Here is a 56,777-nt window from a genome sequence, read left to right on the forward strand (position 1 = left end):
AGTTCGAGAAGGCGAACCCCAAGATCAAGATCAAGACGAACGAGTACCAGTACGACCAGCAGAGCTTCCAGACCAAGGTGGGCGGCGGCAGCCTGGAGACGATCGTCAGGGTGCCGCTCACCGAGATGTCCGGCCTGATCAAGCGCCGGCAGATCGCCGACCTCACCCAGGACTTCAAGGCGCTGAAGCACCACGAGGACTTCAACGACGTCGTGCTCGGGGCCGCGAAGGGCACGGACGGCAAGCTCTACGGCATCCCCACCGAGGAGTACGCCCTCGGTCTGGTCTACAACCGCGACCTGTTCGAGAAGGCCGGGCTCGACCCGGACAAGCCGCCGACCACCTGGTCCGAGGTCCGCACGGCGGCCAAGGCGATCTCCGAGAAGACGGACGCCACCGGATACGCCCAGATGACCAAGGAGAACGCGGGCGGCTGGATGCTCACGGCGATGGCGTACTCCTTCGGCGACAGCATGCAGGAGGAGTCCGGCGGCAAGTGGGCCAACAGCTTCGACCGGGCCGGCAGCGGCGCGGAGAAGTCGCTCAAGGCGCTGAAGGACATGCGCTGGACGGACGACTCGATGGGCAAGAACCAGCTGCGCAACATCACCGACATGGAGAAGGACTTCTCCGCCGGGAAGATCGGCATGACGATCGCCGGACCGAGCATGGTCGGCCACTACATCCAGCAGTACAAGGGCGACTCCGAGACCATCGGCCTCGGCGCGATGCCCGTCGACGGCGGGAACAAGCAGACCCTGGCCGGCGGCACCATCGCGGTGATCAGCCCCAGGGCCACCGCCCGGCAGCGCGAGGCCGCCGCGAAGTTCATCGACTTCTACTACCTCGCCGTCAAGTACGACGTCGCACTCGCCGAGAAGGACGCGGTGGCCAGGAAGAAGGACGGCTCCGTCGTCGGCGTGCCGTCCGTGCCGTTCTACAAGCCGGTCATCGCCGGCCCGGTCGACGCCGCCGTCGGCAAGCAGGCCAACGTGCCGGTCGAGCACTTCGCCCCGTACACCGGATCGCTCGGCGACTACGAGCTGCGCATCGAGCCGCCCGTCGAGGCGCAGAACGTCTACAAGGCCCTCGACAGCGCCGTGCAGGCCGTACTGACCCGCCGGGACGCCGACCCGGCCGAGCAGCTGAAGAAGGCCGCGGCACAGGTCAAGTCCCAGGTGGAGCGGGCGCAGAACTAGGGCGTGTCCGGCACATCAGGCAGTGAGCACAGCACGAGGAGAGGCGAGGAGACGTCAATGAGCGGGTCACGAGCGCCTGCGGCGCCCGCCGGGGAGCGCACCCGGAAGGACCGGACGAGGAAACAGCGTCGCGCCCGCCCGTCCGCGGCCCGGCCGCGGACCCCCGACGGGCCGCAGCGCGCCGCCTCCCCGCAGCGCGGCGGCCCGGCGGAACGCTTCGTCCGCTGGGTCAGGCAAGGAGGTGTCACCACCATCCTGTTCGGCCTGCCGATGGTGCTGTGCTTCGCCTACTTCTCGTGGTGGCCGATCGTCCAGAGCGTGCGGCTCAGCTTCCAGCAGACCAATCTGGTCGACCCCGCCACCTGGGTGGGCCTGGACAACTTCCGCCACGTGCTCGACGACCCGCTGCTGTGGAAGGCCGTCCAGAACACCGGCCTGTTCGCCGTGCTCGCCCTGGTGATCGGCTTCCCGGTGCCGCTCTTCCTCGCGGTGCTCATCTCCGAACTGCGGCGCGGCGGCACGCTGTTCCGCATCCTCGCCTACCTTCCGGTGGCCATCCCGCCGGTCGTCTCCGTCCTGCTGTGGAAGGTGTTCTACGACCCGGACGCCGGCCTGTTCAACCAGCTGCTGGCCCATGTGGGCCTCGGCCCGTACCCCTGGTTGCAGTCGACCGACACCGCGATGCTGTCGATCGTCCTGGAAGCCACCTGGGCCGGATTCGGCTCCACGGTGATCATCTATCTGGCGGCGCTCGGCTCCGTACCGACCGAGCTGTACGAGGCAGCCGAGATCGACGCCGCGGGCATCTGGCGCCGGGTCTGGCACATCACCCTGCCGTCCCTGCGCGGGGTCATCCTGATCATGCTGCTGCTCCAGATCATCGGCACCCTTCAGATCTTCACCGAACCCTTCGTGATGACGGACGGCGGCCCGGAGGACTCCACGCTCACCGTCCTGATGCTGATCTACAACTACGCCTTCCAGAACGGCGACTTCGGAGCCGCGACCGCGCTCAGCGTCATGCTGGCCCTCGTGCTCGGCGTGCTCTCGGCGATCTACCTGCGGGCGACGAGGAGCTGGAGCAACTGATGGCCGTACAGATTCCCCTCCGCACCCGCCGCGGGAAGCGTCCCGAGGAGAGCGGACGCGGGCTCATCTCCGACGCCGACCGGCGGCGGACCTCCGTGCGGTTCTCGCTCCGCTCCGTGCAGACCCTCTCGCTCCTGCTGCTGCTCGCCTTCGGGGCGGCGCCCCTCTACTGGACGTTCAAGGGCGCCGTCTCCCCGACCCAGGAGCTGCTGCGCGATCCGCTGGCGCTCTGGCCCGGCCACACCCAGTGGGACAACCTCTCCCGCGCCTGGAGCGAGCTCCAGGTCGGCCAGTACCTCTGGAACACCGTGGTCCTGGTCACCGGCTCGGTCGTCGCCCACCTCGTCGTCGCCACCACCGGCGGCTACGTCCTGTCCGTGCTGCGCCCCAAGTGGGCCACGCCCGTGCGGTGGATGGTGCTCGCCACCCTCTTCATCCCCGGCTCCATCTCGCTGGTGGCGCTCTACCTCACCGTGCTCGACCTGCCCGGCCTCGGCATCTCGCTCGCCAACAGCCCGTGGGGCGTCTGGCTGCCGCACGCAGCCAGCGCGTTCACCGTACTGATCGTGATGAAGTTCTTCGACGGCATCCCGCGCGAACTCTTCGAGGCTGCCAAGGTCGACGGCGCCGGGCCGTTCATCATCTTCCGCCGGATCGTGCTGCCCATGTCGCGGCCGATCCTCGCGGTGGTGACCCTGCTGACGGTCATGAACTCCTGGAAGGACTTCCTCTGGCCGCTGATCGTCATCCCGGACACCGAGAAGCAGCCCATCTCCGCCGCACTGCCGCGCCTCGCGGAAACGGCGGAACAGTCGCTGCTCATCGCCGGGATGCTGCTCGCCATCCTGCCCCCGGTCGCGCTGTTCCTGATCTTCCAGCGGCAGATCGTACGCGGCGGGGGAGGCTTCACCGGCCTCAAGGGGTGAGAACCACCCGGGCACCGGCGCGGACCCCTCCGCGCCGGCCGGCGGCGGCAGCGGTGCGCGCCGACGGCAGCGGGACCGGTGTGCTCCGCCGGGGTACAGCCGACGGAGCACACCTCCACCCGGGAACCACCGAAACGCACCGCGCCGATCCGATCGAGAGGAAGCCTCGATGGAACAGAACGGCACGATCCGGCCAGGTCCTCTGGTGCCGGCCAGAATAATGGGTCGCCCCCGACGGTCCGCCGCGTGGGGCGGCGCGGCCGCCCTGCTCGGCTGCCTGCTGGCGGTGGCACCGCTGCCCGGCACGGCCCCGGCCGCCCACGCGGCCGGAGCCCTCACCGTCACCTCGCCCGACCTGGTCTTCGTCAAGGGACAGGCGAAGATCACCCTGGCCTCCGACGAGGCCTCGGTGGCCTGGAAGGCCGTCGACGACCAGGGCCTGACCGTCGCGTCGGGCACCGCACCGGTCTCGGGCGGCACGGCCACCGTCGACGTCACCGCGCTCGGCAGCGGCTACTACACGCTCACGGCCACCGCCGGCGCCACCACCCGCACCGCCAACTTCGGTGTGCTGACCGCGCTGACCGGCAAGGAACAGCAGGACACCCGCTTCGGCACCGGCATCCACTACGGGTGGAACGACGGCGACGACCAGAAGCTGCTGCGCTCGGTCAAGCTGATGGGCATGCACGGGGTCCGCTCCGACATCAACTGGGGCGCCATCGAGAAGACCCCCGGCGCGTACTCCTGGAGCAGCTACTCCACCGACCAGCAGATCCCGTACGCCAAGACGCAGGGGCTGACCGCCCTGCCCATCTCCGGCTACCGGAACCCCAACTACGACAGCAACCGGACACCGGCCTCCGACGCGGCGCTGGACGCGTACGGAAAATTCACGGCCGCCACCGTGGAGAAGTACCAGCAGTCCACCAAGGAAATCGAGATCTACAACGAGTACAACTCGACCGGCTTCAACAACGGCACCTGCGGCATCACCGCCGACTGCTACCTCAAGCTGCTCCAGGCCAGCTACGGCAAGGTGCACGCCAAGGTCCCGGACGCCACCGTCGTCGGCGGCGGCCTGGCCGGTCTCCAGACGGACTGGCTGAAGCGGCTCTACGCGATCGGCGGCCTGAAGTACCTGGACGCGCTCAGCGTCCACCAGTACGGCTACCCGAGCCCGCCCGAGACCGCGCTGGCGACGCTGCCGCAGGTACGCGCCGACCTGGACGCGGCGGGCGGCAAGGCCGTCCCGCTCTGGATCACCGAGAACGGCTACCCGACCCACAGCGACGGCGTCACCCCCGCCGAGCAGGCCACGTACGTACCGCGTGCCCAGATCTTCTCGTTCGCCTCGGGAGTGAGCCGCTACTACTGGTACGACCTCACCAACGACGGCACCGACGCCACCAACAAGGAACACAACTTCGGCGCCTTCAAGCGCCCCACCGCGGAGGTCAAGGCCTGGCAGCCCAAGCCGTCCGTGGTGACCGAGGGCGTACTGATCCGGCAGCTCGCGGGCCGCGCCTACGCCGGCCGCGACGACGCCGGTTCCGCCGACGTCCGCTCGTACCGCTTCGGCACCGGGAGCAACACCGTGCGGGCGCTCTATACCACCGCCGCGGCTCCGGGTACGGCCGAGCTGTCGGCCACCGGTCCGGTCACCGTCACCGACCAGATGGGACACGAGAAGACGTATCTCCCGGTCGGTGGCAAGGTCCAGCTCGGCATCGACGGCAAGGTGCTGTACGTCAAGGGCGCGGTGAGCGCGGTCAAGGCCGTGAGCGGCCCCGCCTTCTCCCTCCGGCTGCCGCAGCACTCCAACACCGAGGAGACCGTCGACGCGGTGCTCCAGGTGGACGGCACCCAGGGCCGGACGCCGCTGCCGCTGCGCTACGACTTCAAGATCGCCGGGGAGAAGTACCGGGTGACCGCACGGCCCGGCAAGGTCGTCCGGCAGACCGTCCAACTGCCCACCTCCGCCCTCACCGGCTCGCGCACGGTCAGCGGCACCGTCGGGCTCGGGCCGCTGAACCTCGCCCGCCTCACCTCCGACACCGAGGTGCTGCCGCCGACCCAGGTCACCTTCGATCCGGTGGTGAAGAAGGCGGCCCCGTTCGCCGCCGCGCTGAAGGTCACCGTCACCAACAACCGCGTACGCGGCCCGCTCGAACTCACCAAGCTGGACTGGCAGGTGAACGAGGGCACCACCTATCTGGACCGGGGCACCATCGACGGCCCGATCGAGGTCGGCCCCGGAACCAGCGCCTCGTACACCGTGGACGCCCGCAACATCAAGCAGTGGAAGCGCTACTGGACGGCCGCCTACGTCAACACCCCCGACGGAGCCAGGACCGCCGTCGGCGTCTGGAACGGCTGGGGCGCCGTCCAGCCGGCCGGCACCGACACCACCACCCCCATCGACGTCATCGGTGACGGCTCGGTGAAGTACACGGGCGGCTACAACGGCGCGGCCGACCTCTCCGGCACCGTCCGGCCCCAGTACGACGACGCCGGACTCGTGCTCAAGGGCACGATCACCGACAACGTGCTGGCGCAGCCCGCCACCACCGCCGAGAACATGTGGCAGGGCGACAGCATCCAGTTCGCCGTCACCCCGCAGGCGCCGGGCCGCAGCAAGCAGTACGTCGAGTTCGGCGCCTCGCTCGTGGGCGGCAAGCCGCAGGTCTACACCTGGCGGGCACCGTCCGGCCAGTCCGCCGGTCCGACCCCCGGAGCCACCGCGCGGATCACCCGTGACGGCACCACCACCCACTACACCGTGACGGTGCCGTGGGCCTCGCTCGGCCTGACCGGCAAGCCCGCCCGGTCCATCGGACTCGGCTTCGTCGTCAACGACAGCGACAACGACGGCCGGGCGCGCGGCTGGTCGGAGTGGGGCGGCTCCATCGCCAACAACTCCAAGAGCGCCGCCGGCCTGCGGGCCGTCCAGCTGACCGACTGACCACCCCCATGACGGGCGGGGCCGGGTGCACCTGACAGCACCCGGCCCCGCCGCTCCATGCCGTACCCCCGCACGGCACACTGTTCGCCATCCCGACGTGAGGAGACCAGCCCGATGGCTCTGTTCGACATGCCGCTGCCCGAACTCCGCGCCTACCGGCCGCAGATCGACGAGCCGGACGACTTCGACGCGTTCTGGGCGAAGACCCTCGCGGAGACCCGCGCCCACGACCCCGCGGTCTCCTTCGAACCCGTCGAGACCGGACTGACCGGCATGCGCACCTGGGACGTCACGTTCGCGGGCTTCGGCGGCCACCCGGTCAAGGGCTGGTTCAGCGCCCCCGCGGACGCCGAGGGCCCGCTCCCGCTCGTCGTACAGTTCCACGGCTACAACGGCGGACGCAGCCTGCCGCACTGCTGGGGCATGTGGCCGCTGGCCGGTTTCGCCCACTTCATCATGGACGTACGCGGCCAGGGCAGCGGCGGCAACGTCGGCGACACCCCCGACCCGGTCGGCTCGGGCCCCTCCCTCGCGGGCTTCATGACCCGGGGCATCGAGGACCCGGAGAACTACTTCTACCGCCGGGTCCACGCCGACGCGGTACGCGCCGTGGAAGCCGCCCGCTCCCATCCGCTCGCCGACCCGGCCCGCACCGTCGCGCTCGGCGGCAGCCAGGGCGGCGGCATCACCCTCGCGGTCGGCGCGCTCGTGCCCGACCTGGCCGCCATCGCCGTCGACGTCCCGTTCCTCTGCCACTTCGGACGCGCCGTCACCCTCACCGACGCCAACCCGTACGCGGAGATAGCCGGCTACCTCAAGATGCACCGCGGCAAGGAGGAGACCGCGCTGCGCACCCTCTCCTACTTCGACGGGGTGTCCTTCGCCGCCCGGGGCAGCGCCCCCGCGCTCTTCTCCGTCGCCCTGATGGACCAGGTCTGCCCGCCGTCCACGGTCTTCGCCGCCCACAACGCGTACCCGGGGGAGAAGGAGATCGAGGTCTACCCCTTCAACGGGCACGAGGGCGGCGCCATGTTCCAGGAGGCCGCCCAGCTCCGATGGGTGCCGAAGGCCCTGAACAAGCAGGTCTGAGCCCTGCCGCGCACCGGCCGGCGTGGTGTGGATCACGGACAGAGTGTGCACGGCACGTATATCGTCCACCGGGGCACGTCAAGGCCCGTGACGCAGGCGAGGACAAGGGCGGACAGTGCGGCAGAAAGCCTATGCGCAGGCGATGCGTGTCATCGCCTGCGCGCTGATGGTGTGGCAGGTCTGGATGATGTGGTACATCTCCAGTCACGAGGCGGCCGGTGTGAAGTGGTCCTGCGACCTGGCCGGGGGCTGCGCCAGCGACCAGCTCGCCTCCATGTCACCGATGCTCGGCATCGCCTTCGCGGTCGGCCTCGGGCTGCTGTCCGCCCGGTACCTGCACCGGGCCGCGCCGGGCGCGATGATCGCACTCTCCGCCGTCGCGGCCGCGGCCGGCTGGTACGACGCGCTGGCGGAGGGGCAGGTCGAGCGGTCCACCGTCACCAGCTTCCACATCTTCCTTCCGCTGGCCGACTTCTCCGTCTCCCAATGGCTCACCTTCCTGTGGTCCGCCGCGGGCGTGGGCTGCCTCGCGGCCTGGTGGGGCGCGGCGGTGAGCCTGCGGCGCACCGCGGGACTGCGCAGGCTGTCCCGCCGCAGCAGCACGGCCTACGCGGTGCTGGAGGGCTGGCGACCGGTCGGCCGCAAGTACGGCGAGGTCACCGTGGTGTTCGACGACGAGGCCGGGGTGCGGCACGAGGTCCCGACCGTCGTGGAACGCGTCGCCCTCAAGCGGGACGTCCTCGCCGTGTACGACCCCGACCGCCCCGACGACCCCGCTCGTACCCGGGTCGCGGTTCCCCACCGAAAGCTGCTGCGCATCTCATGAACGCATCGATATCGTCCCTGCGCAGGCTCTTCAACGTGGTGAGGCTGATGGCCGCGCTCCTCATCGGACTCGCCTTGGCCGCGCTGGTCCAGGGGGCCGTCGAAGGCCCCCGCTGGCTGCTGATCACCGGCATTCCCGCGACGGCTCTGGTCCTGACGGTCCTCGGCGACGTGGCCGAGCCGATGCGGACGAGCACGGTGATGACGGGCCTGCGCTCCGGCGGGCCCCGGGCCTTCGCACCCGCCGTGGTCAACGGGGTGCGGACCGTCGACAGGAAGGCCGGCCGGCCGGTCCTCGACGGACGGTCGGTGAACTCCGTCTTCGCCTTCGACCTGACCGTGATGCCCGAAGACCGCCCCGCGTACCGGATCCAGGTCTGTCACCCGCTCGACGTGCAAGGGCTGACGCACCGCTCCAGGGCCGTCGTCGAGTACGACCCCGAGCAGCCCTGGCGGGTCGTCGTCCCCGACGATCCGCCGCGCGCGTGGCTGGCCCGTGCGGCCGGCGCCCCGGCACCGACCGTGGTCAAGGACCGGGCCGCCGGGCTCCCGGCCGGATTCTGGACCCTGGTGACGGGCGTGGTCTGCGCGGCCGTGCTGCTGACGCTGATGCGACTGCTCGGCTGACCCGCACCGGGGTCAGCCGTTGCGCGGATACTTCTTGAGCACCTTGCCGTGGATGTCGGCCCGCAGATACGCGCCGCCGTACTCGTCGGAGACGTAGACGCTGAGCGTCGGCCGGTACCCGTCGAACGGGGAGGCCGGGTCGATGTCCACGTAGTGGGTGGTGGGCTCGGCGACACCGAGTTCCTTGTCCGCCCGGCGGATCAGCCCCGGCAGGGCGTCCCAGTCGATCTTCTCCAGGTCCACGGACCTGGCGTCCGGCCGGAGGGTGCCGCCGGCGCGATCGCGGGCGGCCTTGCCTTCCCGGTAGGTGTAGACGTCGTACAGGCCCTTGTTCTTCGCGACCGGGGCCTCGACGCTCGCGTGCACGTCGTACAGCGTGAACGACGTGACCTCGGTGCCGCCCATCACCGGCTTGAGCGCCGCGACGACGGAGCGCGCGCCGGCGGGCGTCAGCAGGTTCTTCGTCGGCGCCCCGGCCTCCTGCGCGCCGTCCTTCTTCCCGGCATCGGGGGTGGCGGCACCGCCCCGGGCGGACGGGGCGCTGCCGGAGACCTTCGTGTCCGGGCCGGACGCCCCGGTGTCCCCGTCGGGCACCAGCGACCACACCAGGGCGCCGGTCAGCGCGGTACCGGCCAGCGTGGTGGTGACCGCGACGACACGGCCGCGCCGGACCCGGCGGCCGATCTCCCGGCTCCCCAGGGTCGCGGGCGCCGGACGCGGCGGAGCCGCGGCGGAGGGGCGGCCGGGCCCCCGCACGCTTCCGGCGGCACCCCCGACGGGGGCGGAGGGCAGGACGGTGGTCGGGTCCGCCGGGCCGAAGCCGGGCGGCACCGCGTCCTGCCGGGTGGGCGGGTCCTGGCGGGGCGGGACGGAGTCCCGGGGGCCCGCGGTGTCCCGGGGGCCCCCGGCACCCGCCTCGCCCACCGCCGCCAGCATCCGGTCCAGCTCCTCGGGACCGGGCCGCGCGGCCGTGTCCCGGGTCAGCAGCGCGTCCAGCACCGGAGCCAGCGGACCGGCCTGCCGGGCAGGCGGGATCTCCTCGTCCAGCACGGCCGCCAGCGTCGCCAGTGTGGTGGCCTTGCGCAGCGGATGGCGGCCCTCCACGGCGACGTACAGCATCATGCCGAGCGACCACAGGTCCGACGAGGGGTCGCCCTCCTCGCCCCGGATGCGCTCGGGCGCCATGTAGTCGGGGGAGCCGATGATGGAACCGGTCGCCGTCAGACTGGTGGACTCACGGATCGCCGCGATGCCGAAGTCGGTGAGCACCGGGCTCCCGTCGGCCCGCAGCAGTACGTTGGCGGGCTTGACGTCACGGTGCAGGATGCCCGCCGCGTGGGCGGCGCGCAGCGCGGACAGCACCCCCCGGCCCAGCCCGGCGGCCTCGGCCGGGGCGAGCGTGCCCTCCGCCAGCCGCTCCGCCAGGGAGGCGCCGGGCACCAGCTCCATCACGATCCACGGATACGTCCCGTCGCCGCCGTCCACGATGTGGTGGACCGTGACCACGCCCGGGTGGTCGAGCCGGGCCAGCGCACGGGCCTCGCGCAGCACCCGTTCGCGCAGCAGCCTGGCCGACTCCGGGTCGTTCTCCGCGAGCGCCGGGTCCGGGGGCCGTACTTCCTTGAGCGCCACATCACGGTGCAGGGCCAGGTCGTGGGCCCGCCACACCATGCCCATACCGCCGCTGCCGAGCCTGTTCACCAGCTCGAAACGGTTGTCGATCACACGGCGCACAGGCCCCCCAGCGTTCATGGCAGAAGAGTACGGGGCGGGTCCGCGGCGGTGCGCACCCGCCCCACGGGCCCCGGAGCCCGCCGGACGCCCTCCGACCGGACGGCCACGCCCCGGCCCGCGCGGCTTCCCGCGCCGTCACCGGCACCGCGCGGGGAGACACCCGCACCGGATGGCGTGCGCCCTGTCGTCCGAGGCCGCCCGGCCCGCTCTCAGCGGCCGTCCGGCGTGAGCCTGAGCGTCAGGATCTGGAAGGGCCGCAGCCGCAGCCGTACCGCGTCGCCGTCCACCTCGGCCGGCTCGTCGGCGAGCGGGCGCTCCAGCAGATCGGTCACGCTCGCCCCGGCCAGCGCGAAGCCCGCCGTCAGCCGGGCCGAGACCCGCCCGCCGTGCGCCTCGTGGAGCCGGACCACCACGTCACCGCTGCCGTCGTCGGCGAGCTTCACGGCCGTCACGACCACCGCGTCCTCGTCGACCGAGACCAGCGGGGCGACCTCGGCGCTGCCCGCCACCCGGCGTTCGGGAAGACCGAGGCGCCAGCCCTCGCGGACCGCGTCACCGATCGTCGCCCCCGGCAGCAGCGCGTACCGCAGCCGGTGCACCCCCTGGTCGGTCGCCGGGTCGGGATAGCGGGGCGCCCGCAGCAGCGACAGCCGCACCGTCGTCGTGGTCGAGCCGTCCTCGCGGACCGTACGGGTCACATCGTGCCCGTACGTCGAGTCGTTGATCAGCGCCGCACCCCAGCCCGGCTCGCCCACGTGCAGGAAGCGGTGGGCACAGATCTCGAACTTGGCCGCCTCCCAGCTGGTGTTGGTGTGCGTCGGCCGTTGGACGTGCCCGAACTGGGTCTCCGCCGTGGAGTGGTCGGCGCGCACATCGATCGGGAACGACGCCTTGAGGAACTTCTCCTGCTCGTGCCAGTCCACCTCGGTGTCGATGTCCAGCCGCCGGGCCCCGGGCCGCAGCGACAGCAGCTGGGTGACGCGGGACGCGCCGAAGGTACGCACCACCTCGACGCCGTCACCACTGCGGCGCACCACGTCCGCCCCGGTCAGATCCGTCACCGTGTTGCGGTAGAAGGAGTCGACGTCCCACGCGTCCCAGCGGTTGGGCAGATCCGGGTGGACCTGGAGCAGATTCGCCACGCAGCCGGGCGCGACCGTCTCGCGCCCCGCCACCAGGTCCACGACCGAGACCACCAGCCCCCGCGCGTCCACGGTCACCCGCAGCAGCCCGTTGTCCAGCAGGAAGCCGGAGCCGGTCTCCTCGACCTCCACCGCGGGCTCCACGTCCCGCGGGGCGGGCGCCGCGCCGCCCGCCGCGATGCCGGCCCGGCCGTGCGGAGCGGAGTTGAACACCACCGCCGAGCCCTCCACCGGCGCACCGGCCAGGGCCCGCTGCGCCGCGCCGATCACCGCTTCGAGCTCACCGGCGATCCGGGCGTACGTCGCCTCGGCCTCGCGGTGCACCCAGGCGATCGACGAACCCGGCAGGATGTCGTGGAACTGGTGCAGCAGCACGCTCTTCCAGATCCGGTCCAACTCCTCGTACGGATAGGGGAAACCGGTCCGGACGGCCGCGGTGGCCGCCCACAGCTCGGCCTCCCGCAGCAGATGTTCGCTGCGCCGGTTGCCCTGCTTGGTGCGCGCCTGCGAGGTGTACGTGCCGCGGTGCAGCTCCAGATACAGCTCGCCCAGCCACACCGGCGGCCGCTCGTACTCCGCCTCGGCGGCGGCGAAGAAGTCCGCGGGCCGCTCGATCGCCACCCGGGGCGAGCCCTCCAGATCCGCGAGCCGCTCGGCCCGCGCCAGCATCTCCCGGGTGGGGCCGCCACCGCCGTCGCCCCAGCCGAACGGCACGAGCGAGCGCGTGGCGTGCCCCTTGTCCCGGAAGTTCTCCTCGGCGTGCGCCAGCTCCTCGCCGGACAGTTCGGCCACATAGGTGTCCACCGGAGGGAAGTGGGTGAACACCCGGGTGCCGTCCAGCCCCTCCCACAGGAAGGAGTGGTGCGGGAACGGGTTCGTCGTGTTCCACGAGATCTTCTGGGTGAGGAACCAGCGGGAACCCGAGAGCTTCACCAGCTGCGGCAGCGCCGCCGAGTAACCGAACGAGTCGGGCAGCCACACCTCCTCGGTCTCGATCCCGAACTCCTCCAGGAAGAACCGCTTGCCGTACACGAACTGCCGGGCCAGCGCCTCCGACCCCGGCATGTTGGTGTCCGACTCCACCCACATCCCGCCGACCGGAACGAACCGGCCGGCGGCCGCCTTCTCCTTCACCCGCGCGTACAGCGCGGGCTGGTGCTCCCGCAGCCAGTCCAGCTGCTGTGCCTGCGACATCGCGAAGACGAACTCCGGCCGGTCGTCCATCAGCGCCAGCACGTTGGAGGTGGTGCGGGCCACCTTGCGCACGGTCTCCCGCAGCGGCCACAGCCACGCCGAGTCGATGTGCGCGTGACCCACCGCCGACAGCCGGTGGGCGGAGGCGTGGGCGGGGGAGGAGAGGACGGCGCGCAGCCGTTCCCGGGCGGCGGGCGCGCTCGCGCCCACGGCATCCAGGTCGAGCGCGTCCAGGCAGCGTTCCACCGCGCGCAGGATCTCCCAGCGGCGCGCCGAACCGAGGGGCAGCTGCCGCATCAGCTGGTCGAGCACCTCCAGGTCCTGGACCAGCTCCCACACCTGCCGGTCGAAGACCGCGAGGTCCATCCGCTCGACCCGGTACAGCGGCTCGCCGCCCGCGGTCTCCCGGTCGCCCAGCGCACTGACGCCGTCCAGGATCTCCGGATTGGCGGCCGCCTCCAGCACGCAGGCGAACTCCTCGCCGCCCGCCACCGGTTCACCGACCCGCAGCCAGGTGTTGCGCGGGTTGAGCGCCTTGATCACGCTGCCGTCCGGCCGGTGGGCCAGCGCCTCGGCGGAGAAGCCCGGCCGGTCCTTGGCGAAGCCCAGGTCGATCACGGCTTCGACGGTCTCACCCGCCCACTCCGCCGGGACGCGGCCGGTCACCCGGAACCAGCTGGTGCCCCAGGCCGGCCCCCAGTCGTCGCCGACGGCGCCGGGCCCGAACGGGGCGGCCATCGCCTCGGCGAAGGGCACGGGTTCGCCGGGGGCGTGCCACACCTCGAACTCCAGCGGCGCCGTGCGGGGGTGGACGGCGGGGCGGATGCGCTCGCGCAGGGCGCGGTCGAGCCGTTCCTCGGTCAGTGTGCGGTCGTCATGCATGGGTGAAGGGCCCCTCTGGATGAAATGTGTGCGACGCGGTAGTGGTTCACGGGAGCTCGTCGAAGCCCACGCAGGGCAGTGCCATCCCGTCGGCCGCGGCCAGGAGCTTCTCCAGCCGGGCCGGGGTCACATGGTTGGCCTCGTGGGCGTCGGCGACACAGTGGGCGTAGAGCGTGGTCACGCCGCCGTGCTCGGCGGTCCGGCGCAGCGCCGCCTCGACGCCGCCCAGATCGTCCCCGTACGCGAGGCTCCCGCGTCCGGAGTCCACCGAACAGCCGAGCAGGACCCGCCGGTCGGCCAGGGCGTCGGCGGGCACGTGCAGTTCGGCCGCGAGGGCCGGATCGGCGCGACGGTCCACGGGCACGCCGCCGCGCAGCCGCTCGAAGAGCGTCAGGAGCAGCCGGTCGGTGTCCTCGTCCCGGGCGCTGCACGGGTAGGCGAAGGCGCGGGAGGGGAAGCCGAGGCGGCGCAGCCCGTCGAGGGCGGGCACCACCTCCCGGTCGAGATAGGCGCCCGCGCCGTGCGCGGCGACGAACGCGGGCGCCCGTTCGTGCCGCAGGCCGTGGCAGCCGATGGTGTGGCCGTCGTCCGCGAGCCGGCGCAGCAGCCGCACCTCGTCCCGGTCGAGGCGGTCCGGCTCGCAGACGAAGAAGGTGACTCGCGCCCCGTACGACGCGAACAGCGGGGCTGCGGCGGCCCAGGCGCGTACGTGCCGGTCGTCGAAGGTGAGCAGCAGGGCGCGGTCGGCGGTGCGGTGCGGACGGTCGGTCATCGCCCGGCCTCCGGCGGCGCCCAGCCGGGTACGGAGCCGTGCAGCGCGGTGTAGAAGGGGTCGCCGGGGACGATCTCGCCGGCCAGGACCGTCCGGCCGGTGAGCGCCGCCTTGTACATCGCGGTGATCAGCTCCAGGGAGCGACGGCCGTCCCCGGCGCTCGCCCTGGGCCGCCGCCCGGCCCGCAGGTCGGCCAGGAGGGAGCGGAGCTGCGCGGAGTGCGAGCTCGGGACGGACTCGGCCGGGGAGTTCCAGCCGTCCGCCCGGCCGGGGCCGGCACCGGGCGCCGGGGTGTACGTCCAGTCGCCGTTCCCGTACCCGTAGAGATGGTTCAGTTCGATCGTGGCGTCCCGCAGATCGATCCGCAGATGGCTCAGCTGGCGCGGTGAGAGGGCGCTGTTGACCACGGTGGCCAGCGCGCCCGAGGCGAAGCGCACGGTGGCGGTGGTGACGTCGTCGGTCTCCACGTCGCGGGCCAGCCGCCCGGCCATGGCCCGGATCTCCGCCCAGTCGCCGAGCAGTTCGAGCAGCAGGTCGATCTGGTGGATGCCGAGTCCCAGCGCGGGGCCCGCGCCCTCGGTGGCCCATGTCCCGCGCCAGGGAACGGCGTAGTAGGCGTCGTCGCGGTACCAGGTGGTCTGGCAGTGGGCGACCAGCGGCGGCCCCAGCTCCCCGGAGGCGATGAGCGCCTTGGCGTGCTCGGCGCCCGAGCCGAACCGGTGCTGGAAGACGATCGGGGCGTACGGGCCGTGCTCCCCCTCGGCGGCGGTCATCGCGTCGTACTCCGCGAGACTGAGCGCGGGCGGCTTCTCGCACCACACCCAGGCCCCCGCCCTCAGGGCCGCGACGACCTGCTCCCGGTGGGCGACGGGCGGCGAGGCGATGACGACGAGGTCGGGGCGGAGCTCGCCCAGCGAGGCGGCGAGATCGGTGGAGTGGTGGGGGAGCGCGAAGTCGGCGGCGAAGGAACGGGCGACCGCGGGATCCGCGTCGACGGCGCCGATCACCGCGAAGTCCGAGGGGAGTTCGAGGAACGCGGGCATGTGGACGGCACGGGCGATGTTGCCCGCGCCGACGAGCAGTACACGATAGGGAGTCACAGTCACAGGGAGCCATTCGGGCCGAGGGCGTGTGCCGCCGCGATGGGTAAGCGTTTTCCAGCAGGTCGGAAAGGCGCCCTTCCCGGGGGAAGGGCGGGTGGAGCGAGGGTCAGAGAGTGGCGTAGAGGGCCCCGGCGCTGTTGACCGGGCCGGTGCGGAGCCGGTCCGGCCAGTCGAGGGCGAGACCGAGGGAGGTGCTCAACCGGTCCTGGAAGGAGGCGAGCCGCCGCTCGCCCGCGCGGACCGCGCGGGGCGGCAGCCGGTGTTCCAGGCAGTAGGAGACCAGCGCGCCGACGGCCTCGCCGATGCTCCACTGGCCCGCGTGCCCCCCGAGCGCGGGTGCGCTGAGATGGGTGGCGCCGATGTTGCGTCCGGCCGGGAGCAGGTTCTCCACCCGGACCGGCAGCAGCGCACCGAGCGGCAGCTGGAACGGCAGGCACTCCAGGTCCAGCCCCGCGCCGCCACCGGTCCCGGGGCGCAGGGTGATCCGCGAGCGCAGGGTTCCCACGCTGTCCGCGAAGGTCTCCGCGCCCGGCGCCCCGGCCCGTGCCGCGGCGGTCAGATGGTGTTCCAGTACGGTGAACTCGGCACGGACGCGCCGGGACTCGCGGATGTGCGGGGCCTTGGCGAAACCGTCGTCCGTGCCCGTGACATCGGGCCGGAGCCGCAGCTCGGGGTAGCCCCGACCGCCGTCGTGCCGGGGCGCGTCCGTCTGCATCCAGTACAGGAACGACAGGGCCTGCTCGCGCGCCTCCCGCTCGGCCCGTGCCCGCACGCCGTCCTGGGCCCCGGCGAGCGGGAGCCCCGCGTAGGCGGTCTGCTCCCAGTCGACCAGGGTGATGTCGCTGTCGAACGTACCCGGCAGGTACCGGCTCCGGGCCAGCGCCCGCAGCTGGTGCCAGCGGTCGTTGGGCGGCGCGGCCCAGGGCGGGACGTCGTCCGGCTCGTGCAGGAACAGCGGGACGGAGCGGGCCGGGCCGCCGCCGGGCTCGGCGGTCTCCCAGGAGAAGCCGCCGGACCACCGGGCGTACCCGTCCGGCCGGTCGATGGTGTGGTCCTCGCCGGGACGGTGGTCCAGGGCGAAGACCCAGGAGACCGGCTGCTGGTCCAGCGGGTCGGCCGCGGCGGGCGCGTGCGGTTCGCCGGTCTCCTCGCGGGACTCGGCCCCGCTGACGTGCTCGACGCCCGCGAGGGCGAGCAGCTCGCCCAGGTCCGTCGCGTCGACGACGTAGCGGGCGCCGACCGTCAGCGGTTCGCGGTCCTGCGCCGCCAGGGTGACCGAGGCCACCCGGTCCCCGTCCGCCTGGGCCGCGACCGGGCGGTGGCCGAGCAGCAGGGTGATCCTGCCGGAGGCGAGGTGCGGGGCGAGGAGCTCCTGCACGACCGCGAGCGCGGCGCGCGGCTCGTGGCTGAGGTGGCCGGTGGTGCTGAGTCCCGGATCGAGCAGCGGATCGGCGAACGGCTCGGGGCACAAAGGGTAGTTGCGCCGGTAGAAGTCGCGTATCCGTTCGCGCAGGTCGCGGTAGCCGGGGGAGACGGGGTCCAGCTCGATGCGGTGGCCGTCGGCGAGCGGCACCGCCTGCGCGGTGAACAGTCCACCGGGCCAGTCGGTCGCCTCGGTGAGCACGACGCGGTGTCCGAAGCGGGCGGCGGTCAGCGCGGCGGCGAGACCGCCGAGACCGGCACCGACCACCAGGACGTCGGTCCCGAGTTCGCGGGTACGGGGGGTGGGGGCGGCGAACACAGGAGTCTCCTCCCTCAGGGCCGGCGGGCGGCGACGGTACGGAGCCGGACCGGTACGGACTCGCTCGTCCTGATCCGGACGGGAAGGACGATCTGCTCGGCACCGCGGTACGGGTCCTCGCCCGCCGCGCGCTCCGCGATCCGGGTGACCAGCTGCTCGACCGCGCGTCCGCCGATCTCCCTGGCGGGCAGCCGGGCGGCGAAGCTGGTCAGCGGCAGCAGGTCGTAGGGGCCGGCGTCGTCCATTCCGGCCAGCACGATCTCGTCGGGCACGGCGACGCCGAGCGCGGCCAGGTCGGCGGCGGCGGTGGCGACCGCGAAACCATGGGCGCACAGCAGAGCGGTCGGCGGCTCGGGCGAGCCGAGCAGACCGGTCAGCAGCCGCTTGCGCTCGTCCTCCGGCAACGCCGTGTACGAGCGCAGAGCGGTCAACTGGGGGAGCAGCGGCTGGTCGTGGGCGCGCAGCGCCTGCTTGTGCCCGGTCATCCGGTCGTGGACGCTGGTGCACCGCGTCTCGCCCCAGAGGGTCGCGATCCGCTCGTGGCCGTCGGCGAGCAGATGCTCGGTGAGCCGGTAGCCGACGTCGTAGTTGTCGGCGGTGACCGCGTCGATGGCGTGGTCCGGGAAGTACCGGTCGACCAGGACCATCGGGATGCGCAGACGCCTGATCTCGTCGAGCAGGTCGGCGCCCGGCGCCTCCTCGACGGGGTACAGGATGATGCCGTCGACCCGGTCCTCGACCGCCTGGCGCAGCGCCTGGTCCTGGCGGGCCAGCGAGGCGCCCTGGTCGGCGTGCCCGGTCTCGGACATGTGGACCGCGGAGTCCGAGAAGAACAGCCGCATCCCGCGGTCCGAACAGCCGGACTCGATCCCGCGCAGCACCTCCGACTGATACGGCCCCTGGCCGCTGATGACGCAGGCGATCACACCGGACCGGGGCGCGGCGGCGGCCTCCGCCGCCCGGCCGTCGGGGTCGGCGACGAACGTGCCCCGACCGCGCCGACGCACCAACAGACCTTCCGCGACCAGATCGTTGAGCGCCCGGACGGCGGTCGTCGAGCTGACGCCGAAGCGCTCGCGCAGCTGGTTCTGCGTGATGAACGGGGCACCGGCCTCGAACTCGTCGCGCGCCACCTCGGCCCGCAACTCGTCCTTGATGCGCTGGTACTTGGGCCCGGACGTACCCATCCAGCCACCACCCTCTCGACTTTGACGCGTCAATCGACGCCGATCTCAGTGTGGTGGTGGTTAACGCATTATTTCAAGGGGGTTGCAGCGGAAGGATCGGTAACTTAGTGCGTCAAGGCCGGGGTTGTGTTGCCTTGATGCGTCATGCCGGTGCTCCGGAGCACCTCGCGGGGCCGCCCGCCGCTCAGCCGGCCGTACGGGGCGGCGGCGCCGTACTGGCCCGCACCACCAGACGCGAGGGCACGGCGAGGGTGCGTGGCGAAGGCGTCGCGTCGCCGAGGGTCAGCAGCAGCGCCCGGCGGCCGATCTCCTCCAGCGGCAGCCGTACGGTGGTCAGCGCGGGGGTGACGTCGCAGGCCACCGGCAGATCGTCGAAGCCGACGACGGAGACGTCGGCGGGCACGCTCCTGCCGAGGTCGTCACGGAGCGCCGCGAGCGCGCCCAGCGCCATGGCGTCGTTGAGCGCGAACAGCGCGGTGATCCCCGGCGACCTGCGAAACAGCCGCACCGCCGCGGCCCGGCCGCCGTCCCGGGTGAAGTCGGCCTCGACGCGGTGGTGTTCCTGTACGACCACGCCCAGTTCGGCGGCGCGCTCCAGGAAGCCGTTCAGCCGGTCCTGCACGGAGACCAGCGCCAGCGGGCCGCAGATGACACCGATCTCGGTGTGGCCCAGCCCGGCGAGGTGCTCGGCGACGGCCCGGCCGCCCTCGCGGTTGCCCGGCACGATGGTGTCCACCGGAAGGTCCCGGTGCGCGACCGCGGTCACCCGGCCGCCCTGTGCGGCGAAGGCCTCCAGCTCCTGGGCGAGCGCGGGGCTCCTGTCGGTGAAGCCCGATCCGGCCAGGACCACGGCGCGGGCCCGCTGCGCCCGCAGCCGGGCGACGTACTCCGCCTGGAGCGCCGGCTCGTGGAAGGTCCCGGCCAGCATCACCAGGAGCTTGTGGTCGCGGGCGACCTCCATGACACCGGCCGCGATGGCGGAGTAGTAGGCGTCGTTCACATCGTGCACGACCAGGCCGACGATGGAGGTGGTGGACTGCACGAGCGCGCGGGCCGGTGCGTTGGACACGTAGCGGAGCCGGGCGGCCGCCTCCAGGACGCGCTCCTGGAGCTCCTGGGTGACGTTGCGGTCGCTGTCGCTGAGGACGCGCGACGCCGTGGCGAGAGAGACCCCGGCGTCCTGCGCGACCTGCTGGAGCGTCACGGCGGACGACGGGCGGGGGCGGGCGGAACGTCGATTGACCTGGCTCTGCATGGGGCTACGATAGCTGTACTGAAAGCGTTTTCCCATCGTGTGAGCCAGAGGAAACCCACCACCGGGACCGTCCTGCCGCCCACCGGGTCAGCCCGTGTGCCACCGGCCCGGTCCGGCCGACGGCATCGCGGTCGCACAGTGGTAGACAGCGTCGTCCCGGAAGGCGTACCGCCGCTCCGTCTCCGGATCGAGCCGGACGCCGAGCCCCGGGACCCGCGGAGCGAGCAGACAGCCGTCCTCCAGACGGAACGGCTCGACCAGCAGTTCCGACCGCAGCGGATACCGGGGCATCGGCCATTCGGCCAGCCGCCCGCCTCCGGCGAAGGCGGCGTGGTAGTTGGCCGCCTGGCACACGGCGCTGCCCCAGCAGTGCACGACCGCTTCCACGCCGTGCTCCGCCGCGCCCGCGAAGACCGCCAGCGTCTGGCGCAGCCCGCCGACGACCGTGGCGTCCGGCTGCACCAGGTCGTAACACCCCGAGGCCATGCGGTCCAGCAGCTCCCGTGCGGTGGTGACCGTCTCGCCGCCCGCCACCGGACAGCCCGCCGCCCTCCGCAGGCCGGGGTAAGCGGCGGTCCGGGCGGGCCCGAGCGGCTCCTCCAGAAAGCGCACCGGCCACCGGGTGCCGGTCCTGACCGCGTCCAGGAACGCCAGTGCGTCCGTCACCGACTGGCCGGGGTCCTCAAGGTTCTGCGCCATGTCGACGGCGATGCCGATGCCGTGCGCGGCCGCGTGCTCCAGCGTCCACACCGCCTTGTCCGCTTCATGGCCCCGCGCCCTGATCTTGAAGGTGTCGATGCCGAGGGCCGCCACGGCGGCGATCTCGGCGCTCATCGCCGAGGGGGTGGCCGAGTCGCCCCCGCTGGCGTAGAGCCGGATCCTGTCCGTGCGACGGCCGCCCAGCAACTCGTACGCGGGTACGCCCGCCCGCTTTCCGAGGGCGTCGACCAGGGCCGCCTCCACGGCGGAGACGACATGGCGGGCCGCCCCCTGAAGACTCCAGTAGCCCGTCACGAGCACCATGTCCCGGTACCGCCCCGCCAGGTCCCCGGCCGGTCGGCCGACCAGACAGGGGGCGATCAGCTCGACGGTCGAGACGAAGACCCGGGGCGCGAAGACGGCGAGATAGCCCTCGCCGAGCCCGGTCGTGCCGTCGTCCAGGGTGACCTCCACCAGGCCGGTCGTGCGCCACCCCGTCGGCAGCGCGAGGCGCACCTCCAGATTCTCCGGATCCGCGTAGGGGGCGCTGAGCAGCACCGGACGGATCGCCGCGATGCGCGCCCCGTCGCCGGTCCGTGCGCCGATGTGGTCGGGAGCGGGTTCGGACATGATGGTGTGTCCTCAGAATCCTCTGGACCACTGCACGGGGTTGCGCAGCGGTGAACCGGCTTGGAAACGGTGCCAGTTGTCGGTGAACAGGTCGACGACCCGGGTGGACTCGTCCGTCGATCCACCCGCGGTGTGCTGGGTGAGGACGACCCCGGGGCAGCTCCACAGGGGGTGCCCGGCGGGCAGCGGCTCCCGCGCGGTGACATCCAGCACCGCTCCGCCGAGACGCCCGGAGGCCAGCTCGCGGACCAGGGCCTCCTCGTCCACCAGTGATCCCCGTCCGGCGTTCACCAGGACGGCCCCCGGCCGCATCAGGGCCAGCCGTCGCGCATCGAGCAGTCCGCTCGTTTCGGGTGTGCCGGGCAACAGCCCCACCACCACGTCGAAGCAGGGCAGTCGCTCGTCGAGCTCGGCCGGGGTGCGGAGGTCGCCGGAGCCGCGTGCGAAGTACGAGACGGAGCAGCCGAACGGGCCGAGCAGCTCGGCGAACCGCCGGGCGATGGACCCCCGGCCCAGCACGAGGACCCGGGCCCCGGTCAGCAGCCGCAGCCGGGGCCGCACGGCGGACTTCGCCCATCGGCCCTCGGCGCGCAGCCCGGAGAGCCGGTCGATGCCGCGATGGAGCGCGAGAATGCCCGCCAGGCACGACTGCGCGACGGGATCGGCGAAGACATCACCCAGGTTGGTGACCGTGAGGCGGCGGCCGAGGGCGGCCCAGTCGAGACCGAGATAGCCGTCGATCCCGACCGAGGCGAGTTGCAGCCACCTCAGCCGGGGTGCGGTCGCCACCCAGGCCGCCCTGGGATTGCCGAGCGCCGTGCCGGCGGCGGCGAAGGCACGGGCGTCCGCCTCCGACGCGGTCCCCGGCTCGGCGAACCACACGGGCCCGGGGCCGAGTTCGCGCAGGCGGACGCGGTCGGCCTCGACGAGCGGCAGTTCCACGTACAGACCGGGGCCGCCGGTGTCCCGGTCCACCCCGTTCACCACGGGTGCCGCGCGAGGTGCTCGGCGATCCTGTCCCGGTCCCACTCCCCGTCCGCCACCGTGATCCGGTAGCGGCGGGCCAGGGTGGCGCCCGGGGCCAGCTCCAGCTCCTCGTGGAACGCGAAGGAGGGGGCGACGGCGGCGAAGGGCTCGGCGCGGACGAACCAGTGGGCCGGGTGGCCGCCGCCCGCTCCCGTGTGATCGTTCTCCGGGGCGTGCTGGAAGATCAGTGTGGCGTGGCCGTCGGTGCCGTCGTGTTCGCCGCCGTAGGCCAGCCAGGGTGCCTGCGTCCCCATCAGCTCCGGGCCCTCCCCGTCCGGGCCGATGATCCGGCCGCCGCGGAAGGCGCGCGGCCCGCGCCAGAAGAGGCCGGTGTAGCCGGCCGCCTCCCGGCCGTGGGTGGTCGGGCTGCCGAATCGCAGTGGTTCGGTGTGCCGGTTGGTGATCGCGCTGGACCAGGTCAGGGTCCAGCTGCCACCGGGGTCCGCGGCGGCGGCGCCGGAGCCGGCGTGCTCGACATCGTGCAGCTCGATCCGGCGCAGCTCGTCCGCCCAGTGCGTGCCGTCGTGGGGGCGCCAGCTCAGCCGCTCCGCGATGACCGCGCGCCCGGCGTCCGCCGTGACCTCGTCGAATCCCAGGTGCGCCATCGATCCGACCCGCTCGGGCAGCGGCACGTAGTCCTGGCCGTGCACATAGGTGTTGCCGCCCCACAGGTTCTGCCCGGAGAGGTGGGAGGCCGTCATCTGGAGGCCCTTGTGCCAGCGGTGATCGTTGGGGCGGTAGTTGGTGACAACGTTGTCGGTCAAGGTGCGCATGGGGTGGATATAGGGCTTGGGGGCCTCCCAGGCCGCTTCCGGACGGTAGACGTAGCTGATCAGATCGATGCCGCCGTGCTCTTCGGTGACCGTGATCCGGTCACCGTGGGCGTGGCTGAGGCGCAGTGGGCTGCTCATGTCCCGAGATCTCCTGGGTGCGGCTGGAAAGCGCTTACCGCAACCTAGGGCCTGCGTCGCTGGAACGTCAACAGGGCTGAGGACATCGACGGCCCCGGAGGAATGCCGGCTCCCGAAGGACATGAAGAACGCCGGTCCCGGCGGAGCGGCGGCGGTTCCCGAGGGACGCCGACAGCTCCTCAGGGGCATCGACCGCCCCTGAGGAGCACCGGGGACGACACGGCGGCCGACGGCTTGCCGCCCACTCATGGAAGAGCGACAAGACGTCGGCCGCCGGCCTGCGCGGGTGCTACTTGGGCGGCCGTATGCTTCCGCCGCCCATGCCGCCCATGCCGCCCTGCTGGTCGCACTGCTCCTGGAGCTTGCGGGCCTTCTCCTGGAGCCGCCGGCGCTGCTCAGGGTCGGTGGTGCGCTCGGCGGCCTCGGTCATGTGCCGGGCCTTCTCGCGCTGCTGCTGCGCACGGTCACCGGATTCACGTGCAACGCTCATCATCGCTCCTTGTGCGGTTGGGAAGAGCGGGCTCCCTCAGAGAACCAGCGCCGCCATGCCGCCGCATCTCGAATCGTCACTCAGCGTCACGGTCTGCAGGGAGCCGACGCGACGCTGGCATGATCGGGGCATGAACGAGAGCATCATCGCCGCGTGTGACGGGGCGTCCAAGGGCAACCCGGGACCTGCGGCCTGGGCATGGGTCGTGGCCGACGCGCAGGGGAGCCCCGAGCGCTGGGAGGCGGGACCGCTGGGCACCGCCACCAACAACGTCGCCGAACTCACCGCGCTGCGCGAGCTGTTGGACGCGACGGACCCCGCCGTGCCGATCGAGGTGCGGATGGACTCGCAGTACGCGATGAACGCGGTGACGAAGTGGCTGCCGGGGTGGAAGCGCAACGGCTGGAAGACCTCGGCCGGCAAGCCGGTGGCCAATCGTGAGCTCGTGTCCGGCATCGACGCCCGGCTGACCGGCCGGACCGTGCGCTTCACCTATGTTCCCGCCCACCAGGTCGACGGAGACCCGCTCAACGCCCTCGCCGACCAGGCCGCCGGCGAGGCCGCGGTGTCGCAGACCCCGGCCGGGACGGCACACGGCGCCACCCGGCTGCCGACACCCGATCCCGCCCGCGCCAGGGAGGGCGGCAGCGGCGGCGCGGCGTCGAAGAAGGCCCGTTCCACGTCCCGCCCCGCCCGCTCAGGCAGCACCATCCGGGCCAGGTTCGCCGGTCGCTGCCACTGCGGGAAGCCCTACGCGGCACAGGACATGATCGCCAAGAACCCCCACGGCTGGGGCCATCCGGAGTGCCGTACCGCATCCGCCTGAGCCGTCGCGCCGGCCGGAGCGGGCAAGCGGCCGCGCGACACCGGGGCGGCATGCCATGATGCGGCTTCGACGGCGTCCTCGCCCCGGTGGGCCGACGCCGTCGGCGACGACGGCACGCTGGGGGGCGGATGGGAAGCACGGGCACGGTCCTGCGGGAGCTGCGCGGCGCGCAGAAGCCGGCCAAGGGGGTGTCGCTGTATTCGCGGTACGTGAACCGTCCGGCCGGCCGGGTCCTCGCCGCGGCCGCGTACCGGCTCGGGATGACGCCCAACCAGGTCACCTCGGTCAGTGCGGCATTCACCTTCGCCGCCATCGCCTCGGTGGCGCTCGTCCGGCCGTCGTCCTGGCTCGCGGTCGCGGTGTACGCCGGTCTCGTCATCGGCTTCGCCCTCGACTCGGCCGACGGGCAACTGGCCCGGCTGACCGGCCGGGGCGGCCCGGACGGCGAGTGGCTGGACCACGTCGTGGACTGCGCCAAGATGATCCTCGTGCACACGGCGGTGCTGATCTCGTTCCACCGGTTCGGCCGGCTGCCCGGCGAGGGGTGGCTGCTCCTGCCGCTGGGCTTCCTCTTCACGGCGGTGCTGACCTTCTGCGCGGGCCTGCTGCGCGAGCAGCTGGGCAGGGCGGCCGCCCGCCCCGGTGCGGACTCCGGCACGGCCCCGGTCCCGCGGCTGCGGGCAGTCGCGCTGCTGCCCGCCGACTACGGAGTGTTCTGCGTGGTGTTCCTGCTCCTGGGCGCCCCCACCGCGTTCCGCTTCGGCTACGCGGCGCTCGCCACCGTGCACGCGCTGTTCCTGGTGGCGTTCCTCACCAAGTGGTTCAGGGAGCTCAGAGCGCTCCGGACTGCGGGGTGACCAGCACGTCCAGTGCCCGGCGCAGCTGGGTGCTGGACGTGTGCACGGTGTACGGGAAGTAGACGACCTCCACGCCGACCTCGGCGAAGTCGCGTTCCAGCCGTCTTCCCCGCTCCGTGTCCCGCCAGTCGTCCCCCTTGAAGAGCACGTCGAACCTCACCTGCTGCCAGGTCTCGACCTTGTCGGGCACCGTCTCGACGAACGCCGCGTCCACGTAGCGCACACTGCGCACGATCTCCAGGCGCTCCGTCAGCGGTATCACCGGCCGGTGCCCCTTGGCGAGCGCGGCCATCTCGTCCGAGACGACCCCGGCGACGAGGTAGTCGCACTGACTGCGGGCATGCCGCAGGATGTTGAGGTGCCCCACATGGAACAGGTCGTAGACCCCCGGCGCGTAGCCGACCCTGTGTACCATCCGTTCTCTCCCCCCACGGTGAACGTGATGCCGCGCTCCCCGGCGGCCGTCCGGACGTGCCCTCCGGTGCGTGGGGATTTCGGCATCGGTGTCGATGGTCCAACGACCTTACTGTGAAGACCACTTGCGCATCTCGTGAACGGATAAGCTCGCTTTTGGGGCTGTTCCCTGAGGGGAACACAGAGGGTTCCGGGGGAAGGCGAGCGCCCATGTCCGATGCCGAGTGCCAACGGCCGTTCGACGGCCGCACCCTGCTGGTCGTCTCGACGAACTACGCACCGGAGCTGACGGGCATCGGCCCGTACGCCGCGCAGCTCGCCGAGCACTGGGCCGCGGCCGGGGCCGACACCCATGTGCTGACCGGGATGCCGCACTACCCGTCCTGGCGGACCGACCCGGAGTACCGGGGAGTGTGGCGGGTCGTCGAGCGCCGGGCCGGGGTCACCCTGCACCGGCGAAGACACTATGTGCCGTCCCGTCAGACCGCCCTGCGCAGAGGGCTCTTCGAGACGACGGTACTCGTCCACGGCCTGCTGCCGCCGCCCGTCCCGCCCCGGCCGGACGCGGTGGTCTCCCAGATCCCCAGTCTCGCCGGCGGGGTCGTCGGCGCCCGGCTCGCCGCCCGCCACCGGGTCCCGTACGTCCCCGTCGTCCAGGACCTGATGGGCGCCGCCGCCGCGCAGAGCGGCATCCGGGGCGGGGGCGGGGCGGCCGCCGTCGCCTCGGCCGCCGAACGGTACGCGCTGCGCTCCGCGGCCCTCGTCGGCGTCATCCACGAGAGCTTCGTGCCCCGCGTCATCGGGTACGGGGTGGACCCGGCCCGCATCCGCACGGTGCCCAACTGGTCCCATGTGCAGGCCCCTTCCGCCGACCGGGCCCGCACCCGCGCGCGGCTGGGCTGGAGCGAGGGCACCCCCGTGGTCCTGCACTCCGGGAACATGGGGCTCAAACAGGGGCTGGAGGTGCTGGTCGACGCGGCCCGGCTCGCGCCCGGGATACGCGTGGTGCTCATGGGGGACGGAAACCAGCGCGAGGCCCTGCTGGAACGCGCCGCGGGCCTGCGCAACCTCGACATCCTGCCCCCGGCCGGGGCGGACGAGTTCACCGACGTCCTCGCCGCCGCCGACGTGCTCGCGGTGACACAGCGCGCCTCCGTCCTCGACATGAGCGTCCCCTCCAAGCTCACCTCCTACTTCGTCTCGGGCCGGCCCGTGGTGGCCTCGGTCGCCGAAGGGGGAGGCACCGCACAGGAGGTCCAGCGGTCCGGCGCCGGGCTCCTCGTCGCCCCGGAGGACCCCGCGGCCCTCCTGTCGGCCGTGCGCAAGCTCGTCGAGGCACCGGCCGGGGCGGACGCGCTCGGGGCCAACGGACCGCAGTACGTCGCACGTCACCTGAGCCGCGAGGCGGGCCTGGCCCGCTTCGACGCCCTGCTCACCGAGGTCCTCGCGGACGCACAAGGGAGACCACGTCGATGAACCAGCCGATCCGCACCCTGGAGGACCAGGACGAACCAGCGCTGCTGAGGGACCAGTTCCGTCAGCTCCTGCGCTACCGCGCCCTGCTCGTCTCCGGCGTGGTCGCCGGGCTCGTAGGCGGCGGCTGGCTCGCCCTGAGCGGCGAGGACAGCTACACCTCGACGGGCGAGGTCGTCGTACGCTCCGCCACCTCGGACCCCTTCGCCGCCGGGGCCTCCGCCGACAAGGGCATCAACATCGGCTCGGAACGGCAGACCGCCGTCAGCGACACCGTGGGCACCCTGGCCGTCACCACCCTGGCGGCGCGGGGAGACCGGGTCGGGCTCCGGCCGCTGCTGTCCGGACTCCAGGTCACCAACCCGCCGAACACCCTGGTCCTGCGCTTCGCCTACACCGGCCGCACCCCCGACCTGGCGCAGAAGCGGGCCAAGGCGCTGGCCGACGCCTATCTGGAGATACGCCAGCAGCGCACGGAGAACAGCATCGCCAACATGGTCCAGGGCTACCGCGCCCAGCTGACACCGCTCACCGAGCAGCGCGACCGGCTGGCCGAGCAGTCCGGGGGCGACGACGTGTCCAGCGCACGCGCCAACCTCGTGGTCGCGATCTCCGAACTCTCCCGCAAGATCTCCGAGTTGCGTGCGCTCGACACCACGCCCGGATATCTGACGAAGAAGCCCGTCGCGCCCGGCGAACCCACCGGCGCCGGGCTTCCCCTGCTGCTCGGGCTCGGTGGTGCCGTCGGCCTGGCGCTGGGGCTGCTGCTGTCCTGGGTGCGCCTGGTCTTCGACCCGGCCGTGCGCTCCACCCGGGAGCTGGTCCGCTCGCTCGGCGCGCCGCTCCTCGGCACCCTGCCCAGGGAGCGCGCGTCCGCCGGATCGCTGCTGGCCATCGGGCACAGCGGAAGCCGCCTCGCCGAGGAGTACCGCGCGGTGGCCTTCCGGCTCGCCTACGATCCCTCGTTCGCCCAGCGGCGCAGGCTCCTGGTCACCGCCCCGCGCGGGGACGGCTCCGCGGCGGCCGCCGCCGCGGCCAACCTGGCCGCGGCCTTCGCCGAGATGGGGCGCGACGTCATCCTCGTCGAGGCCGATCTGCGGACCCCCGCACTCGCCAGGGACCTCGGCCCGGCGGTCCAGGGCTCCCCGCCGCGCTGGGCCAACCGGGGCCGCCGGCCCTGGCCGTCCGACAGCCGGATGAACGTGGACGTACCCGGCTCCGGCGCCTTCACCCTGATAGCGGGCCGGCGCGCGGACAACGTGCCGCGCGCCCTGACCTCGGCGGCGGTCGGCCGGATCGCCGCCGAGGGCGACCGGCCCGACGCCGTCGTCATCGTGCTGGCTCCGCCCGTGCTGTCGTACGCGGACGCCGTCGCGCTGATCGACCGGGTGGAGGGCGTCGTGGTGGTCTGCGACCCGCGCGAGGTCCACCGCAGCGACCTGGAACGGATCCGGGAGATCATCGGTGCCGCGGGCGGCTCGGTGCTGGGCGCCCTGCTGCACCCCGGCCGCGGCCGCCACGAACGCCGGGCCCTCAAAAGGTCCGCCCGGCGCCATCAGAAGGGCGGGCGGCCCCGGGAGAGCGGGCCGGACAGCCGCCCCGAACACACCGGCGACCCCACCGAGACGCTGGGGCTGCGCCCCTTCGACTCCACCGCCGGACACAGATGAGAGCACGGACCGCGATCGTCTGCTCGGTCGCGGACCAAGGGGTGGCGGCACTCACCAACATCCTGGTGCTGGTGACGGCCGCCCGGCTCTCCACCGTGGCCGACTTCGCCCGCTTCTCGGCGGTCTACCTCGTCTTCACGGTGCTCCTGGGCGTCTTCGGCGCCTACGCGGGGCAGCCGCTCGTCCTGCGGCGGGGCGACGGCGACGAGGTGCGCGGCGCCTGCCGGTCGGCGGTCGTCTTCACCCTGCTCGCGGCGGCGGCACTCGGAGCCCTGTCGGCCACGGTCTGCCTGCTCCTGCCCGGGGCCACCGCACGGGCCCTGACGGCGCTGGGGCTCGTCCTGCCGGTCGTCCTGGGCCAGGACACCCTCCGATACGCCTTCTCCACCCTGCACCTGCCGCACCTCGCGCTGGCGGGCGACACACTCCGGCTGGTCTGTGTGCTGGGTGCGCTGGCGGCGCAGCCGCACGGCGTCCCGGCCGCCCGGCTCGTCCTCGTCTGGGGGCTGTCCACCCTGCCCGCCCTGCTGGTGTCGGCCGCCCTGCTGCACCGCAGGACGGCCGGAACGCCCCTGAGGCCGAAGGCCCTGCTGCGACGGGGCCATCTGGGGCGGCGCTTCGTGGTGGAGTTCGCGGTGGGCAACGCCACCGCCCAGCTCTCCGTGCTCGGACTCGGCACGTTCGGCAACCCGCTGGTGGTCGGCGCCCTGCGCGGCGCGACCACCCTCTTCGGACCGCTCAATGTGCTGTTCACCTCGGCCACCGGCTTCGGCCCGCCCCTGCTGGGCAGACTCGCCGACGAACGGCGCAGGGTACGGGCCGCCGCGACGCTCGCCGCCGTCCTCGCGGCCACCGCCGTCGTCTGGGCCACCGCACTGGCCCTGCTGCCCCGATCGGCCGGGCGCCGGCTGCTCGGCGACACCTGGCCCACGGCCGCCGCCCTGCTCCCGGCGACCGGCAGCCAGTACGCGGCGATGGCCGTCGGCACCTGCGGGCTGCTGGCCCTGCGGATGCTCGACCCGCGGACCACGCTCGCCATCCAGGTGGTCTTCTCGCTCACCGCGGTCGCCTTCCTCGCCGCCGGCTATGCGCTCGGCGGGGTGCCGGGGGCCGCCTGGGGCCTGTGCCTGGGGTCCGTGTGCAAGGCGGCGGCCACCTGGACCAGGGTGGCCCGGCTGGGCGCCGGGCGCGTGCCCGTCAGCGCGGGCGCCGCCCGTCCCGGGCCCGGAAGCTCATGACCAGCGACAGACAGAGTGCCGCGACGGCCGCCTTCCCGACCGACTGGAGGAGGGGGCCGCGCAACAGGATGAAGGTGTACCCGGCGATCAACGGCGCGGTGACCGCCAGCACGCTGCCGGGGCCCGGACCGTCCCGGGAGACGGCCCGCGCGTACCGCCGGTCGGTACGGGCGGCGCCGTACCCGATCAGCGCGAAGGCGCCCACCACGCCCGGCGCCCCGAAGTCGACCCAGACCTCGGTCCACAGCGGCGCCGAGAGGTTGGTCATGTTCATCCCCATCCACTGACCGACCCGCACCCCCGTGTCCTCCGGCTTGCCGCTCCACACCGACCGGGGCACGAAGAAGAGCGCGGAGCCCGCCAGTTGGCGACCGTAGGTGTGGCCGTGGGCGTCGACCCAGGTGATGGCGTTGGCGAACATCACCGTCTGGTCGTAGTCCTTGGTGGCCAGCGGCTCGAAGACCGACGAGGAATCCACCGGCCGGTACCCGGCGTCGTCGTAGCGGAAGCGGTCCGCGTACGGAAACAGCACCAGCGCCCCGACCACCCCCGTGGCCAGCACCGTGCGGTACATCGCCGAGCTGCTCGGGAACGCCGTGAACAGCAGCGAGACCAGCACCGTCAGGAACCAGTAACGGGCATTGGAGAGCGGGTTGTTGACGATCGCGTTGAGCGCGACCAGGCCCGTCCAGACCAGCACCGTCGACGGGGAGCGCCGGGCCAGGCGCGAGGTCACCAGCCGACGGGTGTGGAAGAGCAGCGCGATCAGCGCGGGGACCGTGCCGAAGCCCTTCAGGAAGGCCGGTCCCACGTTGGACTGCCCCGAGGCCACCCCGCTCGCCGCGACCGAGGCGCTGATCTCCTGACGGCTGGAGAAGAAGACCGCGGGCCCGCCGAGCTTGATGACGTAGTAGCCGCTCGCCGCGAAGGCCAGCAGCACCAGCACCCCGAGCCGCCCGCGGTGTGCGACGGCCGGACCGCTCCCGGCGCGCGCGGCGGTCCTGCGCCGCAGCGGCCGCCGCGAGGCCAGCAGGGCCCCCAGGTCGAACGCGACACAGCCCGCCAGGACCAGCGCGACGGCCGTCACCAGATCCGACCGCGGCCCGACCACCGGCGTGGGCGTCTGTCCGATGACGGCCTGGGCGAACGGCGCCACCCCCATCGCGATGTACACGAACATCCAGAAGACGCCCTGGAGCAGACGCCGCCGGGTGGAGAGGATCATGGTCGCGAGCCGGGCCCCCGCATAACAGGTCAGCACGAGCTGGAGCCAGTACGCGGTGTCCCGGACCCCCGCGCCCGGCTGCGCGGCCACCACCGCGGGAAGGAAGCAGACCAGGGCGAGGATCAGTGGAACGGCCAGGGCCCGCGAGAGCATCGCCCACGACATGGGCTTCGCCGGCGCGTGGACGGGGTCTCGCGGGCCGTGCTCCGGTACGGGCGCGGACGGTGCCGCCTCGTGCACGGACGTCATGTGCTCCCCGTCTCCGTGGGCCTGTGAACACTCTAACGAATCAACCCACTTGAGGTGTTCGGGCTGACTAGTCTGGGACGGGCTGCCGAGGTCGGGGGGAACCTGGTGAAGATCCTGCACATCGTCACACTGCACACCCCGGACCACGCGTTCGGCGGACCGACCAGGGTGGCGCTCAACCTGTCGAAGGCCCAGCGGGCCGCGGGCGACGACGCGCGGATCATGGCGCTCGGCGACGGCTTCGAAGGCCCCCTCCCGCCCCGGATCGAGGGGGTACCGGCCCGTCTCTTCCAGGCCCGCCACCTGCTCCCCGCCTTCGAGGTCAGCGGCATCACCTCCGGCGCGCTCCTGCTCGCCGCACACCGCATGATGCGCGGCGCCGACCTCGTCCACGTCCATCTGATGCGCGACCTGGTGACCCTGCCCGCCGCGCTGCTCGCCCTGGCCAACGGCACGCCGCTGGTCCTCCAGACCCACGGGATGGTGGACCCCACCGAGAACCGCGTCGCCCGTCTCACCGACCTGCTGGGCGTGCGCAGGGTGCTGCGCGGCGCCGACGCCGTACTGCATCTCACGGAGACGGAACGCCGCGATGTGAACGCCGTGGCCGCCCCGGTGCCGCTGACCCGCACCGTACGGCTGGTCAACGGTGTGCGCCCGCAGGAGATCAAGCGGGCCAGGGAGCCGGGGCGGCCGCCCACGGTCCTCTTCCTCGCCCGGATCCAGGAACGCAAGCGCCCGGAGGACTTCGTCGCCGCGATGCCCACGGTCCTGGCCGAGCACCCGGACGCCCGCTTCGTGCTGGCCGGTCCCGACACCGGGGCGCTGCCCGCCACCCTCCGGCTCGCCCGTGAACTCGGCGTGGCCGACTCGCTCGATCACGTGGGGCCGCTCGGCCACGAAGAGGTCCTGGCGGCGGGGCGGCGGGCCGATGTGTACGTACTGCCGTCGATCGAGGAGCCCCTCGGCGTGTCAGTCCTCGAAGCGATGTCGGTCGGCACCCCCGTGGTCATCACCCGCACCTGCGGGCTCGCCCCCGATGTGGCCCGCGCGGGCGCGGGCCGGGTGATCGACAGCCGGGTCGGCGAGGACGGGAAGAACGCGCTCAAGGTCGCCGCCGCCGTGCTGGAGCTCCTCGAACCCGAGGCCAACGCCCGTGCGGGCAGGGCGGCGTGGGCCCTGGTCGACGCGGACTTCACCATCGACGCCGTGACCGCGACGCTCCGGCGGACCTACGAGGACGTGGTCCGCCGGAGCCGTCGCCGGGTCAGGCGGAGCGCGCCTCACGGGACTTGAGGGCGATCTGCCAGCGGTAGAAGCTCATTGCCAGCGCGAAGTCGAACCCCGCCCGGCCGTCGAGGAATCCCCGCCGGTACACATACATGTAGGCGAACGACACCAGGGGTTTGAACGGCGCCTTGTGGAACAGCTGCCCCTGGCGCGACTTTACCCTCCGCACCTGCTCCTTGACCTCGGGATGCTGCTCCAGCCAGGCCTCCCAGTCCGAGTAGCGGTTGTGCCGCTCGAACCAGGCGGTGACCGGGTCGAGGTCCTGGTGCTCGATCGGACCGCGCAGTGACCCGACCGACGCGGCGACCGGCTGGTAGTGGCCCTCGACCTCGCCGATGCCCGGCGCGTCGAGATCCCCCACCTCCGGGTACCTGCAGCGGGTGCGGTCGGTCAGCGACCGCTTGCGGATGGTGTAGCCGTGGCGCAGCCGCCGCCCGGAGAACCAGTAGCCGAGCGGGATGTCGTACGCCGCGGCCTTCGGCGCGTCCGGGTCGGCGAAGAGCCGCCGCAGTTCGGCCAGCAGCCCGGGACCGATCCGTTCGTCCCCGTCCAGCAGCAGGATCCAGTCCAGGTCCGTGCGGACATGGTCCAGGCACCACTGCTTCTTGCGCGGATGACCGCCGTCCCAGGTGTACGTGATCACCTCGGCCCCGCACTCCTCGGCGATCTTCACCGTGTCGTCCGTGCTGTGCGAGTCGACGACCACGACCGCCTCGAAATGGCCGAGCACCGACTTCACCGCCTCGGCGATGTTGAGCCCCTCGTTCTTCGTGGGGATCACCACGGCTATCGGCAGCTTGCTCATCAGAGGTCTCCTTCGGGCAGCCAGGCGTAGCAGCCTGTGGAAGTGAAGGCACGGGCCCGCGGCGGGACGGTGATCACGGTCCGCTTCCCGTCGGAGGAGGAGCCGGAGACCGAGGGCCTGCCGTCCGCCCCGGTGATCTGCCAGGAGCAGTTCCCGGTGGGGGAGACGTCGTGGTAGCGGCCCGGACGGAGCCGCTCGCCCTGGTGCGTGCCGTCCGCGTACCCCCGGGCGGCCTCCCGCAGCAGGTCGCCGTAGCGGGGGCAGAGATGTGTGATCACCGGTTCCGCGTCGGCGATCTCACCGGTCACGATCGCGCCGACCGCCACCTCCCGGTCGGCCTTCACCAGGAACCGCAGCCGGTCGCAGGTCTCCTGACCGGTCTGGAGCACGGCCGCCGGATCCATGCCCCGGTCCACCCGGCCCACCAGATACTCCTTCTGCTTCCGGGTGAACGAGCCCGTCGCCGGGGTGAGCCGGTCGGAAGGGAGTTTCGGCGGCTCGCCGGTGCGGGAGGCAGGAGGATCGCCGGGTGCGGTGGTGCCGGGGCCGGCCGACGGAGCGGCGAGCGGGGTCCGCACTGCGGACGGCCCGGCGCCGCTCTCCTCCTGACGGCTGTCCGGGGAGGAGCCGCAGGCGGCCAGCGCCGCCGTCAGCGCGACGACGGCGGCGGCGGCCCGGAACGGGAATCTCATCCAGCCGTCCTCAGCGCGTAGTGGGCACTGACCTGCGTGCTGCTCAGCGCGGTCGGGTAGACGGCGGTCTCGTCGATCTGCCCCGCGAAGAAGTCGCTCGTCGGCCTGTCCGGCCAGCCCTTCAGGTTGTCCCCGCCCACGCGCCAGTACCCGTCGTACTTCTCGTTGCCGGTGTACAGGGTGGTCGAGGCGCGGAGCGCCCCGTCGACGTAGAGCGCCATGCCGCCGGAGCCCTGGGTGGCCACGACATGGTGCCAGGCGCCGTTGTTGTAGGCGGCCGGTGTGGTGATGGTCCGCAGGCTGCCGCTCTTCACTCCGAAGACCAGCCGCCCGTCGTCACGCATGTACACATGCTTGTCGTACTGGACGCTGTTCTGCATGGTCAGACTGCCGAAGCCGATGATCTTCCCTCCCTTGGCGGACGTCGTCCTGAACCAGGTCTCCACCGAGAACTTGGCCGGCTGCGGATGGCGCTTGTTGCTGTAGACGTACTGGTTCGAGCCGTTGAACCCGATCGCGGTCGAGGGGCCCGCCACGGCGGCCGGGGTCAGCTGCCGGGTGGGGGAGTTGCGGGTGAAGCCGTTGTTGCGCCCGCTGCCGGTGTCTCCGGCGAAGGTCGCGGTGTCGTCGTAGCGCCAGTAGAGCGACGCGCCGTCCGCGAGGACCTTGGCGGGGTACTTCGCGGCCGCGGACGCCACGGTCGCCGAGACGGCCGGGGACTTGGCGCTGGTGTTGGTGCCGTCGCTCGCGCTGATCCGGTACGAGTGCGTCTCGCCCGGGGCGACGTCGGTGTCGGTCCACCTCAGCTGCGGCCGGTCCCAGAACACCGAGCGCCCCGTCGTGGTGAACACCGGGGTGCTCGCGCCGTCCCGGTAGATCCGGTAGGTGAGGTCACCGTCGTCGGTGTCGAAGCTCGCCTGCCAGTTCACCTCCACCTTGCCCGCGGCGACGGTGGACACGCTGACGTTGGGCACCCAGGGCGCCCCGGTGTCGGGCCCGTCGGCGAACCGGGTCAGACCCTGCTGGGCGGCGCCGTTGACGGTGGTGAACTCCCCGCCGACCCAGAGGTAGTGGTGGCCGCCCTTGTCGGTCTGGGCCATGACCCGGGGCCCGACCGGCTCCCCGATCCCGTCGTTGGTGTCCGGGAACCAGGGGAGCAGCTTGGGATCGTCCACGGACTGGGCCAGCAGATGCTTGCGCGGCTGGTCGGGGAACTCCCCCATGGAGGAGCAGTCGTGGGCGTGACTTCCGCTGTACAGCACGCCGTTGTGCACCAGCACGGCCTGGGTGGCGCCCAGACAGGTGTCCCGCCAGCGCTGCTCGAAGTTGCTCAGGTTCAGCGCGATCCGGCCGTCGAAGACACCCCCTCCGGTGCCCTCGTTGGCGGTGTAGAACCCGGTGGCGTCCGTGGTCAGGTCCTGCACCGTGGAGGTGTCGGGGATGAACCCGGCCGGATAGCTCTTGGCCACCGCCCCGGTCGTGGCGTCCACGACCGCCAGCGCGTGCGAGGTGGTGCCGTTGACGGTGAAGAAGTCACCGCCGATCAGCACGTGTCTGCCGTCGGGCGTCAGCTCGACGGCCCGGCCCACCTCGTCCGTATTGGCCTTCCACGGCTTGAGCACGGCCCCCGTGGTGACCGCGGCGAACTTGTTCCTGGTCTGCCCGGCGACCGAGTTGAAGTCACCGCCGAGGTACACGGTGTCGGCGGTGACGGCGAGCGCCCGCACCGTCGCGGTGACGGAGACCTTGAAGTCCTGGCGCGGAGTGCAGGTGGCCGTGTCGATCGCGGCGAAGTTGCTCACTCCCACCCCGCTCACCGAGCCGAACTGCCCGCCGACGTACAGGGTCTTCTGGTCCGGCGAGAGGGCCAGGGCCCGTACGGTCGCCGTGCCGGAGGAGACGGTGAACGAGAGGCTGCAACCGGTCGGCTCGCCCGTCGCGGCGTCGAAGGCGGCGAAGTTGACCGCCGCCCGCTCCGAGGTGCCGGCCGCCGCGCCCGGCGGCCGGACGGTGGAGAAGGTGCCTCCGGCGTAGACCACTCCGGCGTCCGATGCGGCCATCGCCCAGACGATGCCGTTGGTCTGCCAGGTGGTGAGGTCGTCCGCGGTGAGGGAGACCGGCGGGGTGAGGGCCGTGGCCGGGGTGCCCCCGGACGCGGCGGCGGTCAGGGCTCCGGCGAGCAGGCAGAGCGCGCCGACGGCGGCACGCAGCCGGCCGCGTCCGGGGCGTCCGCGCCCCGTGGTTCCGTTCATCATTCAGCTCCGAGGGTGAGAACGGGCTGCGGCCGACCGGCCGCGGCGCCCGGCTCCACCGGATGTGCGGTGGAGTGGGTTGTCGTCGTGGTGCCGGGAGGCGTCATCGGTCCACCCGCACGGCCGATCCGGCGAGTTGGTCGGACAGCTGGCGGATGTCCGCCTCGACCATGATCCTGGCGAGCTCCCGCGACCGTACGACGGGTTTCCAGCCGAGCAGTTCCTCGGCCTTGCCCGCGTCCCCGATCAAGGCGTCCACCTCGCTGGGGCGTTCGTACTTGGTGTCGTGGCGGACGTACTCGCGCCAGTCCAGGCCCGCGTGCGCGAAGGCGTACTCCAGGAACTGCCGTACGCTGACGCCCTCTCCGGTGGCCACCACGTAGTCGTCCGGTTCGTCGCACTGGAGCATCCGCCACATCGCCTCGACATACTCGGGGGCGTACCCCCAGTCGCGTACGGCGTCCAGGTTGCCCAGGTGGAGACTGGTCTGCAGACCCGCCTTGATCCTGGCCACCCCACGCGTGATCTTCCGGGTCACGAAGGTCTCGCCGCGGCGCGGGGACTCGTGGTTGAAGAGGATCCCGTTCACCGCGAACATGCCGTACGCCTCACGGTAGTTGACGGTGGACCAGTACGAGTAGACCTTGGCGACGCTGTACGGGCTCCGCGGGTGGAACGGGGTCCTCTCGTTCTGCGGCGGCGGGGTGGCGCCGAACATCTCGGACGACGACGCCTGGTAGACGCGGGTGTCGATGCCGCTCGCGCGGACCGCCTCCAGCAGCCGGACGGTGCCGAGGCCGGTGATGTCACCCGTGTACAGCGGGGCGTCGAACGAGACACGGACGTGCGACTGCGCGCCGAGGTTGTAGACCTCGTCCGGACGGATGTCGCGCAGCAGATTCACCAGCGCGACACCGTCGGCGAGGTCCGCGTGGTGCAGCAGGAACGTACGCCGCTCCTCCTCCGGTCCCTGGTAGATGTGGTCTATGCGCTCGGTGTTGAAGCTCGACGAACGGCGTATCAGCCCATGGACCGTGTACCCCTTGTCGAGCAGCAGCTCGGACAGGTACGAACCGTCCTGTCCGGTCACGCCGGTGATGAGCGCGGTCTTCGCCACGACTCCCCCTTCTTAGGCTGTGGTTCCGCACCGAATACTTCCCGCCGGATGACGCGGACCGGGCGATCTGCGGCAAGACGTCACCGCGTGGTGCGGGTGCTGGCAGAATCCGGCCCATGACGACTGATCGCCCCGGCCCGTCCCAGGAATCCGTCCGCCCCCTCCTCCGGCCCGGAGCCCGCGTCTTCGTCGCGGGCCACCGTGGCCTGGTCGGTTCCGCACTGGTGCGCCGCCTCGCCGCGGAGGGGCACGAGGTGATCACCCGCGAGCGCGAACGGCTCGATCTGCGCGACGCCGTGCGGACCGGGGCCTTCCTCCGTGAGGTCCGACCGGACGCCGTGGTGCTGGCCGCCGCCCGGGTGGGCGGGATCATGGCCAACACCACGTATCCGGTGCAGTTCCTGGAGGACAATCTGCGCATCCAGCTGAGTGTGGTCGCCGGGGCGCACGCGGCCGGGGTCGAACGGCTGCTCTTCCTCGGCTCGTCCTGCATCTACCCCCGGCTCGCCCCCCAGCCGATCCCCGAAAGCGCCCTGCTCACCGGCCCGTTGGAGCCGACCAACGAGGCGTACGCACTGGCCAAGATCGCCGGAATCGTGCAGACCCGGTCCTACCGGCGGCAGTACGGCGCCTCGTACATCAGCGCCATGCCCACCAACCTCTACGGTCCGGGCGACAACTTCGACCCGGAGACCTCGCACGTCCTGCCCGCGCTGATCCGCCGCTTCCACGAGGCGCACCGCGACGGCGCGCCCTCGGTCACGCTCTGGGGCTCGGGGAACCCGCGCCGGGAGTTCCTCCACGTGGACGATCTGGCGGCCGCGTGCCTGCTGCTGCTGGAACGGTACGACGGCGAGGACCCCGTCAACATCGGCTGCGGCGCCGATCTGACGATCCGTGAACTCGCCGCGATCGTGCAGGAGGTGACGGGATTTCAGGGGAGCGTCGCATGGGACACGGACAAGCCCGACGGCACCCCGCGCAAGCTGCTCGACGTCTCCCGGCTCACCGCTCTCGGCTTCGCCCCGCGGATCCCGCTGCGCGAGGGGATCGCCCGGACCTACGCGTGGTGGCGGGAGCGGCGGACGGCACAGGTCTGAGCGGGACCGGCGGACAGGCGCGCCTCGCATCGGCGGCCGCCGCTCTCAGTACGCCCCGCGGCCGTCGGTGACGGCGCGCAGCGTACGGGCCATGAGTCCCACGTCCGTGACCACCGACCAGTTGTCGACGTACCACAGATCGAGCGAGACGGTCTCCTGCCAGGACAGGTCCGAGCGGCCGCTGACCTGCCACAGACCGGTCAGTCCCGGTTTCACCGAGAGGCGCCGGAGCTCGCGTTCGTCGTAGCGGGACACCTCCTCCGGCAGCGGGGGGCGCGGGCCGACCAGTGACATCTCGCCGCGGACCACATTGAGCAGCTGCGGAAGCTCGTCGAGGGAGGTCCGGCGCAGCAGACGGCCGATTCCGGTCACGCGGGGGTCGCGGCGCATCTTGAACATCGGGCCGTCGATCTCGTTCGCGGCGACGAGGCGCTGCTTGTGGCTCTCCGCGTCGGCGACCATGGTGCGGAACTTCCACATCGTGAATGGCCGATTGTGCTGCCCCTGGCGGACCTGGCGGTGGAACACCGGACCGGTGGATCCGAGCCGTACCGCGGTGCCGATCAGGATCAGCAGGGGCGCCAGAGTCAGCAGGCCGAGGGTGGCGCCGACGCGGTCCACGACGGCCTTGAGGGCCGGTTGCGGGCCCCGGCGCAGAGGTGGCGCGATGTGGAGGAGGGTGAGCCCGGCCGCGGCGGTGGGGCGCACCCGCTCGGCCGCGACGCCGGAGAGGTCCGACAGCACGGAGAGCGGGAGCCCGTTGTCGTGGAGCCCCCAGGAGAGCCTGCACAGCCGCTCTCCGGAGAGCCGCGGCCCGGGTACGACCAGGGCCAGGTCCGCGTCCTGGGCGAAGGCGCCGCCGAGAACGGTCGACACGTCGTCGTGGGCCGGTGCCGGTGCGAGCCGGCCGGGCACCGGCACCGCGCACTCCAGCGGCGTGGATCCCACCGGGACCGCGGCCACCACCGCGTACGGATGGTCCGTCCGGGAGCCGAGCACCCGGACGGCGCGGTCCACTCCCGGAGCCTCGCCGACCACCAGCACCCGGCGGACGGCCCGCCGTCGGCGCCCCGGCCAGGGCAGCCGCCGCAGCGCCTGCGCCGCGATGCCCGCGGGCAGGGCCGGTAACAGGGCCACGACCGCCCTCGCGGGATCGGCCGGAACTCCGGTGGCGGTGTGCAGCACGGCGAGCGCGCCGATGAGCAGCAGCCAGTCGCCGACGGTGCGCAGCGCTCCGGAGGGTCCGCCGGGGGGCCGGTCGGCGTACCGGCCGCGCACGGCCCGCAGCGCGGCCCACGCCAGCGCGGCCACGGCCACCGCCGCAGCGGCCCGGGACGGGCCGTCGGGGCGCAGCACGAGCCAGGCGGGTATCGCGAGGCCGAGGAGCTCGGCACCGACGAGGCCGGGTATCAACCGGGCCGTTCTTCGGCGCGCGGCGGCCGGTGCGGAGCGCTCGCGCGGGGCGGCCGGTGCCGTCCACCACGCGTCGAGTTCGTTGCTGCCGGGCCGGTTCGTCGTGGACCGGGGTCGTGGTGCCCCCGCCAGTCCCACGCGTGTCGACCTGTCCGAATCAGGTAGCTCGACATGCCCCATGAACCCCCCAGTCACAGTCGCATCGTCACAAACAGGGCGCATCCGCCGATCTCATGCACTGACGGATGCGCCCTCGCTCGGTGCACGATATCCACACACGTGCCATTTCGCTGGAGTTCTGGTGAAGTTCAGACATGCCCGGTGGCTGGGATCCTGCCCCGCTCCGCGTCCGAACTCTCTTGCCGTGACCGAGATTTGACATGGGGAGTGCACCTGAACCGGGTTGTGTGCGGACATGTGCGCCGATCGCGGCGCGGGCCGTCCACCAGGTTCGTCCGCGACGACACGGCGCCGGGAGACCTTCCCCGGCCACAAACGAGCGGGCGGCCGTGGAGTGACGTCCGTTGGCCGGATCGTTTCGCCTCGGCCTCCGCCGACGGCGGCCCCGGCAGGGCCGCGTGCCGCTCAGGTGCTGTCGAGTCCGTCCTCGGGCGGGGAGGGCCATGTCGTCGCCGCCCGGCCCGGCGCCAGATGATCCACCACCTCGGCCAACTCCTCGCAGGCGCGTTCGATCCTGCGCCGGATGTTGCTCTGCTCGGTCACGACCGCCGCGAGCAGCAGCGCGGTCAGGGCCACGCAGCCGTTGAGCACGGAGAGGTGGACCATCACATGGAGGGTCTCCTGGCCGCGGAACGGGCCCACCCCCTGCGTTCCCGCGATCGCGGCCAGGACCGACACCAGAAGGGCGCAGGGCGCGCTTCCCGCCAGCTGGAAACGCAGAGCCGCCCAGATGAGCAGCGGGAACACCAGATAGATCATGGCCATCGAGCTGCGGGTGGCCACCAGCGCGACCACGACGGAGACGACCAGCAGGGCGCTCGCCTCCATCCACCGGTCGGTGGCCCGCGGCATCCGCAGCCTGCGCAGCACCAGCAGCAGCGGGGTGACCACGAGCACGCCCATCGCGTCCCCGGACCACCAGGCCGCCCAGACCGGCCAGAACGCGCTCGCCGGCAGTTTGCCGTCCAGCAGCAGCATGCCGGTGCCCACGGTCGCGCTGATGGTCATCCCGGCCAGCGCGCCGAGGAAGACCAGCACGACCCCGTCGCGCAGCCGGTCCAGCTCCCTGCGGAATCCGGCCTTGCGCAGTATGAGGTAGGAGCAGACGGGGGCCGCGGTGTTGCCCGCCACGACGACGAAGGTGGAGGGCGTGACCGAGCCGCTGAGCGTGGCGACGACGAGCAAGGAGCCCAGCGCGATGCCGGGCCAGGCGCCGAGGCCCAGACAGATCAGGGCGCCCAGCGCGATGCCCGTCGGCGGCCAGAGCGGTGTGACGACCGCGCCGTGGACGGACACCTCCCGGATGAGGCCGAGCCCTCCCGCCGCGTAGTAGGCAGCGGCGACGGCCAGGACGCGCAGTACGGCCACGGCCGTACGTCTGGTTCTCTCGCTGCGGATCACGCATCTCATCAGACACCGCCCGGACGGGTGGCGGCCGTGTGACACGCCTGCGGCCCGTTCCGCGGTCCGGCTACCCGCCCCGGCCGGGGGCCGCGCCGTGACGCACCACCAGGACGGCGGCGTCGTCCTGGTGCCCGGTCTGTTCCGCCGCCCGCAGCACCGTGTCGGCCAGCTCCCCGGCGTCGGCGCCGACCCGTGCGAGCACCAGCCGGGTCACCACGTCCAGACCCCGGTCGATCGGGAACGAGGGGCCCTCGACCACCCCGTCCGTGACCAGGACGAACGCCCCCGGGTCCGTCAGCCGCCGCCGGGTGACCGGATACCGCTCGCCCGCCTGGATCCCCAGTGGCAGCCCGCCCTCGTCGCTGGTCACCCCGCAACGGCCGTCGGCCGTGGCCCACACCGCCGCGACATGCCCGGCACGGGCGCTGTGCAGCTCCCGCGAATCCGGGTCGAGGCGGACGAACGTGCAGGTCGCGAAGAGACCGGAGTCCACCGATACCAGCAGGTCGTTGGTACGGGCCACGACCTCGCCGGGGTCCGTGGCGGTGGCGGCTATCGCCCGCATCGCGATGCGTACCTGGCCCATGAACGCGGCGGCCTCGACATCGTGGCCCTGCACGTCGCCGATGGCGAAGGCCAGCGCGCCGTCCGGCAGCACGAAGCCGTCGTACCAGTCGCCGCCGATGTCGAGACCGCTGCGCGCCGGGGTGTACCGGGCGGCGGTCTGGAGCCCCGGGCGGGCGGGCAGTGCCGCCGGGAGCATCTCGCGCTGGAGCACCTCGGCCAGCTCCACCCGCGCCTGGTGGAGCTCCACCTCGCGGCGCGCCCGGGAGGTGAGCTGCTGGAGCGTGGTGAGCAGCTCCTCGGCGCTCGCCGAACGGGGTGGCCGACGCCGGTTCATGGGCCGCTCCGCACTGCGTTCGTCCGCGCGGCGCGACCCAGGGCCTGCCGCGGCGCCGGTCGGGGTACCGGCGGACCGGATCCCCGGGCGACGGCCGGCCGTCGCCCGCCTTCGGTGGAATTCGACACCCCGCATCCTATTTCGGCGGTGTGATCCGCGCAGGACGAGCCGGAACGGGCGAACCCGCCCGGACGGGGGGATGCTGGTGGCAGGACCGCGTCGAGGCGGCGCGACGCGACCGCGCGCGGTCGCAGGAGGTGCGCGATGACCCGCACGCTGGAGTGGGAACTCCGCCTCGGCCTGACCGAGGACGACGGGACGACCAGGGCGGAGGCGGTGCTGGACACCGGCACCGCGCGGCTCACCGGCCACGGCGTCGCCCGTTGCAGCCCGCAGGACGTGGACGTACCCGTCATCGGTGACGAACTCGCGGCGAGCCGGGCCATGAAGGATGTCGCCGCCCAGCTGATGAAGGCCGCCGACCAGGAGCTGGAAACCGTGGGCGCCGGACCCGCGAGCGGCCCCGTGGCCCCGCCCTACGCATGGTCGGACACCACGGCCTGACCCCGGGAACGCGATCGACGCGCCGCGGCCGCCCACAGGTGCGCGACGCGGCCGTGCCACGCACCCGCGGGCGCGGTCGGCAGGCCGTCACGGACGTACGGGCGAAGGAGACGAGCCCATGATTCCCGCCGCATTCGACCATGCACGGACCGACCCCGTACGGACCGACCCCGTACGGACCGACCACGCCCGGACCGGCCACGCCTGGACCGCCCCCGCGCACCGGCACCCGCACTCGGCACGCACCGTCGTCGCCGCAGTGCCCGACCGCGGCCGCACCCGGCCCGGCGGGTCGCCGCGCGCCTTCCTCGACCGCCGGGAGCCGTGCCGCCGCGTTCGGGGAGCGGTGGGCGCCGTCCTCTCCGACGGCCGGGAACGCACGTACCCCGCCGACCGGACGCACCGCCTGAACCGCGCCCGCCCCTGCCCCCGCGGGGCGCGCCCCGGTCCTCCACCGCAGGCAACGGCCGCGCTGCCGCACGCGGCCGCCTGCGCCGGGGGCCGCGGCCCCGCGTCCCCGGAGCAGCCGGCCGCCGTGGCGCGGGGGGCGGCGTCCGATGCGTGAGATCCTGCCGGTGCTCGGCCGCTGGTACGCCCAGGGGCAGCCGTTCGGGCTCGCCACCGTCGTCGCGGTCAGCCGCAGCGCGCCGCGCGGCCCCGGCGCGGCGATGGCCGTGGGGCCGGACGACGAGGTGGTGGGCAGTGTCTCCGGCGGCTGCGTCGAGGGCGCGGTCCTCGAACTGGCCAAGGAGGTCGTCCGGACCGGCCGGGCCTGCCTGGAGACCTTCGGATACAGCGACGAGGACGCCTTCGCCGTCGGACTCACCTGCGGCGGCGAGATCACCCTCCTGGTGCGCCCGGTCACGGCGGCGGCCGACCCCGCCTTCGGAGACGCCGCCGCCGCGGTCGCCGGGCACCGACCGGTGGTGGTCGCCACCGTGACCGAGGGGCCCGCGCCGCGCGGCGCCGCCCTCGTGGTCCGGCCGGACCATGTCGCGGGATCACTGGGCGCGAGCGGGCTCGACGCCGCCGTGACCGCCGACGCGCGCGGTGAACTCGCCCAAGGTGCAACGGGGTTGCGGCACTACGGCCCCAACGGCGAACGGCGCGAGGACGACGTCGCCGTGTTCCTCCAGTCGTTCGCCCCGCCGCCCCGGATGCTGGTCTTCGGCGCGATCGACTTCGCGGCCGCGGTGGCCCGGATCGGCGCGTTCCTCGGATACCGGGTCACCGTCTGCGACGCCCGGCCCGCCTTCGCCGACCCCCGCCGCTTCCCCGACGGGGCGGAGGTCGTCGTCGACTGGCCGCACCGCTATCTGCGCGGCACGGAGACCGACGGTCGGACCGTGCTGTGCGTACTCACCCATGACCCCAAGTTCGACGTCCCGCTGCTGGAGGTGGCGCTGCGCACCCCGGCCGCGTACATCGGTGTGATGGGCAGCCGCCGGACCCACCGGGAACGCATGGACCTGCTGCGCGGCACGGGCCTCGGCGAAGCGGAACTGGCACGGCTGAGATCCCCCATCGGCCTCGACCTCGGGGCGCGTACGCCCGAGGAGGTGGCCGTCTCCATCGCTGCGGAGATCGTGGCCCTGCGCTGGGGCGGCACGGGCAGCCCCCTCACCGGTACGGCCGGGGCGATCCACCGCGCGCGGCCCGGATCCGGCCGCCCGCGCGAGCCCCGTGCACCCGATATCCGTGACGCCCCCGAGCCGTGAGGAGCGGCGCCGTGCACCTGCGGAACCCATTCACCCCGCCGGTCCCGGTCGACGGAGGCCCGGCGGGCACTGCTCGACTGCGTGCGGCGGGCGGACCGGTGGCCGGACGTGCCGTGGCCGTCACCGGCGCCTTATTCACCGCCCCGGTCGCCCCGCTCGTCCGGTGGCGGTGCCGGGGCGGCTGCCGGTACGGCGGAGTGTGCCGCACGTGTCACCTCCGAGGACCGCGGCCCACGTCGTAGCCTGGCCTGCCGGACCGACCGGATCCGTGCAGCCGGCCTCTGGGGGACACATGTGCTGGAGTGCGACCGCCGACCTCGTCGCGGGCACGGGTATCGCCGCCATCGGGGTGGTGTGCGTCGCACGGGTGCGCCGGGCACGTGATCTTCCGCTCGCGGCCCTGCCACTGCTGCTCGGCGCCCATCAGATCATCGAGTCCGGGATCTGGCGCTCGGGCGGCGGCACGGGACCCGCCACACTGGCCTGGGCCGTCATCGCCCTGCCGCTGCTGCCACTGTGGGTACCGCTCGGCGTGCTGTGCGCCGCGCCGCCGCACGCCCGCCGCCGCCTGCTCCTCCCCGTCGCCGCCGGAATCGCGACCGCCGTCCCGCTCGCGTACTGCCTGGCGACCCGTCCGGTGAACGCCGAGGTCCGGGGCCACACCCTCGGCTACGCCATCGACCTTCCCCACTCCGCGCCGCTGATCGCCGGATATCTGCTGGCCACGGTCGGCGCCCTGCTCCTGTCCGGGGACCGGGTGCTGGGGCGGCTCGGGGTGCTCGCCGCCGTCGGCGCCGTCGTCTGCGCGGCGCTGTGGCGCCTGGAGTTCGTCTCGACCTGGTGCGCCTTCGCGGCGGTGTGTTCGGTGGTCCTGCTCGCCCGGCGTCCGGAAACCGTGCCGGACCGGGGCTTCCGGAACTCCTGACGCGATGATCCTTACGGCGGGCCGGACCGCTCCGGCGCGCCTTCAACTCTCCTACGGCATCAACTGCTTGGGACGACTCCGGACACCGTTCCGAAACGATCAGCAAGCGCTCACCACCACCCGACTGCGGGACTACCCCCACTCGCGTGACCGTCGTCGCCCCGTCCGCGCGTCTCACGCCCCATGCGGACCCGCCTATCGTGGTGGCATGCGAGCATCGGATGGTTCGGTCGAGTGGCTTGAGTACTTCATCACCGCGTGGCACGGCCCACGTCGACCGGGCTACGGCCTGACCGAGACGGAGATACCCGAGTTCCTCCCAGGTCCGCTCCAACGCCTCTATCGTCTCGCCGGACGCTGGCCAGGCCCGGATCCGGAGGAGCACGTGCCGGACTCGCCCGGGATACTCCAGCAACAAGACGTGCTCGTACGCGCCGAGGCTCTGAGTCTTCACGAGGGAACGGTCGAGTTCCTCGGCGAGAACCAGGACAGCTGGACATGTCGTGTGACAGCCGCCGGTCCATCGGCACCCGTCGTGCTGAGCAACGCCCACTGGATGTGGGACGACGGATCGGAAGACGAGTACACCCCGCTGACACCGTCTCTCGAACAGTTCCTTACGAGCTTCGTGCTCCAGGAAACGGTCTTCGGATGCCGCAACCTCGCCACCACCGACGAGCCGGTGGCCCTGCCCGCCCCGTCGATCCCGCTCTGGCTGGACGGCTGGTACGTCTTCGAGGAACCCAGCCACAGCTTCTGGAGCGTCGGCTCCGCGCTCGTCGCCGACATCAGCGGAACCCGCTGGGTGGGCTGGAACGGTCCGGACACGCCCTCGGCCGAGCTCGGCAGGCTCCACATGACCCGAAGCCAGTGATCCGCACCGACCGGCGCCCTCTCCCAAGGCCCCGAGCTGTGCGTGAAGTTCACCGACGCGGACGGCGTCGAGGCCTTCCCTCGGTGGCACCGATCTGCTGCTCCTCGGGCTCCCGGGCGATCAGCCCGTCCTGGCTGACGCGTTGAACGAGTCATGAGGAAGGGGAACGCTCCTGAGACGTCGTCTCTTATGGGCTTCTGGCTCACTTTCTGTGGAGTATGCACTCTGCGTGACGATTGTCGGGCGAGTCGGCACTGGGGAAGCTCGAAGCACGGTGCCCGGGGCCGTCTGTCCCGGACGCGGGAGCTGTTCACGGAGGATTCACGGCTCCTACTGTCCTGTCGCGTCGAGCTTGTCCATGGATCCTGTGCTGAACTGCTGAGTTGCCAGGTGGGGTGGGAACGCTTGGCGCGGGACTCTCAGTGCACCTGACTTCTCCGGAATCCGGGGGCGGCCGACTCGTCGATGCCGGGGAGGATCGGACGGGGGAGTGCGGTGGTGTCGAGAAGTCAGACGCGAAGCAGGTCGGTCGAGACCGCCCAGAGGCGCTCGGCGGTACCGGGATCGAGCGCCCATTGCTTGACACCGTGCGGATGTTGCGCGAGGTCGGCGTCGTTCGGCACGGTGTAGGCCTCCTGCGAATCATCGAGGTAATGGCCTCCGGAGTGGGCGAACTGTGGGGCAACGGCCGCGACCATGGTGGTGGCGGCTCCCTGCTGGACCGTTTTGTACCTGAAGACGCCGGCGGCCTCGGCCGCATCGAGCGACTGTTTCTGCTGCGCGGTGAAGTTCCGCTGCAGACCCGTCGCGACACCGCCCGGGTTCACCGCATTGGCGACGATGCCGTCGGACGCCCACAGGTGGGTCGCCTCAACGGCGAATAGCGAGTTCGCCGTCTTCGACTGGGCGTAGGCAATCTGCGGGTCGTAGCTGCGCCGCTCGAAGTGGAGGTCGTCGAAGTCGATACCGGAACGCATGTGCGCCGTCGAACTGACCGAGACGATCCGTGCCCCGTCGCGGTCGGCCGCTCCGAGGGCCAGGGCGTCGTGCAGGCCGATGGCGAGTGCGAGGTGACCCAGATGGTTTGTCGCGAACTGCAACTCCCAGCCCTCGCTGGTTCGTTCGAGGCCACCGGTGACCACACCCGCATTGTTCACCAACAAGTGGAGTGGACCGCTCCACGCGGCGACCAGCGAGGTGATGGTGGCTCTGTCGGTGAGGTCCAGCCGGACGACTCGGGGGCGGACCGCTCCGGTCGAGTTTTCGATCGATCCCGCGACGGCGTCACCCGCAGCTGTGTTCCGCACGGCGAGCGTCACCTGTGCCCCGGCTGCGGTCAACGCGCGGGCCGTCTCGATCCCGATTCCGGAGGAAGCTCCCGTCACGATCGCGCGAATGCCGGTGAGATCGACACCCCTCGCCACCTCGTCCGCCGTACTGGAGGCGGTGAAGGAGGTGGAGAGGGGTTCGCGAGCCGTCATGACAGCGAGGCTATACATACTTGACTGAACTTGTATAGCTGGATTCCCGCTCCTATGCTCGTGTCATGAGCAGCCCCCAGGCCGGCCCCCTGTCGTCGCCAACCACCGATACCGACCGTCGGACCACGGTTCTGGAGTCCGCTCTGGCCACGTTCGCGCGATTCGGCTATCGGAAGACCTCGATGGAGGAGGTGGCGCGGGCGGCACACATCTCCCGCCCCGGGCTCTACTTCCTCTTCTCCTCCAAGGAGGCTCTGTTCCGTGCCGCTGTCACCCAGGCCCTGGAGCGCGACATCGCAGCGGTCGAACACGCCCTGGCCGACGCCGACCGCCCTCTTGCGCAGCGCCTGGCCGAAGCCTTCGACCGGTGGGCGGGCCGCTACGTCGGCCCGCTGACACGCGATGTCGCAGTGGTCGTCGAGGACAACCCCGACCTCCTCGGCGAGATCGCAGAGAGCACGCCGCGGCGTTTTGAGGAGCTGATCACCGACGCGATCGCCGTCGAGTCAGGACAGGAGACGGCCACTCTCGTCGCACGGACGATGGTCAGCGCATCGATCGGTCTCAAGCATCAAGCCACGTCGCGGGAGTTCTACCTCGAACGCATGAAGGTCGCCATCGAACTCCTGGTGCGCTGATGTCCTGTCGCAGTCGGCCTGACTGATGGCAGCCTGCTGACCTGCGGGCCTGCCAGATGGGTTGGGAACGTTCGGCCTTCACGCCGTAGTCGTTGACGGCCCTCCAGGCTGCGGGCAGCAGCTCGATGTAGCCCTCGGCCGACAGAGCGACGGGCAGGTGGCCGGCGCGGGCGACGGCGATCGCGTACGACTCGTTCGGCGACAGCGTCCGCCCCGGCAGGCAGGGGTTGCGAAGGCCCTCGTGCGGACAGTACCGCCAGCCGATGATCCACTCGTCCAGCAGGTCCTGGAGCTGGGCGAGGGTCCAGACCGCTTCGGAGGCCGGGTCGCTTCCGCGACGGGTGACATCGGAACCGTCGCCCAGCGGGACTGTCAGACCAGCACCAGCCCCGACCCGGCCTCCAGCCGCACGAAGTAATCAGGCGTATGCGAGATCCGGCGCGTCGCCCCCGGCCATGACACCCGGAACGGCTGCGAGGCCAGCCCCATCGCGCGCCGGTCGTGGTCGAGCAGCATCAGCCGGTCCCGCTCCAGCCAGGACTCGAACCCCACCAACTACGCCATGGTCGCCGCCCAGTACCAGCCCGGGAAATTCTGCTGTCCGCGGTACGACGAGAAGCGCCGTACCGGCCTCACAGACTCGAACGCAACCCGGGCACACCGCATCAAGGAGCCCGAAGCCCTCCGGGAACCCTGCCATGAACTCCCGCCGCGCGGGGTCGGACTCCGCGTCGGCCATCGCCCCGAGCAGGTCGATCAGCTCGTTCTGCCGGTCGCTCGACAGCTTGCTGACCAGGTGGGCGACGCCCTCCAGGACCTTGACGACGTCGTCCGGATCCATCTGCTCGTCTCCACTGCCCTCGACGAACCACAGGACGTCGACCAAGACCCCGGCCAAGGCGTGGGTCAGAGACGAGTACACGGGCATCAAGACGGACTCCCAGCAGGTCACGGCACAGAGTCCGGCCCTCCCACCACTGAGCGTTTTCCAACCTCACGCGGATGCGTGGTGCGGGACGGGGAAAGCCTTGACGGCGTCGGTGATGCGGTTGGTGCTGCGGCGGAGCTTCGCAGGAGGCGCCACCCCCTGAGGGTTGCCATGGCCTGCTCGCCGAGGCAGCGGATCTTGGCGTGAGCGGTGTTGTGGCGGTGCTTCCACCTCTTGAGGCGGCGGCCCCGAAACGGTCCCCTTCTTCACCATGGTGGTCGCCTTGGGCTACGGTCGTGCCCCGTGTCCCCAAGGGAGTGGTGCCGATGCCCCGCCATGTACTGGCCGCGACGCGCATGGACGGCAGGGAGATCGCCCGCGAGGAGCGCCCCGCCGCGCCATCGCTCACCGTGGTCGCCGCGTACGGAGATCTCCATGCCTGCGACTACGTGACCGTCTCCCAGGGGGAGTCCGTCGGGCTCTACGCCCGCGACCCCGGAGGCACGTGGGACGCTGTGAGCCCCGGAACCGACGCGGTGACCACCGACGAGATGCGCCTGTGGTTCGAGCTCACCCACCACTACCCGGGCCCGGACGGGGCGGACCCGAACCATCCGCTGGGCAGGGCCCCGCAGCCGGGTGCCGTCGGACGCATCGACGAACGGAGCGCCATCGCCCTGGTCCAGGAGCACATCGCCACCGGCGGTCTGGACTACCCGACCCAGGGCCTGGTCGCGGATCGGTTCGCCGCGGGCTGGAGCGTATACGCGCCCGTCGACGTCGACGACAGCGATCCCATGGCCTTCCTCGACATGCCCGTCGGCCGTTCGGTGTTCATGGTCGGCGACACGGGGCGCATCAAGGAGGTCACCTCCGCGATCCCGCCCGGACAGGCCCACGCCCTGTTCACCGCGGAGGAGGCCTTCGTACGGCGTCCGCCCGCCGAGGAGGCGTTCATGAACGACCTCAAGGCGGAGTTCGAGCGCCTCGATGCCCGGTCCGGGCAGCCGGGCGCGATCACCGACTTCACCGTCGTCGGCGCCCCGCCCGAGGACGTGACGGCGGCCCGCGTGACCGCGCTGACCGACGAGATCGCCCGCCAGTTGGCGCTGTGCGGACCACAGCGGTGGGAGCGCATGGTGGCAGCATTCTCCTGCGCCGTCTCCGCCGAGACGGCCGATCTGTGCTTCTGGCAGCACGAACGGCCCATGGAGGCACGGGTGCCGGAGCAGATAGCCCTCCTCGTACGCCGCCAGCGCCACCTCGCGGCCGCCATGCCGGCCGGACCGTGGCTGCGTCTGATGGTCGCCGTCACCAAGGGGCCTGGCGGCCAGGCCCAGGTCTCCACCCAGTACGACTACGGTGACGAGCGGCTCCCCGATGGGCAGTTGCTCGCCCCCACGCACTACCGCAACGACCTCGCCGCCTATCCGCGGGCCGGGGTACCGGCGTGGCTGCGGGCCTATGCCGGGGCGAACGGCCAGCGCACGGCATCCCCACGCATGGCGCCTCCGCGATCCGCACCCCCGCGCCAGGAGGCCCCCGAGCGCCCCTTCGTGGACAGTCTGGTCGGCTGGACGACACACGTGGTCGCCGACCAGCGGCGGATCACGTACGGCGATGACTCGTTGGCCTGGGAGGAGATCGAGTGGGTCCGGTATCCCGTCTCGCGGACCAAACACCAGGGCTTCCTGTTCCCCTCCATGTACAGCAATACGTACACGTTCGGCGTCGGCAGATACGGGAACTCACCGAAGAGTCTGGAAAATCTGACCTGGAGCAAGGGCGGTAAGAGGGCAGAGGCCCCCGAAGCGTGGCTGGCCCTGGTCGAGTTCGCACAGCGCGTCCTTGAACCCCGGCTGCTCGCGCAGCGTCTCGACGTGATCCGGCGCGGCGGGTCGTTCACCATCGGCGAGATGCGTGTGCACCGCGGCGGGCTCACGCTGCGCGGGGTCATGGAGGCCGATTGGCGTTCGCTCACGGACGTCGAGGTCGCGGACGGCCTGGTGTGGATCCATGAGCGGGGCAGGCAGCAGGCGGTGAGGGTGTCCCTTGGCAGCGCCAACGCCGTACTCCTGCCCCGCATCGTGGCGGCCATGGCCGGCTGAGCCGCGGCTATCCGTGCAGGCGCCCCGAGACCTGCGTGATCTCCTCGGCGCCCAGCGGGTACGGGCTGCCGTACAGCAGCGGACCGGCGACGACCGCGGGACCGGTGACGGGCGCCGCGCCGTGCTCGGCCGCTAGCCGGCTGGCCACGGGGTTGGGCGGGCCGGAGCGCGCCCGACCCGGGCCGTCCTCGGCGTACCAGAGGGTGAGCTCCTCGCCGAGCTTGGTGGAGCGTATGTGCTCCGAACCGAGAAGACGAGCGACCTCCTGCACGAGATCCATCCCGTACGACGCGGTCTTCACCTGCTGGATGCCCCTGTCGGACACGAGCAGCAGGCCGGACGTCGCCTTGTTCCGCTTGAAGAGTCCCATCCCGTCACTCTATTGACGCGGCCACATCGCCTGCCACCCTCTTCCCTGACCCCTCACGCTGCTCGGGCCCCGTCACGCGCCGGCGCTTCGCCGCGCGCGGTGCTCCGGGCAATCCGCACATGCGGAGCCATGGATTTCGCTCGGCGGGGGTGAGCCTTCTCGAAGCCGGCCGCTGGACGAAAACCCGGGCGGTGAGGTGAAAAGAAGAAGCACCACGGGATGAACGTGCAGGTCCTCGCCGATCCCGCAGGACGCCTGATCCGGGCCTCCGACGCCCTGCCGGGAGCCACCCACGACCTGAGCGCGGCCCGGACCCGCGGCATCTCCGACGCCCTCGCCGCCGAGAACATCAAGTGCTGGGCCGACAAGGCGTATCAGGGTGCCGACCCCGCGATACGTGTCCGATCCGGGGGAGGCACCTGCGCGGCTGGCGCCGACGTCACAACCGCGACCACGCCAAGATCCGCAGCCTCGGCGAACGCGCTATGGCGATCCTCAAGTGCTGGCGGCTCCTGCGAAGAATCCGCTGCAGCACCACCCGGATCACCGCCCTCGTCCGGGCCGTCGTCGCCCTCGAACTCGCCAGCTGATCAAGATGGAAAAGGCTCACTGACATCACACTCAGTCAGCCCTCCACGGAAAGCACGCCAGAGCCAGAACTCTCGTGATTAAAGCCAGGGAGGTCAGTTTTTCCCTTCAGGGTTCTGGTAGATGCTGGCGGCCATTGATCCCAGTTGCTTGTTGGCCTTCAGCGCCAGGTCGATCGCGTCGCTGACGCTGTTGCTGGGGACCGGGACGTTGTTCACATAGATGGCGAAGACGAGACGGTGTCCGTTTTTCGCATCAACGTATCCTGCAAGCGCCTTGGTGGTGAGGGCCAGCTTGCCCTTGAAAGCGCCGACCAGGGTGCCGGTCTTCGCGCGAATGTGTCCTGCGGCAGGGTCGGTGTGCGCGATGACGTCCGCGAGTGATCCATCGACACCCAGGCTCGGCATGGAGTCGTAGAAGGTGCTGAAGTCGCGACTGTGGGAAAGATGCCGCAGCAACTCCGTCTGCGCGGCTGGTGTGGCCTTGTCCCCGGTCAAGCCTTGGGCATCGACGAGAGTGGACGACTTCGGGTCAATACCCGCGCCGGCGAGAAAGTCCCGCTCGATCTGCATCCCGTCGGCGTAGGTGTGCTTGTCGTGATGGACTGCCATCAGCGGTGGCAAGAGGTTGGCGCCGAGATTGTGGCTGACCTTATTGATCAACTTGGCGTATTCCCTGAAGGGCGGTGACGTGTACGTCGCCGAGACAGGCAAGGCCTTCACCTCCTTTGATGACGGAAGGTCGGAGCCGGGGTTGGACCCGAGCGTCGGGGCGCTGACGGTGACACCATTCCGCTCAAGAGCCTCGATGAGTACGGTGCGGGCAAATGCTGCAGGGTCGGGTACTTGGAATGTCGCCACGAATGGTGCGGTGGCGTCAGCGGGCACCGAGCCTCGAACCCGGATGTGCCCGGGGGCGCTGCTCTCGGTCTTCACCGTCGGCTTCGTGCCGGCGGGCGTGGTTGTGACGTTCGCGTCGACGGTGAAGGCTGCGGTCTTGGGCCGCCAGTCGACCTTCGCCGGGTTGCCGGGCGTGCCGGGCGTGATGAGCAGGTCAATGAGGTTGTCGTTGACCACCGTTGGCGTGACAGGCGTCCCACCGATCGACACCGGGTCCCAGAGCCGATTGTCGATGATCACGTTGCCGTCCACTTGACGGATGCCGCTTGCCGCGACCTGACGAGCCAGGTCATTGATGCCTGCCAGCGGGTCTTCCCGGGTGATGGTTGCCATTCCCGGCACGGCGTTCGCGTCGTAGTGGTCGAAGTCGGGGACGTCCAGCTGTCCTGCCGCAGTCGTCCGTCCGCCGAGAGTCAGATCGCCGCTTCCCACCATGATCAGGTCGCCCGTGAGTCGTCCGGCCTCCGATATCGAACCGCTGTGCACGATTGGCGTACGGAAACGGTGGTCGCTGCCGAGGTCGTCGAGGGCTGCGCCTACCGCGAAGGTCTTGGCTGTCGATCCGGTCATGAACTTGGATCCGGCGTTCTTCGACTGGAGGATTTTTCCTGTCTTCAGGTCGGCGACCTGCACGCCCCAGTCGCCTGTTGCCCACGGTGAGGCGTCCATGAGCTTTCGCAGCTCAGCGCTCACACCGGGAGCGTTCGGGGACGTGGAATTCGAATGATCCTTTGAGTCATTGGAGCACGCCGACATCGTGACGGCCGCAAGGGCCGCAGCCACAGCTACTGCGGCTGCGCGGGTACGCAGCCGGCGTGAGCCGTATCCAGTAGCTTCCCGCCGTGTGGCTCCCGACCTCCGATGGACTGCGGGCCCGGGCTCCCTTCGAATGCGATTTCGCATGAGATCGGGGACTTTTATAAACATTGCGAGGATACCTTTTGATTTCTAGTGTCAAACGAGGGGGTGCCATGAATGCCAGGGGGTCGTGCTTCAGGTGATCGAGATACGCCAGTGCATGGAGCGCGATGTCAAGAACTCGCGATTTCAGGAACTGGCGGAGATGTCGACGACCAGGGGCAGTCCGTCGGCGCCCGAGACGAACCGCCGGTGCGCAGTCGACTTCGAGACCCCGAAACACGGTGGCGGAGCCCGCCAGGCACACCCGCTCACCAGCACGCAGTCGATCGCCGCGAACAGCGTTTCATCAGGAGTGTCCTGGGTCCCGCCGCCCTGCGGACGCATCCTCGACGGCAGGATCAACGGCTTCGCGATCTCCCACAGCCCGTCCGGAACAATCCGACTCCACGTATCCCGCCCCATGAACAGCCCGACGGGCGATCAATAGGACACGGTCTAGGGTGCCTATTTCTTGCCGATGACGATGTCTCCGTTACGGGTGTGAATCCTCACGGCATGGTCACTTGTGTCGTCTTTCATGACATCCACTGTGATATCGCCCTTCTTGGCGGCCGTGTCGACGGCGTACGTCGCCTCCGGCAGGTTGAGTCGGACGTCGCCGTCCTGGCTTCGCACATCGACGAGGTCAGGGGCGGAGACGAAGTTCAACTCGTTGTCGCCGTTCCGTGAGGCGACAGTGACCGACCTTGCGGAGATCCTGTCGCCCTCGATGGTTCCGTCGCGGCCTTCCAGATCCAGATGGGGCCCGCTGAGGTCCGACAACCGCATGTCGCCGGCTCTGGCCGAGAAATCTGCGGTGAAGCCCGTGGCTTCAACAAGACCCTTGTCGTTCTCGGCAGTGATCGCGACGTCGCGCGGTACCTTCACGGTGTACTTCGCACCGCAGTCGACGGAGAGACCCGTGCAGTTCAGCGAGAGCGTGAGAACGCCTCCTTCGAGTTTCCATCCGGGTTCCACTTCGCCCCCTACTTTCGTACCGCTGACCTGCCGTGTCACCCGAACCCCCTTGACATCGGCGGCTACGAGTTCCAAGTCGGCGGATTCGGACTTCACGGTCAGACTGTGCCCACTGAAATCAAACATTTTCGATTCCATGACGGCGTTCGCCGGGGCACCGTCCGGGCCGCATCCTGTTGCTGCGACAGCGAGGATCGCGACGGCCCCGAGGGCGAGCACGGTGTGAGGCCTCATTCCCATTGATTCATTCCTTCATAATTCTGGACACGCAGGTGACGCATGTCGTTCATGGTGGTGGTGATTGGTTCGAAGGACGCGATCGCGTCGGTGGCGAGTTCGTTCCGTGGAGTCAGCAGGCGACCCGAATATCGGTCGGGGGATTCTGCTGTCGCGGCGGTACGGACGTCGCCCTCCTTCACGAGCGCAGGGCCCGGGCTGCGACCGTGCGCGACACACGGGCGGCTTGGAAGGCCAGAGCGAGGCAGGTGGTCACGAGCGTCACGCCGGCGAGCACGCCGAGAGTCGCCCAGGGGAGGCCGTCCAGAACGCGGACGACGCTGATCTCGGCGCCCACGGCGATAGTGGCGCTCGACACCGCGATGACGATCGCGCCGAAGACGATCGCCGTCCCCGCGTAGATCACTCCCTCGTAGATCGTTGATCGGGTGACCACACCTGGTCGCGCACCGGCGACCGTCACGATGGCGGAATCACGTGTGCGCTCCCGCCCGACCAGAGCGATCACAGCAAGGCCGCCGACCCAGGACACGACGAAGACCCAGCCCAGCACGACCAGGACATCGCCCAGCCCGGCGGTGCTTCCGGGCATGACGTTCCCCATGACCATGAAGAGTCCGACGAACGACAGGGAGAGGGCGAAGGGCAGCACCGTGGCGACGCTTCTCGCCGCGCGGGTACGGCACGATCGCACGGCAAGGTGCCAGGCGACACCGCGCGAGGGCACAAGTGCGGTCCAGAACCTCATCAGAGGTGTGAGCACCCACGGCCCCATCAGCAGCAACAGGCAGATGAGAAAGAGGTCGCCGGCGAAGGCGAAGGCCGTCCGCTGTTCGATCCCGCCCTTGAGTTCGAGTCCCAGCCCGGGAATCCACATCCCGACCACACCGGCGAGGAGGCAGAGGGCGAGAACGCTGCGCGTGACGCCGGGCCGCGCCGGTGGATCGGAGAGGTCTCGGAACGCGTGCATCTCCGGT

47 protein-coding genes and 2 pseudogenes (2 of these 49 running past the window's edge) are annotated in these 56,777 nt (G+C 71.6%); 22 read left to right on the forward strand and 27 right to left on the reverse strand.

Annotated elements, in window-relative coordinates:
- The 7 genes from ACFVFH_RS13720 to ACFVFH_RS13750 all read left to right on the forward strand — a co-directional run.
- Positions 1-1,199, forward strand: the 3' portion of a protein-coding gene (locus ACFVFH_RS13720) for an extracellular solute-binding protein (protein ID WP_383767037.1). The gene continues 184 nt to the left of window position 1, outside the view; 1,199 of the gene's 1,383 nt are visible here — the last part of the coding sequence; its start codon lies beyond the left edge, outside the window; it ends in the stop codon at positions 1,197-1,199.
- Between the two features lie 57 nt (positions 1,200-1,256).
- Complete coding sequence (locus ACFVFH_RS13725; RefSeq protein WP_383767040.1) at positions 1,257-2,288, forward strand: carbohydrate ABC transporter permease; 1,032 nt, start codon at positions 1,257-1,259, stop codon at positions 2,286-2,288.
- A complete protein-coding gene (locus ACFVFH_RS13730) occupies positions 2,288-3,214 on the forward strand; it encodes a carbohydrate ABC transporter permease (RefSeq protein ID WP_383767043.1) in 927 nt (308 codons plus the stop codon). The genes ACFVFH_RS13725 and ACFVFH_RS13730 overlap by 1 nt, the downstream gene beginning before the upstream one ends.
- 169 nt (positions 3,215-3,383) lie before the next feature.
- Positions 3,384-6,179, forward strand: coding sequence for a sugar-binding protein (locus tag ACFVFH_RS13735; protein WP_383767046.1), 2,796 nt, complete (start codon positions 3,384-3,386; stop codon positions 6,177-6,179).
- A 114-nt stretch (positions 6,180-6,293) separates the two neighbouring features.
- The gene (locus ACFVFH_RS13740; RefSeq protein WP_383767049.1) at positions 6,294-7,268 is read left to right on the forward strand and encodes an acetylxylan esterase; all 975 of its coding nucleotides are present in this window, start codon (positions 6,294-6,296) and stop codon (positions 7,266-7,268) included.
- Positions 7,269-7,410: 142 nt separating this feature from the next.
- A complete protein-coding gene (locus tag ACFVFH_RS13745) occupies positions 7,411-8,094 on the forward strand; it encodes a hypothetical protein (protein ID WP_383767052.1) in 684 nt (227 codons plus the stop codon).
- A complete protein-coding gene (locus ACFVFH_RS13750) occupies positions 8,091-8,720 on the forward strand; it encodes a hypothetical protein (protein WP_383767055.1) in 630 nt (209 codons plus the stop codon). Before ACFVFH_RS13745 ends, ACFVFH_RS13750 begins: the two co-directional genes overlap by 4 nt.
- A 12-nt stretch (positions 8,721-8,732) precedes the next feature.
- Here the strand turns inward: ACFVFH_RS13750 and ACFVFH_RS13755 are convergent, their stop codons facing one another.
- The 11 genes from ACFVFH_RS13755 to ACFVFH_RS13805 all read right to left on the reverse strand — a co-directional run bounded on the left by ACFVFH_RS13755 (position 8,733) and on the right by ACFVFH_RS13805 (position 23,486).
- Positions 8,733-10,472, reverse strand: coding sequence for a protein kinase (locus ACFVFH_RS13755; RefSeq protein ID WP_383767057.1), 1,740 nt, complete (start codon positions 10,470-10,472; stop codon positions 8,733-8,735).
- A gap of 191 nt (positions 10,473-10,663) precedes the next feature.
- Positions 10,664-13,672, reverse strand: coding sequence for an alpha-mannosidase (locus tag ACFVFH_RS13760; protein WP_383767059.1), 3,009 nt, complete (start codon positions 13,670-13,672; stop codon positions 10,664-10,666).
- Between the two features lie 46 nt (positions 13,673-13,718).
- On the reverse strand, positions 13,719-14,444 hold the full coding sequence (locus ACFVFH_RS13765) for a polysaccharide deacetylase family protein (protein ID WP_383767062.1): 726 nt from the start codon (positions 14,442-14,444) through the stop codon (positions 13,719-13,721).
- A complete protein-coding gene (locus ACFVFH_RS13770) occupies positions 14,441-15,544 on the reverse strand; it encodes a Gfo/Idh/MocA family protein (protein ID WP_383767065.1) in 1,104 nt (367 codons plus the stop codon). Before ACFVFH_RS13770 ends, ACFVFH_RS13765 begins: the two co-directional genes overlap by 4 nt.
- Positions 15,545-15,653: 109 nt before the next feature.
- On the reverse strand, positions 15,654-17,288 hold the full coding sequence (locus ACFVFH_RS13775; protein ID WP_383767067.1) for an FAD-dependent oxidoreductase: 1,635 nt from the start codon (positions 17,286-17,288) through the stop codon (positions 15,654-15,656).
- 14 nt (positions 17,289-17,302) lie between these two features.
- A complete protein-coding gene (locus ACFVFH_RS13780) occupies positions 17,303-18,475 on the reverse strand; it encodes a substrate-binding domain-containing protein (protein ID WP_383767070.1) in 1,173 nt (390 codons plus the stop codon).
- 184 nt (positions 18,476-18,659) lie between these two features.
- Complete coding sequence (locus ACFVFH_RS13785) at positions 18,660-19,730, reverse strand: LacI family DNA-binding transcriptional regulator (RefSeq protein WP_383767073.1); 1,071 nt, start codon at positions 19,728-19,730, stop codon at positions 18,660-18,662.
- Positions 19,731-19,817: 87 nt separating this feature from the next.
- Complete coding sequence (locus tag ACFVFH_RS13790) at positions 19,818-21,059, reverse strand: mandelate racemase/muconate lactonizing enzyme family protein (RefSeq protein WP_383767076.1); 1,242 nt, start codon at positions 21,057-21,059, stop codon at positions 19,818-19,820.
- A 12-nt stretch (positions 21,060-21,071) separates the two neighbouring features.
- Positions 21,072-22,034 carry a D-2-hydroxyacid dehydrogenase gene (locus tag ACFVFH_RS13795; protein WP_383767079.1) on the reverse strand — a complete coding sequence of 321 codons (963 nt, stop codon included), beginning with the start codon at positions 22,032-22,034 and terminating at the stop codon, positions 21,072-21,074.
- A gap of 5 nt (positions 22,035-22,039) precedes the next feature.
- Positions 22,040-22,996, reverse strand: a complete 957-nt coding sequence (locus tag ACFVFH_RS13800; RefSeq protein ID WP_383767082.1) for a PmoA family protein — start codon at positions 22,994-22,996, stop codon at positions 22,040-22,042.
- Between the two features lie 289 nt (positions 22,997-23,285).
- Entirely contained in the window at positions 23,286-23,486 is a 201-nt protein-coding gene (locus tag ACFVFH_RS13805) for a DUF6381 family protein (protein ID WP_383767084.1), read from the reverse strand.
- Between the two features lie 130 nt (positions 23,487-23,616).
- Between ACFVFH_RS13805 and ACFVFH_RS13810 the strand changes: the two genes are divergently transcribed.
- On the forward strand, positions 23,617-24,312 hold the full coding sequence (locus ACFVFH_RS13810; protein ID WP_383767087.1) for a ribonuclease H: 696 nt from the start codon (positions 23,617-23,619) through the stop codon (positions 24,310-24,312).
- A 128-nt stretch (positions 24,313-24,440) separates the two neighbouring features.
- The gene (locus tag ACFVFH_RS13815) at positions 24,441-25,169 is read left to right on the forward strand and encodes a CDP-alcohol phosphatidyltransferase family protein (RefSeq protein WP_383767090.1); all 729 of its coding nucleotides are present in this window, start codon (positions 24,441-24,443) and stop codon (positions 25,167-25,169) included.
- Here ACFVFH_RS13815 and ACFVFH_RS13820 read toward each other — a convergent pair.
- Positions 25,144-25,584, reverse strand: a complete 441-nt coding sequence (locus ACFVFH_RS13820; RefSeq protein ID WP_383767093.1) for an adenylyltransferase/cytidyltransferase family protein — start codon at positions 25,582-25,584, stop codon at positions 25,144-25,146. The genes ACFVFH_RS13815 and ACFVFH_RS13820 overlap by 26 nt on opposite strands.
- Positions 25,585-25,793: 209 nt before the next feature.
- Here ACFVFH_RS13820 and ACFVFH_RS13825 point away from each other — a divergent pair, with 209 nt between their 5' ends.
- From ACFVFH_RS13825 to ACFVFH_RS13835, 3 genes are read left to right on the forward strand one after another with little or no spacing between them, the layout of a single operon-like run.
- The gene (locus ACFVFH_RS13825) at positions 25,794-27,059 is read left to right on the forward strand and encodes a glycosyltransferase (RefSeq protein ID WP_383767096.1); all 1,266 of its coding nucleotides are present in this window, start codon (positions 25,794-25,796) and stop codon (positions 27,057-27,059) included.
- A complete protein-coding gene (locus ACFVFH_RS13830; RefSeq protein ID WP_383767099.1) occupies positions 27,056-28,726 on the forward strand; it encodes a lipopolysaccharide biosynthesis protein in 1,671 nt (556 codons plus the stop codon). The genes ACFVFH_RS13825 and ACFVFH_RS13830 overlap by 4 nt, the downstream gene beginning before the upstream one ends.
- Positions 28,723-29,964, forward strand: a complete 1,242-nt coding sequence (locus tag ACFVFH_RS13835; RefSeq protein ID WP_383767102.1) for a hypothetical protein — start codon at positions 28,723-28,725, stop codon at positions 29,962-29,964. Before ACFVFH_RS13830 ends, ACFVFH_RS13835 begins: the two co-directional genes overlap by 4 nt.
- Here ACFVFH_RS13835 and ACFVFH_RS13840 read toward each other — a convergent pair.
- The gene (locus ACFVFH_RS13840; RefSeq protein ID WP_383767105.1) at positions 29,924-31,438 is read right to left on the reverse strand and encodes a hypothetical protein; all 1,515 of its coding nucleotides are present in this window, start codon (positions 31,436-31,438) and stop codon (positions 29,924-29,926) included. The genes ACFVFH_RS13835 and ACFVFH_RS13840 overlap by 41 nt on opposite strands.
- Positions 31,439-31,543: 105 nt before the next feature.
- Between ACFVFH_RS13840 and ACFVFH_RS13845 the strand changes: the two genes are divergently transcribed.
- Positions 31,544-32,734 carry a glycosyltransferase gene (locus ACFVFH_RS13845; RefSeq protein WP_383767108.1) on the forward strand — a complete coding sequence of 397 codons (1,191 nt, stop codon included), beginning with the start codon at positions 31,544-31,546 and terminating at the stop codon, positions 32,732-32,734.
- On the opposite strand, the gene ACFVFH_RS13850 is transcribed toward ACFVFH_RS13845, so the two are convergent.
- The 4 genes from ACFVFH_RS13850 to gmd form a co-directional block, all read right to left on the reverse strand.
- Positions 32,706-33,533: a glycosyltransferase family 2 protein gene (locus tag ACFVFH_RS13850; RefSeq protein WP_383767110.1), complete on the reverse strand. Its 828-nt coding sequence runs from the start codon at positions 33,531-33,533 to the stop codon at positions 32,706-32,708. The genes ACFVFH_RS13845 and ACFVFH_RS13850 overlap by 29 nt on opposite strands.
- Positions 33,533-34,225 carry a hypothetical protein gene (locus tag ACFVFH_RS13855; protein WP_383767113.1) on the reverse strand — a complete coding sequence of 231 codons (693 nt, stop codon included), beginning with the start codon at positions 34,223-34,225 and terminating at the stop codon, positions 33,533-33,535. The genes ACFVFH_RS13850 and ACFVFH_RS13855 overlap by 1 nt, the downstream gene beginning before the upstream one ends.
- On the reverse strand, positions 34,222-36,477 hold the full coding sequence (locus tag ACFVFH_RS13860; RefSeq protein WP_383767116.1) for a LamG-like jellyroll fold domain-containing protein: 2,256 nt from the start codon (positions 36,475-36,477) through the stop codon (positions 34,222-34,224). The genes ACFVFH_RS13855 and ACFVFH_RS13860 overlap by 4 nt, the downstream gene beginning before the upstream one ends.
- A gap of 103 nt (positions 36,478-36,580) precedes the next feature.
- Positions 36,581-37,594 carry a GDP-mannose 4,6-dehydratase gene (gmd, locus tag ACFVFH_RS13865; protein ID WP_383767119.1) on the reverse strand — a complete coding sequence of 338 codons (1,014 nt, stop codon included), beginning with the start codon at positions 37,592-37,594 and terminating at the stop codon, positions 36,581-36,583.
- Between the two features lie 116 nt (positions 37,595-37,710).
- Between gmd and ACFVFH_RS13870 the strand changes: the two genes are divergently transcribed.
- Positions 37,711-38,694 (forward strand): GDP-L-fucose synthase family protein, encoded by a 984-nt coding sequence (locus ACFVFH_RS13870; protein ID WP_383767122.1) that lies wholly within the window; start codon positions 37,711-37,713, stop codon positions 38,692-38,694.
- A 45-nt stretch (positions 38,695-38,739) separates the two neighbouring features.
- Here ACFVFH_RS13870 and ACFVFH_RS13875 read toward each other — a convergent pair whose 3' ends face one another.
- The 3 genes from ACFVFH_RS13875 to ACFVFH_RS13885 form a co-directional block, all read right to left on the reverse strand.
- Entirely contained in the window at positions 38,740-40,245 is a 1,506-nt protein-coding gene (locus tag ACFVFH_RS13875) for an exopolysaccharide biosynthesis polyprenyl glycosylphosphotransferase (protein ID WP_383767125.1), read from the reverse strand.
- Between the two features lie 447 nt (positions 40,246-40,692).
- A complete protein-coding gene (locus ACFVFH_RS13880) occupies positions 40,693-41,688 on the reverse strand; it encodes an MASE1 domain-containing protein (protein WP_383767128.1) in 996 nt (331 codons plus the stop codon).
- 70 nt (positions 41,689-41,758) lie between these two features.
- On the reverse strand, positions 41,759-42,592 hold the full coding sequence (locus ACFVFH_RS13885) for a PP2C family protein-serine/threonine phosphatase (RefSeq protein ID WP_383767131.1): 834 nt from the start codon (positions 42,590-42,592) through the stop codon (positions 41,759-41,761).
- A 264-nt stretch (positions 42,593-42,856) separates the two neighbouring features.
- Here ACFVFH_RS13885 and ACFVFH_RS13890 point away from each other — a divergent pair, with 264 nt between their 5' ends.
- From ACFVFH_RS13890 to ACFVFH_RS13910, 5 genes are all read left to right on the forward strand, one after another.
- Positions 42,857-43,156 (forward strand): DUF1876 domain-containing protein, encoded by a 300-nt coding sequence (locus tag ACFVFH_RS13890; RefSeq protein ID WP_383767134.1) that lies wholly within the window; start codon positions 42,857-42,859, stop codon positions 43,154-43,156.
- Positions 43,157-43,274: 118 nt separating this feature from the next.
- Positions 43,275-43,721 (forward strand): hypothetical protein, encoded by a 447-nt coding sequence (locus ACFVFH_RS13895; RefSeq protein ID WP_383767137.1) that lies wholly within the window; start codon positions 43,275-43,277, stop codon positions 43,719-43,721.
- Entirely contained in the window at positions 43,714-44,874 is a 1,161-nt protein-coding gene (locus tag ACFVFH_RS13900; protein WP_383767139.1) for an XdhC family protein, read from the forward strand. Before ACFVFH_RS13895 ends, ACFVFH_RS13900 begins: the two co-directional genes overlap by 8 nt.
- 292 nt (positions 44,875-45,166) lie before the next feature.
- Positions 45,167-45,799, forward strand: coding sequence for a DUF6629 family protein (locus ACFVFH_RS13905; RefSeq protein ID WP_383767141.1), 633 nt, complete (start codon positions 45,167-45,169; stop codon positions 45,797-45,799).
- A gap of 208 nt (positions 45,800-46,007) precedes the next feature.
- Positions 46,008-46,673, forward strand: coding sequence for a hypothetical protein (locus ACFVFH_RS13910; RefSeq protein WP_383767144.1), 666 nt, complete (start codon positions 46,008-46,010; stop codon positions 46,671-46,673).
- Positions 46,674-47,182: 509 nt separating this feature from the next.
- Here ACFVFH_RS13910 and ACFVFH_RS13915 read toward each other — a convergent pair.
- A complete protein-coding gene (locus tag ACFVFH_RS13915; protein WP_383767147.1) occupies positions 47,183-48,154 on the reverse strand; it encodes an SDR family NAD(P)-dependent oxidoreductase in 972 nt (323 codons plus the stop codon).
- A gap of 65 nt (positions 48,155-48,219) precedes the next feature.
- On the opposite strand from ACFVFH_RS13915, the gene ACFVFH_RS13920 reads away from it, so the two are divergent.
- Positions 48,220-48,792: a TetR/AcrR family transcriptional regulator gene (locus ACFVFH_RS13920; protein WP_383767150.1), complete on the forward strand. Its 573-nt coding sequence runs from the start codon at positions 48,220-48,222 to the stop codon at positions 48,790-48,792.
- 372 nt (positions 48,793-49,164) lie between these two features.
- Here ACFVFH_RS13920 and ACFVFH_RS13925 read toward each other — a convergent pair whose 3' ends face one another.
- Positions 49,165-49,347 (reverse strand): hypothetical protein, encoded by a 183-nt coding sequence (locus tag ACFVFH_RS13925; protein ID WP_383767153.1) that lies wholly within the window; start codon positions 49,345-49,347, stop codon positions 49,165-49,167.
- A 699-nt stretch (positions 49,348-50,046) separates the two neighbouring features.
- Here ACFVFH_RS13925 and ACFVFH_RS13930 point away from each other — a divergent pair.
- Positions 50,047-51,828 (forward strand): hypothetical protein, encoded by a 1,782-nt coding sequence (locus tag ACFVFH_RS13930; protein WP_383767156.1) that lies wholly within the window; start codon positions 50,047-50,049, stop codon positions 51,826-51,828.
- Between the two features lie 7 nt (positions 51,829-51,835).
- Here the strand turns inward: ACFVFH_RS13930 and ACFVFH_RS13935 are convergent, their stop codons facing one another.
- Positions 51,836-52,198, reverse strand: a complete 363-nt coding sequence (locus ACFVFH_RS13935; RefSeq protein ID WP_093812950.1) for a hypothetical protein — start codon at positions 52,196-52,198, stop codon at positions 51,836-51,838.
- Between the two features lie 201 nt (positions 52,199-52,399).
- On the opposite strand from ACFVFH_RS13935, the pseudogene ACFVFH_RS13940 reads away from it, so the two are divergent.
- Positions 52,400-52,788 (forward strand): annotated as a pseudogene (locus ACFVFH_RS13940) (transposase family protein); the annotation flags it as partial.
- Between the two features lie 93 nt (positions 52,789-52,881).
- Here ACFVFH_RS13940 and dacB read toward each other — a convergent pair.
- The 4 genes and pseudogenes from dacB to ACFVFH_RS13960 form a co-directional block, all read right to left on the reverse strand.
- Positions 52,882-54,378 (reverse strand): D-alanyl-D-alanine carboxypeptidase/D-alanyl-D-alanine-endopeptidase, encoded by a 1,497-nt coding sequence (gene dacB / locus ACFVFH_RS13945; protein ID WP_383767159.1) that lies wholly within the window; start codon positions 54,376-54,378, stop codon positions 52,882-52,884.
- Positions 54,379-54,783: 405 nt separating this feature from the next.
- Positions 54,784-55,008: pseudogene (locus ACFVFH_RS13950) on the reverse strand (transposase); the annotation flags it as partial.
- Between the two features lie 42 nt (positions 55,009-55,050).
- Entirely contained in the window at positions 55,051-55,659 is a 609-nt protein-coding gene (locus ACFVFH_RS13955) for a DUF4097 family beta strand repeat-containing protein (protein ID WP_383767162.1), read from the reverse strand.
- A 319-nt stretch (positions 55,660-55,978) separates the two neighbouring features.
- Positions 55,979-56,777 carry the 3' portion of an FtsX-like permease family protein gene (locus ACFVFH_RS13960; RefSeq protein WP_383767164.1) on the reverse strand. 500 nt of this gene lie beyond the right edge of the window, so 799 of the gene's 1,299 nt are visible here — the last part of the coding sequence; its start codon lies off the right edge, out of view; it ends in the stop codon at positions 55,979-55,981.

It is taken from the genome of Streptomyces sp. NPDC057697 (genome assembly GCF_042799335.1).
GTDB lineage: Bacteria > Actinomycetota > Actinomycetes > Streptomycetales > Streptomycetaceae > Streptomyces.

Coding starts and splice junctions, on each gene's coding strand:
- ACFVFH_RS13890 (WP_383767134.1), top strand. CDS start 42,857: ATGACCCGCACGCTGGAGTGGGAACTCCGCCTCGGCCTGACCGAGGAC.
- ACFVFH_RS13760 (WP_383767059.1), bottom strand. CDS start 13,672: ATGCATGACGACCGCACACTGACCGAGGAACGGCTCGACCGCGCCCTG.
- ACFVFH_RS13840 (WP_383767105.1), bottom strand. CDS start 31,438: ATGACGTCCGTGCACGAGGCGGCACCGTCCGCGCCCGTACCGGAGCAC.
- ACFVFH_RS13915 (WP_383767147.1), bottom strand. CDS start 48,154: ATGACGGCTCGCGAACCCCTCTCCACCTCCTTCACCGCCTCCAGTACG.
- ACFVFH_RS13815 (WP_383767090.1), top strand. CDS start 24,441: ATGGGAAGCACGGGCACGGTCCTGCGGGAGCTGCGCGGCGCGCAGAAG.
- ACFVFH_RS13860 (WP_383767116.1), bottom strand. CDS start 36,477: ATGAACGGAACCACGGGGCGCGGACGCCCCGGACGCGGCCGGCTGCGT.
- ACFVFH_RS13895 (WP_383767137.1), top strand. CDS start 43,275: ATGATTCCCGCCGCATTCGACCATGCACGGACCGACCCCGTACGGACC.
- ACFVFH_RS13810 (WP_383767087.1), top strand. CDS start 23,617: ATGAACGAGAGCATCATCGCCGCGTGTGACGGGGCGTCCAAGGGCAAC.
- ACFVFH_RS13780 (WP_383767070.1), bottom strand. CDS start 18,475: ATGGGTACGTCCGGGCCCAAGTACCAGCGCATCAAGGACGAGTTGCGG.
- ACFVFH_RS13850 (WP_383767110.1), bottom strand. CDS start 33,533: ATGAGCAAGCTGCCGATAGCCGTGGTGATCCCCACGAAGAACGAGGGG.
- ACFVFH_RS13830 (WP_383767099.1), top strand. CDS start 27,056: ATGAACCAGCCGATCCGCACCCTGGAGGACCAGGACGAACCAGCGCTG.
- ACFVFH_RS13905 (WP_383767141.1), top strand. CDS start 45,167: ATGTGCTGGAGTGCGACCGCCGACCTCGTCGCGGGCACGGGTATCGCC.
- ACFVFH_RS13870 (WP_383767122.1), top strand. CDS start 37,711: ATGACGACTGATCGCCCCGGCCCGTCCCAGGAATCCGTCCGCCCCCTC.
- ACFVFH_RS13855 (WP_383767113.1), bottom strand. CDS start 34,225: ATGAGATTCCCGTTCCGGGCCGCCGCCGCCGTCGTCGCGCTGACGGCG.
- ACFVFH_RS13930 (WP_383767156.1), top strand. CDS start 50,047: ATGCCCCGCCATGTACTGGCCGCGACGCGCATGGACGGCAGGGAGATC.
- ACFVFH_RS13785 (WP_383767073.1), bottom strand. CDS start 19,730: ATGCAGAGCCAGGTCAATCGACGTTCCGCCCGCCCCCGCCCGTCGTCC.
- ACFVFH_RS13820 (WP_383767093.1), bottom strand. CDS start 25,584: ATGGTACACAGGGTCGGCTACGCGCCGGGGGTCTACGACCTGTTCCAT.
- ACFVFH_RS13920 (WP_383767150.1), top strand. CDS start 48,220: ATGAGCAGCCCCCAGGCCGGCCCCCTGTCGTCGCCAACCACCGATACC.
- ACFVFH_RS13900 (WP_383767139.1), top strand. CDS start 43,714: ATGCGTGAGATCCTGCCGGTGCTCGGCCGCTGGTACGCCCAGGGGCAG.
- ACFVFH_RS13790 (WP_383767076.1), bottom strand. CDS start 21,059: ATGTCCGAACCCGCTCCCGACCACATCGGCGCACGGACCGGCGACGGG.
- ACFVFH_RS13735 (WP_383767046.1), top strand. CDS start 3,384: ATGGAACAGAACGGCACGATCCGGCCAGGTCCTCTGGTGCCGGCCAGA.
- ACFVFH_RS13750 (WP_383767055.1), top strand. CDS start 8,091: ATGAACGCATCGATATCGTCCCTGCGCAGGCTCTTCAACGTGGTGAGG.
- ACFVFH_RS13755 (WP_383767057.1), bottom strand. CDS start 10,472: ATGAACGCTGGGGGGCCTGTGCGCCGTGTGATCGACAACCGTTTCGAG.
- ACFVFH_RS13835 (WP_383767102.1), top strand. CDS start 28,723: ATGAGAGCACGGACCGCGATCGTCTGCTCGGTCGCGGACCAAGGGGTG.
- ACFVFH_RS13935 (WP_093812950.1), bottom strand. CDS start 52,198: ATGGGACTCTTCAAGCGGAACAAGGCGACGTCCGGCCTGCTGCTCGTG.
- ACFVFH_RS13805 (WP_383767084.1), bottom strand. CDS start 23,486: ATGAGCGTTGCACGTGAATCCGGTGACCGTGCGCAGCAGCAGCGCGAG.
- ACFVFH_RS13800 (WP_383767082.1), bottom strand. CDS start 22,996: ATGAGCAGCCCACTGCGCCTCAGCCACGCCCACGGTGACCGGATCACG.
- ACFVFH_RS13910 (WP_383767144.1), top strand. CDS start 46,008: ATGCGAGCATCGGATGGTTCGGTCGAGTGGCTTGAGTACTTCATCACC.
- ACFVFH_RS13765 (WP_383767062.1), bottom strand. CDS start 14,444: ATGACCGACCGTCCGCACCGCACCGCCGACCGCGCCCTGCTGCTCACC.
- ACFVFH_RS13725 (WP_383767040.1), top strand. CDS start 1,257: ATGAGCGGGTCACGAGCGCCTGCGGCGCCCGCCGGGGAGCGCACCCGG.
- ACFVFH_RS13885 (WP_383767131.1), bottom strand. CDS start 42,592: ATGAACCGGCGTCGGCCACCCCGTTCGGCGAGCGCCGAGGAGCTGCTC.
- ACFVFH_RS13740 (WP_383767049.1), top strand. CDS start 6,294: ATGGCTCTGTTCGACATGCCGCTGCCCGAACTCCGCGCCTACCGGCCG.
- ACFVFH_RS13730 (WP_383767043.1), top strand. CDS start 2,288: ATGGCCGTACAGATTCCCCTCCGCACCCGCCGCGGGAAGCGTCCCGAG.
- ACFVFH_RS13745 (WP_383767052.1), top strand. CDS start 7,411: ATGCGTGTCATCGCCTGCGCGCTGATGGTGTGGCAGGTCTGGATGATG.
- ACFVFH_RS13825 (WP_383767096.1), top strand. CDS start 25,794: ATGTCCGATGCCGAGTGCCAACGGCCGTTCGACGGCCGCACCCTGCTG.